Source organism: Burkholderia sp. MR1-5-21, from assembly GCF_053427715.1.
Genome location: NZ_JBSAXD010000020.1, coordinates 114621 through 161883, shown reverse-complemented (window position 1 = coordinate 161883; position 47263 = coordinate 114621). Strand labels below are relative to the sequence as shown.

General features: G+C 63.1%; 42 protein-coding genes and 3 pseudogenes (1 of these 45 running past the window's edge). 23 read left to right on the top strand and 22 right to left on the bottom strand.

Annotated features, from left to right (window positions below; all coding sequences use genetic code 11):
• Positions 1 to 114: pseudogene (locus ACV229_RS25615) on the bottom strand (leucine ABC transporter subunit substrate-binding protein LivK); the annotation flags it as partial.
• Between the two features lie 598 nt (positions 115 to 712).
• Between ACV229_RS25615 and ACV229_RS25610 the strand changes: the two are divergent.
• Positions 713 to 1549, top strand: coding sequence for a hypothetical protein (locus tag ACV229_RS25610; RefSeq protein WP_448085902.1), 837 nt, complete (start codon positions 713 to 715; stop codon positions 1547 to 1549).
• Positions 1550 to 1755: 206 nt separating this feature from the next.
• On the top strand, positions 1756 to 2037 hold the full coding sequence (locus tag ACV229_RS25605; protein ID WP_448085901.1) for a DUF3303 domain-containing protein: 282 nt from the start codon (positions 1756 to 1758) through the stop codon (positions 2035 to 2037).
• A gap of 294 nt (positions 2038 to 2331) precedes the next feature.
• On the opposite strand, the gene ACV229_RS25600 is transcribed toward ACV229_RS25605, so the two are convergent.
• Positions 2332 to 2505, bottom strand: coding sequence for a hypothetical protein (locus tag ACV229_RS25600; RefSeq protein WP_448085900.1), 174 nt, complete (start codon positions 2503 to 2505; stop codon positions 2332 to 2334).
• A gap of 405 nt (positions 2506 to 2910) precedes the next feature.
• Between ACV229_RS25600 and ACV229_RS25595 the strand changes: the two genes are divergently transcribed.
• The 3 genes from ACV229_RS25595 to ACV229_RS25585 all read left to right on the top strand — a co-directional run bounded on the left by ACV229_RS25595 (position 2911) and on the right by ACV229_RS25585 (position 5286).
• The gene (locus tag ACV229_RS25595; protein ID WP_448085899.1) at positions 2911 to 3819 is read left to right on the top strand and encodes a LysR family transcriptional regulator; all 909 of its coding nucleotides are present in this window, start codon (positions 2911 to 2913) and stop codon (positions 3817 to 3819) included.
• A 103-nt stretch (positions 3820 to 3922) separates the two neighbouring features.
• Positions 3923 to 4813 carry an NAD-dependent epimerase/dehydratase family protein gene (locus ACV229_RS25590; protein ID WP_448085898.1) on the top strand — a complete coding sequence of 297 codons (891 nt, stop codon included), beginning with the start codon at positions 3923 to 3925 and terminating at the stop codon, positions 4811 to 4813.
• A 152-nt stretch (positions 4814 to 4965) separates the two neighbouring features.
• Entirely contained in the window at positions 4966 to 5286 is a 321-nt protein-coding gene (locus ACV229_RS25585; RefSeq protein WP_448085897.1) for a DoxX family protein, read from the top strand.
• Positions 5287 to 5738: 452 nt separating this feature from the next.
• Here ACV229_RS25585 and ACV229_RS25580 read toward each other — a convergent pair whose 3' ends face one another.
• Entirely contained in the window at positions 5739 to 7319 is a 1581-nt protein-coding gene (locus ACV229_RS25580; RefSeq protein ID WP_448085896.1) for an isocitrate lyase, read from the bottom strand.
• A 340-nt stretch (positions 7320 to 7659) separates the two neighbouring features.
• On the opposite strand from ACV229_RS25580, the pseudogene ACV229_RS25575 reads away from it, so the two are divergent.
• A pseudogene (locus tag ACV229_RS25575) lies at positions 7660 to 7889 on the top strand (LysR family transcriptional regulator); the annotation flags it as partial.
• Here ACV229_RS25575 and ACV229_RS25570 read toward each other — a convergent pair.
• Positions 7876 to 8132 (bottom strand): annotated as a pseudogene (locus tag ACV229_RS25570) (IS3 family transposase); the annotation flags it as partial. The pseudogenes ACV229_RS25575 and ACV229_RS25570 sit on opposite strands and share 14 nt — an antisense overlap.
• Positions 8133 to 8311: 179 nt before the next feature.
• On the opposite strand from ACV229_RS25570, the gene ACV229_RS25565 reads away from it, so the two are divergent.
• The 3 genes from ACV229_RS25565 to ACV229_RS25555 all read left to right on the top strand — a co-directional run bounded on the left by ACV229_RS25565 (position 8312) and on the right by ACV229_RS25555 (position 10730).
• Complete coding sequence (locus tag ACV229_RS25565; protein WP_448085895.1) at positions 8312 to 9670, top strand: MFS transporter; 1359 nt, start codon at positions 8312 to 8314, stop codon at positions 9668 to 9670.
• A gap of 67 nt (positions 9671 to 9737) precedes the next feature.
• Positions 9738 to 9935, top strand: coding sequence for a tautomerase family protein (locus ACV229_RS25560; protein ID WP_448085894.1), 198 nt, complete (start codon positions 9738 to 9740; stop codon positions 9933 to 9935).
• Positions 9936 to 9968: 33 nt separating this feature from the next.
• Positions 9969 to 10730: an SDR family NAD(P)-dependent oxidoreductase gene (locus tag ACV229_RS25555; protein ID WP_448085893.1), complete on the top strand. Its 762-nt coding sequence runs from the start codon at positions 9969 to 9971 to the stop codon at positions 10728 to 10730.
• 464 nt (positions 10731 to 11194) lie between these two features.
• Here ACV229_RS25555 and ACV229_RS25550 read toward each other — a convergent pair whose 3' ends face one another.
• From ACV229_RS25550 to ACV229_RS25540, 3 genes are all read right to left on the bottom strand, one after another.
• Entirely contained in the window at positions 11195 to 11359 is a 165-nt protein-coding gene (locus tag ACV229_RS25550) for a hypothetical protein (protein ID WP_448085892.1), read from the bottom strand.
• A gap of 532 nt (positions 11360 to 11891) precedes the next feature.
• A complete protein-coding gene (locus ACV229_RS25545) occupies positions 11892 to 12833 on the bottom strand; it encodes an aldo/keto reductase (RefSeq protein WP_448085891.1) in 942 nt (313 codons plus the stop codon).
• The gene (locus tag ACV229_RS25540) at positions 12830 to 13579 is read right to left on the bottom strand and encodes an SDR family NAD(P)-dependent oxidoreductase (protein WP_448085890.1); all 750 of its coding nucleotides are present in this window, start codon (positions 13577 to 13579) and stop codon (positions 12830 to 12832) included. Before ACV229_RS25540 ends, ACV229_RS25545 begins: the two co-directional genes overlap by 4 nt.
• Before the next feature lie 723 nt (positions 13580 to 14302).
• Between ACV229_RS25540 and ACV229_RS25535 the strand changes: the two genes are divergently transcribed.
• Positions 14303 to 14524 (top strand): hypothetical protein, encoded by a 222-nt coding sequence (locus tag ACV229_RS25535; RefSeq protein ID WP_448085889.1) that lies wholly within the window; start codon positions 14303 to 14305, stop codon positions 14522 to 14524.
• A 137-nt stretch (positions 14525 to 14661) separates the two neighbouring features.
• Here the strand turns inward: ACV229_RS25535 and ACV229_RS25530 are convergent, their stop codons facing one another.
• Entirely contained in the window at positions 14662 to 15507 is an 846-nt protein-coding gene (locus ACV229_RS25530; protein ID WP_448085888.1) for a TetR/AcrR family transcriptional regulator, read from the bottom strand.
• Between the two features lie 152 nt (positions 15508 to 15659).
• On the opposite strand from ACV229_RS25530, the gene ACV229_RS25525 reads away from it, so the two are divergent.
• Together ACV229_RS25525 and hisD are read left to right on the top strand one after the other, a co-directional pair.
• Complete coding sequence (locus ACV229_RS25525; protein ID WP_448085887.1) at positions 15660 to 16748, top strand: LacI family DNA-binding transcriptional regulator; 1089 nt, start codon at positions 15660 to 15662, stop codon at positions 16746 to 16748.
• Between the two features lie 121 nt (positions 16749 to 16869).
• Positions 16870 to 18177, top strand: a complete 1308-nt coding sequence (gene hisD, locus ACV229_RS25520) for a histidinol dehydrogenase (RefSeq protein ID WP_448085886.1) — start codon at positions 16870 to 16872, stop codon at positions 18175 to 18177.
• Between the two features lie 100 nt (positions 18178 to 18277).
• On the opposite strand, the gene ACV229_RS25515 is transcribed toward hisD, so the two are convergent.
• From ACV229_RS25515 to ACV229_RS25480, 8 genes are all read right to left on the bottom strand, one after another.
• Complete coding sequence (locus ACV229_RS25515) at positions 18278 to 19057, bottom strand: SDR family NAD(P)-dependent oxidoreductase (RefSeq protein ID WP_448085885.1); 780 nt, start codon at positions 19055 to 19057, stop codon at positions 18278 to 18280.
• Positions 19058 to 19114: 57 nt separating this feature from the next.
• Positions 19115 to 20305 carry a multidrug effflux MFS transporter gene (locus ACV229_RS25510; protein ID WP_448085884.1) on the bottom strand — a complete coding sequence of 397 codons (1191 nt, stop codon included), beginning with the start codon at positions 20303 to 20305 and terminating at the stop codon, positions 19115 to 19117.
• A 321-nt stretch (positions 20306 to 20626) separates the two neighbouring features.
• The gene (locus tag ACV229_RS25505) at positions 20627 to 21520 is read right to left on the bottom strand and encodes an acetoacetate decarboxylase family protein (protein ID WP_448085883.1); all 894 of its coding nucleotides are present in this window, start codon (positions 21518 to 21520) and stop codon (positions 20627 to 20629) included.
• Between the two features lie 27 nt (positions 21521 to 21547).
• A complete protein-coding gene (locus ACV229_RS25500) occupies positions 21548 to 23002 on the bottom strand; it encodes an aldehyde dehydrogenase (RefSeq protein WP_448085882.1) in 1455 nt (484 codons plus the stop codon).
• Positions 23003 to 23044: 42 nt separating this feature from the next.
• Positions 23045 to 23908, bottom strand: a complete 864-nt coding sequence (locus ACV229_RS25495) for a fumarylacetoacetate hydrolase family protein (RefSeq protein WP_448085881.1) — start codon at positions 23906 to 23908, stop codon at positions 23045 to 23047.
• Between the two features lie 37 nt (positions 23909 to 23945).
• On the bottom strand, positions 23946 to 24878 hold the full coding sequence (locus ACV229_RS25490) for a VOC family protein (protein ID WP_448085880.1): 933 nt from the start codon (positions 24876 to 24878) through the stop codon (positions 23946 to 23948).
• A gap of 165 nt (positions 24879 to 25043) precedes the next feature.
• Positions 25044 to 25706, bottom strand: coding sequence for an NADPH-dependent FMN reductase (locus tag ACV229_RS25485; protein ID WP_448085879.1), 663 nt, complete (start codon positions 25704 to 25706; stop codon positions 25044 to 25046).
• Between the two features lie 39 nt (positions 25707 to 25745).
• A complete protein-coding gene (locus ACV229_RS25480) occupies positions 25746 to 26339 on the bottom strand; it encodes a flavin reductase family protein (protein WP_448085878.1) in 594 nt (197 codons plus the stop codon).
• A gap of 360 nt (positions 26340 to 26699) precedes the next feature.
• Here ACV229_RS25480 and ACV229_RS25475 point away from each other — a divergent pair, with 360 nt between their 5' ends.
• The 8 genes from ACV229_RS25475 (at position 26700) to ACV229_RS25440 (ending at position 35503) form a co-directional block, all read left to right on the top strand.
• A complete protein-coding gene (locus tag ACV229_RS25475; protein ID WP_448085877.1) occupies positions 26700 to 27221 on the top strand; it encodes a hypothetical protein in 522 nt (173 codons plus the stop codon).
• 46 nt (positions 27222 to 27267) lie between these two features.
• Entirely contained in the window at positions 27268 to 28611 is a 1344-nt protein-coding gene (locus ACV229_RS25470; RefSeq protein WP_448085876.1) for an acyl-CoA dehydrogenase family protein, read from the top strand.
• A complete protein-coding gene (locus ACV229_RS25465) occupies positions 28608 to 29795 on the top strand; it encodes an acyl-CoA dehydrogenase family protein (protein ID WP_448085875.1) in 1188 nt (395 codons plus the stop codon). The genes ACV229_RS25470 and ACV229_RS25465 overlap by 4 nt, the downstream gene beginning before the upstream one ends.
• Before the next feature lie 17 nt (positions 29796 to 29812).
• Entirely contained in the window at positions 29813 to 30463 is a 651-nt protein-coding gene (locus ACV229_RS25460) for a nuclear transport factor 2 family protein (protein ID WP_448085874.1), read from the top strand.
• Positions 30464 to 30729: 266 nt separating this feature from the next.
• A complete protein-coding gene (locus ACV229_RS25455) occupies positions 30730 to 32094 on the top strand; it encodes an MFS transporter (RefSeq protein WP_448085873.1) in 1365 nt (454 codons plus the stop codon).
• Between the two features lie 172 nt (positions 32095 to 32266).
• Entirely contained in the window at positions 32267 to 33733 is a 1467-nt protein-coding gene (locus ACV229_RS25450; RefSeq protein ID WP_448085872.1) for a carbohydrate porin, read from the top strand.
• 203 nt (positions 33734 to 33936) lie between these two features.
• Positions 33937 to 34956: an LLM class flavin-dependent oxidoreductase gene (locus ACV229_RS25445; protein ID WP_448085871.1), complete on the top strand. Its 1020-nt coding sequence runs from the start codon at positions 33937 to 33939 to the stop codon at positions 34954 to 34956.
• A 43-nt stretch (positions 34957 to 34999) separates the two neighbouring features.
• The gene (locus ACV229_RS25440) at positions 35000 to 35503 is read left to right on the top strand and encodes a 6,7-dimethyl-8-ribityllumazine synthase (RefSeq protein WP_448085870.1); all 504 of its coding nucleotides are present in this window, start codon (positions 35000 to 35002) and stop codon (positions 35501 to 35503) included.
• A gap of 79 nt (positions 35504 to 35582) precedes the next feature.
• Here ACV229_RS25440 and ACV229_RS25435 read toward each other — a convergent pair whose 3' ends face one another.
• On the bottom strand, positions 35583 to 36677 hold the full coding sequence (locus tag ACV229_RS25435) for a HAMP domain-containing sensor histidine kinase (protein WP_448085869.1): 1095 nt from the start codon (positions 36675 to 36677) through the stop codon (positions 35583 to 35585).
• A 3-nt stretch (positions 36678 to 36680) separates the two neighbouring features.
• Complete coding sequence (locus tag ACV229_RS25430; protein WP_448085868.1) at positions 36681 to 37391, bottom strand: response regulator; 711 nt, start codon at positions 37389 to 37391, stop codon at positions 36681 to 36683.
• Here ACV229_RS25430 and ACV229_RS25425 point away from each other — a divergent pair.
• From ACV229_RS25425 to ACV229_RS25415, 3 genes are read left to right on the top strand one after another with little or no spacing between them, the layout of a single operon-like run.
• On the top strand, positions 37272 to 39014 hold the full coding sequence (locus ACV229_RS25425; protein WP_448085867.1) for an efflux transporter outer membrane subunit: 1743 nt from the start codon (positions 37272 to 37274) through the stop codon (positions 39012 to 39014). The genes ACV229_RS25430 and ACV229_RS25425 overlap by 120 nt on opposite strands.
• Entirely contained in the window at positions 39011 to 40156 is a 1146-nt protein-coding gene (locus tag ACV229_RS25420) for an efflux RND transporter periplasmic adaptor subunit (protein ID WP_448085866.1), read from the top strand. The genes ACV229_RS25425 and ACV229_RS25420 overlap by 4 nt, the downstream gene beginning before the upstream one ends.
• Positions 40153 to 43254, top strand: coding sequence for an efflux RND transporter permease subunit (locus ACV229_RS25415; RefSeq protein ID WP_448085865.1), 3102 nt, complete (start codon positions 40153 to 40155; stop codon positions 43252 to 43254). Before ACV229_RS25420 ends, ACV229_RS25415 begins: the two co-directional genes overlap by 4 nt.
• Positions 43255 to 43351: 97 nt before the next feature.
• Here ACV229_RS25415 and ACV229_RS25410 read toward each other — a convergent pair whose 3' ends face one another.
• From ACV229_RS25410 to ACV229_RS25395, 4 genes are all read right to left on the bottom strand, one after another.
• The gene (locus ACV229_RS25410) at positions 43352 to 44296 is read right to left on the bottom strand and encodes an amino acid ABC transporter substrate-binding protein (protein WP_448085864.1); all 945 of its coding nucleotides are present in this window, start codon (positions 44294 to 44296) and stop codon (positions 43352 to 43354) included.
• A 13-nt stretch (positions 44297 to 44309) separates the two neighbouring features.
• On the bottom strand, positions 44310 to 45617 hold the full coding sequence (locus ACV229_RS25405) for a dicarboxylate/amino acid:cation symporter (protein ID WP_448085863.1): 1308 nt from the start codon (positions 45615 to 45617) through the stop codon (positions 44310 to 44312).
• A gap of 153 nt (positions 45618 to 45770) precedes the next feature.
• A complete protein-coding gene (locus ACV229_RS25400) occupies positions 45771 to 46532 on the bottom strand; it encodes a FadR/GntR family transcriptional regulator (RefSeq protein WP_448085862.1) in 762 nt (253 codons plus the stop codon).
• A 121-nt stretch (positions 46533 to 46653) separates the two neighbouring features.
• A protein-coding gene (locus ACV229_RS25395; protein ID WP_448085861.1) for an amidohydrolase family protein crosses the window boundary here: on the bottom strand, positions 46654 to 47263 show its 3' portion. The gene runs 263 nt beyond the window's last position; 610 of the gene's 873 nt are visible here — the last part of the coding sequence; its start codon lies off the right edge, out of view; its stop codon occupies positions 46654 to 46656.

Sequence of the window (47263 nt, the reverse complement as noted above, 5' to 3'; positions counted from 1 at the left end):
ACCGCTCATCGGTCCAGCGATGGCGATCTTCACGGTTTCCGCTTGCGCGGTGGCGGCGCCGGCGGCGAACAGCACGGCGGCGACGGAAATGGACGTAAGACGGGACAGCGTCATCTGGAGCTCCTCGATGTTGTTTAGTCATACGGGCAAAGGCGGCATGACTTGCGCAATCGAACAGCACCCGGGGCGAGGACATGGGACACGCCCGAGACGCGGAGACGGACCTTGTGCGGAATGTGACTTGTGCGGGGCCCGGCTCTTACCATCCCCGAAGGGGATGTTTGGTTCGGAAAGACATCGTGATGCGTCTTGCATTGCGCAAGCGTTTCGCCTGCCCCGCTTGCCAAACCGCTCGCCGGATGGATGGTCCGACAGCCGTTGGCAAGGCAGTCGAAATTATATGAGGGTTTTTCATTCGTCTGTCGAAAATGCCGGCCAACCAAGGGAAAACACGTAGGACTGTTGAGCGGGGTGGTGGCGACTGCAGTGCAACCTGATTTAAAAGGGAACGTTTGCTGGGAGTGCAATCTGGTTGCGATGATCGTTCAGGTTCTGGTGCAGCGCCTTGCCTGACAATGCATTCATGGGTCACGCCTGCTGGCCGCCGCTGCCACGCGATTTAAAGGGCCGCATCGATCGCGGACAGCGTGTGAACGGGTCAAGGACCAGGCACCACGACCGTGCATCGTGCGGAGCCGGACAAGCATTCGATTTGCCGACCGAATCACCAGCAACGAAAGGTTGTAGTTATATTTATGAAATAATACGAATTCTGCTCAGCAATCCAGCCAGCTTTCATCGCGATTCGCGTCGGCGCCGTCATGCGCCGCACCGCCTGCGGCGCCACCCGCCGCGCAGCCGCCAGCCAGTGATCTGCTTTCCTTCACTGGATATCGCTTGCCTTGAATCGTCGATGAACCACACCCTTCGTTTCACCCCCGCCGCCGCGCTCGCCTGCGCCCTCTCCCTGTCGACGCCGAGTGCGTGGAGCGACGACGCGCTCACCGCCCCGATCACAGGCACGAACCTGTTCCGCGCGGAACGCCGTGCCGCGAAAAACGTGCGAAGCGGGCGCGACACGCGCCCGCGCCGCTTCGCCGCGCAAGTGAAGCCCAATCCGTTCGACACCCCGGACGCGCGGGAACTTCGCGTGTCGGGCGATCGCCTCACGCAGCATCCGTCGGCCGCAGGCGAACGCACTTCATGGTGGCCCGCGAACCGCGTCGCGCTCGGCGCGGGCGGCAGCGACAGTTTCGGCCGCGCGGTACCTGTATACGAACGGCGCCGCCTCGACTGGGATGCGTACCTGCGCGCGAACGGCTCGCCGTCCGCGACACGCGGCACGCCGCCGCCGCCGCCGCCACCGGGCGCGGATACGCGGACACGCTGGTTCGATCCGTCACGCGGCGTGGCCGGCGCGCCGAATCCGTTCGATCCATCGGCGCCGCAACCCCACACGCGCATGTTCTACAACAACGGCGCGGGCTCGCGTTGCACGGCGACGGCGGGCGCGGGGACGTCACGGTCGGCGTGTGACATCAAGTGGTGATGGGCGCGGCGAGCAATCGTGCCGCCTTCGCGCCCGGCTGATCCGGCCGGGCGAATGGCACGGAGCCGGATGCTTCCCGTTACCTAAAATGGATTGAACCAGCCCGCTCCATCCATCGACAAGGACCGACGGCGCCATGCATCCGTCGGTCACGCCCGGACGTTCTCCGGGCGTCGATTGTTCAGCGGATACGAAGGAGGGAAGCCATGAAATTCCTGCTGACTTTCACTTGGGCCCCTGATACGCAATCCAGGGCGGACGCCATCGATCGGTTCAGGCGCACCGGCGGGCTCCCGCCTGCGGGCGTCACGCTGCTGGGCCGATGGACACGCGCGGACCTGAGCGGCGGCTTCGACCTGCTCGAGACGGATGACGCGAAAAAGCTGACGGAGTTCGCATACATGTGGAGCGACCTGATGTCGCTCGATATCGCGCCGGTACTCGAAGATGCCGAACTGGGCGAAGTCCTTGAACGTGTGATGAAGTAGCGCCACGGCGACGCCGCCTCGCGTGCATCCCAGCCTGGCGCATCCCCGCACCTTGCGGAGAAAGATTGTCTGATGACGGGTTGAATCCGGCTTCGTGCCGCAGTCGGAAACGCGCGCGTTCTACGACGACGGCGCGGGCACGCATTGCACGGCGACCGGTGGTGCGGGCACGTCGCGGTCGTCGTGGAATGTCACGTGGCGGTGAGCGACGACGCGCGACAGCGGCTGCCCTATCCGGCGTGCCACGCGGCTTCGCGCAGCACGACCGCATGGCGCGCGGTATGGCGCGGCATTTCACATCGCCGTGACGATCAGCCTGGCCGGCTCGATCGTTATCCGCGCCGTTCGTCCCGGGACAAAACCCGCGTCGTGGATGAGCCACATTCCGCCAATCCTGAGCCACGGGTAAAAACTCTTGGGCCTCTTTCCCATGTCCTTCGGAAAGCCCCAGGATTCCTGAATCGTCACGTAACGTTCCGTGATCGGTGAGCGTTATTTATCATTTGCCTTAGCCATGGACAACTCCTTGCAAGTTGGCTGTGGTTAGCGGGTCGTGAGTGTTGGTAGCACTTGCGGCCCGCGCTCGTTTACTGCGGTGTTTTAATGGTTCGGATTCCTCCTTTGTTGGCGTTTCGATGAGAACGGTGCTTCGACGGGGATCACAGCGTGCGGCGCATCCATCGGCGCTCACGACGCACACGCGATCATCATCAGTTGGACATCGCCTATTTGACCATCGTTGATCGACCAATGTTTTCGGATTGAGTGAACGTTAGCCGCTGGGGATAGGCACGCGATCTGCATAGGTTGAGGGGCTACCACTCTCCCGAAGATCGCCGCCTTCGATGATCATAGTGAGGTATTCTCGTTGACATGGATATCGGTGGCTTCGATCTCAATCTCCTGAAGGCGTTCGACGCGCTTTATGCGGAGCGTCACGTTACGCGCGCCGGGATGCGTATCGGTCTTAGCCAGTCGGCGATGAGCGGCGCCCTCACCAGGTTGCGTGAGCTGTTCGAGGATGAGCTGTTCTTGCGAACGCCGTCGGGGATGCAGCCGACCCCACGGGCTCACGATCTTGCTGGCCCTATATCCAACGCACTCCGACTTGTACGGGGTGCATTACGGGCCGATGGTTTCGATCCTGCGACGGCTGGTGACGCGTTCACGATAGCGATGAACGACTATGCCGCTTTCGTTCTACTGCCGCCGCTGCTGGCACGCCTTAGCATCGAGGCGCCTCACGTCGACGTGCACGTGCACGGAACGTTCGGTCGGGATGAAGCGCTCGAACTCCTCGACAGCGGCGAAGTAAGCCTCGCGATCGGTTTCCCGGTCGAGGCTTCGGCACGCATCCTCAAGCGCCCGCTGCTCCAGGAGGACTTTGCATGCGTAGCGCGCCCTGAGCACCCCGCGTTTGCGCACGGTGCGAGCCTCGACGCCTTCACGACTGCGCCTCATCTCCTGATATCACCCGAGGGCGACCGCTCAAGTCTGGTCGATCACGAACTCGCCAAGCTGGGGCTCGGACGGCGCGTGGTACTGAGCTTGCCGCAATTTCTGGTCGCACCCTTCGTGATCGCCGAGACCGATCTCGTCGCGACGCTCGCCTCCCGTGTCGCTCGGCGGTTCGCAGCGACTGGGGTCGGCATCTCCGTCCATCAACCGCCAATCGAACTGCCCAGCTGGACACTTGCGATGATGTGGCATCGTCGTGCGGACGCTCACGCGGCCACTTGTTGGCTGAAAAACGTCATCGCCGAGGTCGCCGCCTCGGCTTGACGTCATCGACGCAAGCGATATCGGTACATCAGAACTTGCGATTTCCATTTGAAAAAGCAGCCCACTACCATTGCCCACATCGACACTGGAAGAGGTAACGGACATGCGTGTATTGGTGACGGGAGCAACGGGGTTGATCGGGGGGGCTGTAGCGCGTCGCTTGATGGCGGGCGGCCATGAGGTCGTGGGACTCGCCCGTTCGGAAATGAGTGCGAGCAAGCTAACCGGCGAGGGCTTTGCGGTGAAGCAAGGCGACCTTGCCGACTCGGCGAGCGTCGCTTCTGCCGCTCGTGCCGTTGACGCGGTTATACATGCCGCCTCGCCGAGCGACCAGAATACGGCAACTTATGACAAAGCGGCGACGCGCTCGATCATCGAAGCGCTGCGCGGCACGGGCAAGCGTTTTATCTATACAAGCGGTTGTCTGATCTACGGATCGACCGGCGACACACCCGCCACTGAAGACAGCCCGCTGAATCCAGTCGAGCTCGTGCGCTGGCGCCAAGAGCTCGAGGACGAGATCCTTGCGGCTGCGACCGCGGGTGTTCACCCGAGCGTCATCCGGCCGGCCTGGGTTTACGGCAACCGGGGCGGCGCCGCAATGATGATGTACGGCGCGGCCAAGAAATACGGCGTGGCGCGCTACGTCGGTGACGGGCGAAACCGCTGGTCGACGGTGCACGCTGACGACCTCGCCGACCTCTACGCGCTCACGCTTGAACGGGCGCCGGTTGGCTCGGTCTTCAACGGTGTTCACGGAACGGCGACACCACTTATCGAAATCGCGCGTGCGGCGAGCGAGGCCGCCGGTGCTAAGGGCCGCGTAGAGGCATGGCCGCTCGACGAGGCGCGCCAGTCGCTCTGGGCATTCGCCGACGCGATCACCTGCGATCAGGTCGTCTCCGGGGAAAAGGCAAAACGCGAACTCGATTGGCGTCCGTCGCGACGCTCGATCGTCGAGGAGTTGCGTTCCTACGTCTCGGCGGCCGCCTAAGCACGCGGTGCCTCTTCAACCGCCCGCCCCTTGGCTGCCAGGCCCAAGGGCCGTGGGCTCGCTTGTAATGAATGATGCGTCATGCAGCTTTCCTACGTTTCCATCGCAGTGCGCGAGCCCGCGCGCTCGCCAAAATCTTGAGAGTCGCTTAAATGCTACATACGGTTTCTATCTGGCTTCTCGTTGTCGCTTTTTTCGGTGCGGGGCTGTTCAACGCGATTGGCACGCCCGCCACGCAGGACAGCTTTGTCCGGTGGGGGTATCCCCGCTGGTGGCATCGTGCCACCGGTACGCTGGAGATGATCAATGCCGTCTTGATCGCACTTCCCGTCACCCGTGGGTTGGGCCTGATCCTTGGTGCCGTCATCATCTCCGCAGCGGTTTTGACCGTCTTGCGTCACCGTGAGCTTTCACACCTTGCTCCGCTCGGCGTCTTCTTGGTTATGCTTACTCTGGCGGGAATCACATCGTAGGAACGTATCGCTTGACCCCGTGCACGCGCATCAAGATGCCCGTGCGCGGTGGATTCGGCGTGTGGTGCGCTGTAAGAAGGCTGAACGCGGGGCGATTCGTATGGGCCCATGAGACAGGCGCACCGGCGTCCATGGCGCTTAGCCAAGTTCGGTTCGATACGCTCGTGGTCGGCTTCACGCCCCCGATGGCTACACTGCGCTGGCCGCCGGCCATGTAGCCTGCTCGCGGGTTCTTGACTGGGCGAAGCGGACCTTCGAATGTCCGACCTCATCGCTAGCCGAGCGGCTGTTGACGGCCGGACTCGGAAGCTCGATGTGGGTCGACAGTCGCGCGCGCTGGCTCCCAATAGAAAAATCCCTGCTCAGCGTAGTCCGCCAAGCAGGGATCGGGCTGATCATCTCATTAACGCCAACCTGTATCGGTTGGCGTTTTGCTTCGGGTATGACCGGTATCAGAACTGGTTCATGGTGTTGTCTTTACCCGCCGCCTTCAGGGCCGCTTCGCCGCTGAAATACTCCTTGTGGTCGTCGCCGATGTCCGAGCCGGACATGTTCTGGTGCTTGACGCAGGCGATGCCCTGACGGATTTCCTTGCGCTGCACGCCAGCCACATAACCCAGCATGCCCTGGTCGCCGAAGTATTCCTTGGCCAGGCTGTCGGTCGACAGCGCCGCGGTGTGGTACGTCGGCAGCGTGATCAGGTGGTGGAAGATACCTGCTTCGCGCGACGCGTCGGCCTGGAACGTGCGGATCTTTTCGTCGGCGAGCGCTGCCAGTTCACTCTGATCGTATTCCACGCTCATCAACTGCGCGCGGTCGTATGCCGACACATCCTTGCCCGCGGCCTTCATCGCGTCATACGCCTGCTGGCGGAAATTCAGCGTCCAGTTGAACGACGGGCTGTTGTTGTACACCAGCTTGGCGTTCGGGATGACCTTGCGAATCTCGCTGACCATGCCGCCGATCTGCGCGATATGCGGTTTTTCGGTTTCGATCCACAGCAGGTCGGCGCCGTTTTGCAGCGACGTGATGCAATCCAGCACGCAGCGCGCTTCGCCCGTGCCGGCGCGGAACTGGAACAGGTTGCTGGGCAGGCGCTTGGGACGCAGCAGCTTGCCGTCGCGCTTGATGATGACGTCACCATTGCCCAGTTGGTCGGCCGACAGCTCTTCGCAATCGAGGAAGGCGTTGTATTGGTCGCCCAGGTCGCCCGGCGTGTTGGTCACGGCGATCTGCTTGGTCAGGCCGGCGCCCAGCGAGTCGGTACGGGCCACGATGATGCCGTCGTCCACGCCCAGTTCCAGGAACGCGTAGCGGATGGCGCGGATCTTGGCCAGGAAGTCCTCGTGCGGCACGGTGACCTTGCCATCCTGGTGGCCGCATTGCTTTTCGTCGGACACCTGGTTTTCGATCTGGATGCAGCATGCGCCCGCTTCGATGAACTGCTTGGCCAGCAGGTACGTTGCTTCGGCGTTGCCGAAACCCGCGTCGATGTCCGCGATGATGGGCACGACGTGGGTGACGTGGTTGTCGATTTTCTGCTGGATGGCGGCCTTGGCAGCGCCTTCGGCAGCGTCCAGCTCGCGGAACAGGCCGCCCAGTTCACGGGCGTCGGCCTGGCGCAGGAAGGTGTACAGCTCGCGGATCAGCGCGCTGACGGAGGTCTTTTCGTGCATCGACTGGTCCGGCAGCGGGCCGAACTCGGAGCGCAGCGCAGCCACCATCCAGCCGGACAGGTACAGGTAGCGGCGTTCGGTGCTGTTGAAGTGCTTCTTGATGGAGATCATCTTCTGCTGGCCGATGAAGCCGTGCCAGCAGCCCAGCGACTGCGTGTACTTGGACGGGTCGGCATCATAGGCGGCCATGTCGGCACGCATGATCTTGGCGGTGTACCTGGCGATGTCCAGACCCGTCTTGAACTTGTTCTGGGCACGCATGCGGGCGGCATACTCGGGGTTGATCGCATTCCATGCGCTGCCGTGGGTTTCTTTCAAACCGGCAACTGCCTTGATGTCGTCTTGATACTGGGCCATGTCTATCTCCTAAGAGCAAAGCGCGTTTGAGCAAATGGTTGAGCGTGCCGCTCCGTCTGTCGAAGCGAACTGCATGACCAAATAGTAACGCCGGCCCGATGCACTTTGGTTATGTCTTATATAAGACATAAGACATAATTTTCTCTTGCTTTTCAACGGGTTACGCAGCGATTTTTGCGATGCAAAACAAGTTTTCAAGCGGCGAAAAAAGGATGCCGCGGGAATTCGAAGTGGATTCCGCAATACGAAACGCGCTTTCGGCTGTTGGAGGCAGGACAGGCACGGATGGCTCGCGTCCGACGCGTGATCGGGATGCAGCGCAACGCCGACACTCACTACGGTGGGCCCCGTGCGCCCCGCCGTTGCTGAGCTCGGCACGTTTCACCGTGCCGCGGACAAGCTGCACCTGACGCAGCCCGGACTGTCTCGGCGCATCCAGAAGCTCGCGCAGGCACTCGGCGTCGTGCTGTTCCACCGGATGACGAGCGCGTGACGCTGACGGGCGGCGGCCGCCAGTTCCAGCCCATGGAGCGTGACCAGATCGCGCAGATCGCAGTGAATTGTTCGTCGCCTTGAACCTGTGCCTCCGCTTGCAGCGCAGCCCAAGTTTCCTGCGCAGCCGCTCTATACGGTACATACCCATTCGTACGCCGCGCTCATGACGATGCTTTTGCGGGCGATCTGAACCAAAGCTCCCACGCGTTCGCTTATGTGCGGCGAGCACTTCGGCTCCAGCCGAGGCTCCCGCCGCACCCGCTGCGAAGGCACGCGCTTGCGCCATGCGTAAAAGGCGCTGACCGACACTCCGAGCGGCCAGGCAAGGTTGGGACTTACCCCACTAGTGGTAACCATTATGTACGGAACCGTATCGTACACATCAAACTGCGTTACTACGGATGGCCCCTCGACATCGACGGGCATGGCCAACCCGTCAACGCAGGGCGCGACCATGCGCGCCAGGCATGGTCGAGTAAGGAAAGGAGATGTCCTAAATGGGTAATCAACCGAATTACGAGAATGCGCACGAAGCAACTGCTATTCCTTTGGTCAGGTGCGGGGAAGCCTGTCGTACTGAATCAGTCGCGGCTGCGTCGGGTTCGGACGCGGGACGGTTTTATGGCTGGATCAACGTGTCTATGGCAGGTTTGGTCTTGCTGATTTCCATGGGAGTGGAATTTTCTTTTCAGATTTTTCTGCCCATTTTATGCAAGGAATTCGGCTGGAGCAGCAGCACGGTTGGCGGAGCAGTGTCGGTATCCATGTTATTACTTGGACTTACCTCGCCTCTTGCCGGCGCGATTACCGCCAGATATGGCTCGAGGATGGCCATAATTTCAGGTCACATCCTGCTTGCCGTGGGGTTGCTCGTCCTTTCTTTTCAGAGCCGGCCATGGCATTTGTATGCTGGCCTATCCCTTATGGGGGCCGGCTGCGGCATTGGCGGCATGGTGCCGGCAATGACCCTGGCAAGCAATTGGTTTGTCAGGAAAAGATCTCTTGCCATGAGCATTATCAACTCCTCGATAAGCATCGGTGGTTTCGTGATGATTCCGTTCACAACAGCACTTGTGAGCGGCTTGGGATGGCGAAACGCCTTTCTGGTATTAGGTGCAGTGGTGATGGTATTTACAGCGGTGGTCCCGGGAATCCTGATTCGAAACAAGCCGGAAGAAATTGGTCACATCCCGGATGGTGCACGAGTTTCAAAAACAGCGGTGAAAAGTGGCGAAAGAACTCTACATGCATTGTATAACACCCCCGCGGACTTCACTCTGGAGCAGGCCGTAAAGACCTGGGCACTGTGGATGTTGATAATAGTTTATGGGGCAGTGCAGTATACGATCACCATGATCATGACTTATCAAATATCATTTTTGCAGTCACTGGGCATAACGGGAATGGTCGCTGCCTCGGCAGCCGGCCTTCAATCCGGAGTTGGTCTTGTAGGCGCTCTGGCAATCGGGTTTTTGGGGTTCAGGTTTAACATGCGGACATTGATGATTATCTGCATGGCCGTTCTGAGCGCTGGCATGTGCCTGATGCTGATAGCCCAAACCGTACCCATGGTTTTCATTTATAACGTCGTCCTGGGGCTTGGTATCGGCGCGTTTACTACAAGCATCATGACTCTTTTTGCATCATATTACGGGCGTACTCATTTCCCTAAAATTCTGGGTCTTACCACGCCATTCTGGATGCTTATGGGGAGTTCGGGCGCGGGTGTTAGCGGGGCCCTGTATGACGCGACCGGTGGTTACATGACTCCGTTTCTTGTTGCTACGGTAGCCCTGGCATCAAGCCTGGTGCTGATCTGTTGCACGAAACCTCCCAAGCACCCTTCCCTCGCTTAAAAATCGACGCGATATTTTCTGGCCATCGTTTTCGGACACGGCCAACTTACTAAAGGAGAAATTAAATATGCCAGTCATTCAGGTGAATATCCACAAATGGGATGTCGAGAAAAAGAGGCAATTGGTCACCAAGGTTACGAGCGTTTTTGAGGAGCTCGGCGTTCCGAAAGAATTGGTCATGATTCAGATCAGGGAGGATGAACTTGAAAATGTCGGCGTTGGCGGCCTCCTCTTGATTGATCAAGCTCCTCCTGGAGCAAAATAAATAGCACCGTGGAATGAATTGAAGGAGATGGATATGGGAAAGCTGGAAGGAAAAGTAGCCATTGTGACCGGCGCAGGCAGTCCGCTCGGTCTCGGACGCGCCTATGCCCTCGCGCTGGCAAAGGAAGGATGTAGCGTTGTTGTTAACGATATCAATGAAAGCGCGGAGAACGTAGCAAAGGAAATTACCGATGCCGGCGGCAAGGCGGTAGCGGCAATCGCTAAAGTCGGCACTCGGGCCGTGGGCGAAAAACTTGTGCAAACGGCTGTCAATGAATTCGGCAGGATTGATATCGTGATCAATAATGCCGGCATTGTGTCATTTGCCAAAGTCGAGGATCTGGATGAAGATCGTTGGGACGAAGTTTTTAACGTCCATGTGAAGGGCACCGCTTTTTGCACTTCACCGGCAGTAAAGTGGATGATCACCAATAAGGTCAAAGGCAAGATCATCAATGTAACTTCCACCGCGGGGATGTACGGAGAGGTCAGCGGGGGATCGGACTACTGCGGGGCCAAAGCGGCGATTATCGGCATGACGAAGACGCACTCGCGCGAGTTGGCAGAGCACGGAATTTGCGTCAATGCGATTGCTCCAGGTGCTTTAACTATGGATATTGCGAAGATGCCACCTTCTTTCAAGGAGGTAGCCGACAAGATGACGGCCACGAGCGTCGTGCAGAGGGTTGGACGCCCGGAAGATGTCACTCCGCTAATTACCTTTCTGGCATCGGACGATGCCAGTTACATCACCGGCCAGATTATTGTTGCAACCGGAAATTCTGGAGTGATCTAGGTCGGGGTATCGCATTAACGGTGCCGATTGCGTTGATGCGACTTCCTTTTGTGTCACAGAAGACTTAAACGGGGGGCGTCCTGCCCCCTTTTCGTTCGCTTCGCGGCGCCCCTCCTGTTTTCCATAAAGGCCGTAAATTCCGCAAGTTGGCGGCTTGGATCAGCCTTGTTCTCCTGCCGCAAGGAAGTTTGGCTGCGTCCTTGTTGACGTCCACCGTAATTGCCCCGCCCAGGCCTGTCGTTTTCAGCAAGATTTGACCCACGTGATTGAGTGCCCCGGTCAACCTTTGAACAGGGATATAGAGGTGATCACGGTGAACGTACTGGCCAAGGGCCGGCGGCGGCAGATCCGGCATGAACCCATGCTACGTTGCCGGGAATCGCTCGAAGTCCACGACGAGTGAGGCACCGCGCAACGGCATGAGGCGTGACGTCTGTGTCATCCCCAATGGCCAGACCTGCCGATTAAAGATGTTTTGCAAGCGAGCGCATGCGGCTGATGCACAATCCACGTCCCGCACACCGTTCGCGTCGATGCCGCAGCCGCTTCAGAATCTGCGGCACCATCTGCTGAAGCACTCGTGCGGCAACCACATCATGACGCTGCTGCTCGCGGTGGTACGTGAGCATGGTCTGAACTCCGTACTTCTTGCGGCCCAGGCTGCGCTTGATTCCGGGTACCCCAGCGGGGAGCATGTGCCCCAATCTACTGAGCTGCCTGAAGACGCCAGCGGAAATGCACATGACGACGGTCACGAAGCTGCAACTGACCGAAGACCCCATCGCAGACGTCTCGCCCAATTAGAGCCTGCTTCCTGCCCTGCCAGGGGATTACCGTGTCCTACGCCATCATCGTCCAACTCAAGGGGCTCAAGCTTTATGGCATGGCCAGTGTGTCGCACTGCACGAGAAGTTTGGGTCGGCTTGTCCGACCCGGATGGCCGCCCGAGGCCGTGCCTCGTCGGCGGTGAATGAAGCTTAGGTCCGCGCGCTGACGTTATGCGGACAGGCTGGCGCAACTTCGCGGCTCTTCCCGGTGCAGCAGGGGCTTCGCGCCTATCATGCATTGCGCACGGAGTACGCCACCGCGCACGAACTGGCCTCCGCGCACGCGATTTATTGCGATCTGCGTCGCTGGCGCTTCAGGATTGACCGGAATTCGTCAAATATCGGGGCACTCTGCCGTTGGTGCGCAGGCATCGGACAACTGCGCGAGCTCGTCGGGCGCGAGCCGGACGGAAGCGGCCTGCAACAGCTCGGCCAACTGCTGTACCGTCTGTGCGGCGCTGATCGGCGCGGCGACGGTCGGTTGCGCTGCAAGCCAGGCGAGGGCGATGGCGGCCGACGACACTCGATGTGCCGCAGCAAGCTCCTCCAGCAGGCCAAGCAGCCTGACTTTCCGCGGGTTCGCGAAGTACATCGCAATAAGCCCTGTCCACGGCGGCGGGACGACGTCACCTTGCCGGTAGGCGCCGGCAAGGAAGCCGTGCGCAAGCCCTCCCCACGGAACCTCGACCATCCCCAGCTCGGCGATGATCGGCAGCAGCGCCAACTCGGGTTCGCGCTCGACGAGGTTGTAGTGATCCTGAGCGACCGTGAAAGGCGTGAGCCCCTCCCGCGCGGCAATCGCGGATGCGCTGCGCAGCCGATCCGCCGTGAAGTTCGACGCGCCGATTTCGCGCACCTTCCCTGCCCGCACCAGCTCATCGAAGGCGCCGAGCACCTCCTCCTGCGGCACGTGCGGGTCGTCTCGATGAGCGTAGTACAGGTCGATACGATCGGTGCGCAGCCGCGCGAGCGACTCGTCAACGGCACGCATGATGTTCTGTCGCGAAAGCCCGGCGCGGTCCGGTTTGTTGCCGACCTTCGTGGCGATCGCCACCCGGTTTCGGGTTCCGCGGGACGCGAGCCACTCGCCGAGAATCGACTCCGACTCGCCGCCGGTATGCCCGGGCACCCAGACCGAGTAGGCGTCGGCGGTGTCGATCGCCCGTCCACCGGCATCGACGAAGGCGTCGAGCACGGCGAAACTCTGATCGCGGTCGACAGTGTCGCCGAAGCAGCCCGCGCCGAGCACGAGCGAACCGAAGTCAAACGCGGTCATCGTGCTGTCTCCCCGCCATCGACAAAGATCGTCGTGCCGGTTGTAAACGACGCCTCCTGCGACCCGAGGTACAGCGCGGCGGCGGCAATTTCCGCCGCCGTTCCAGGCCGGCCAGCGGGCAGGCCCGCCGTCATCTCGGCGACGACCGCGGCCGGGATCTCGTGTGCCTGTTCAGGTTCGAGCGTGAAGCCGGGGGCGATTGCATTGACGCGGATCTTCTGAGGACCGAGCTCAAGTGCGAGCGCTCGGGTCATGTTGATGACGCCAGCCTTCGCAGCTGCGTAGACCGAGCTGCCGACGCGGGCCTTGACGCCCATCACGGACGAGAAGTTGATCACGTTGCCGCCGGTGCGGGCCATCACCGGCGCCGCCTTCTGCACGGCGAAGAACACCGCCTTCAGGTTGATGTCCATGATGTCGTTCCACTCGGCCTCCGTGGTCTCGGCGAAGACTGGATTGACGAAGATGCCTGCACTGTTGACGAGGATGTCGAGGCGGCCATATCGGGCATCGACCTCGGCGACAAGGCGTTCGATGTCGGCAACCTTGGTGGCGTCGACGGCGATGTACGAGGCACTGCCGCCGGCGGCCTGGACCGAGGCGACGACGGCCTCGAGCGGCGCAGGCGAGCGGCCGACTACGACCACTTTCGCCCCTTCCGCCGCGAACGTGTGCGCGATCTGCTTACCGAGGTTGCGGCCGCCGCCGATGATGACGGAGACTTTGCCGTCGAGTTTGCCTGCCATGTTGGTTCTCCTGCAATTGTCGGGATTGAATATTGGACACGGATGCAAGACAGACTGCGTCTTTGGTCAATCTTGCTTCGGCTGTGACGACGTCCTTCGGTCCGCCCTTGAGGACTGGGCCGTGCCGGAGGACGGCGTCCCGATCGGCCGTATCGCGGACTTCCTCGTTGTCGCGGTCAATTAAGAGATGGCCGGCGACGGCCGATGCCACGGAATCGGCTCGAATCAGATAGTACGGTATCGTACTGTACCTACAACAGCAAGTGAATACAAGCCCGCAGGCCGTTGCAGGCGAAGGCGTCAGCCCGCGCTCGACAGACTCCTAGAGCCGAGAGCTTTACCAGATTAAGTCTTTATATTTTATGGATTATTCCTGATTCTCGTCGGCGCGATCAATGCCATCCAGTCTGGCCGGCGCCGCGCGTCAGCGCAAAGGGCAGTGCTTCCCCATTAGCAGAAACCACTTACTACGAAACCGTATCGTACCTATCGCGCTACCACTACGATTGTGGCCCTGGCATGGACGAGCGCGGCCCGGCCGACACCGCAGAGCGCGCCCTGCGCGCGCCGGGCACGGGCAAGGTCACTGTTGTATCTGGCAAGCCCACTTACCTTGCGATAGCCAACACGCGCAATTCGCCCGATGACACTACTGATTGGCATTCCTTTGGAGACAACGAACGGGGGAGCGGCGCGTAGCGCGCCCTGCCCGAGGTGCCCGAGGTGCCCGAGGTGCCCGAGGTGCCCGAGGTGCCCGAGGTGATCGAGGTGATCGAGGTGATCGAGGTGATCGAGGTGATCGAGGTGATCGAGGTGATCGAGGTGATCGAGGTGATCGAGGTGATCGAGGTGATCGAGGTGATCGAGGTGATCGAGGTGATCGAGGTGGTCGAGGCCGCCTATGCCCGCAACGCGCCACCCGATGGATTACGGGCGGAAGCGTGAAGCCTGAAATGGCGTGACCAACACCTTGGAACGCGTGCCGCGAGCGGCGGGATTTGATTCCTACGGATTTTCAGCAGTTGCTCGACGCCCGCAAGCAGCAAAAGCGCTGACCACCCCACCCGGCTTTCCGGCACGCGTTACTTGCTGACGAGCTTCATGAGGACATCGTCGAGAAGCATTCTGACCACGCGATCGTCAATGATCTCGTCCAGCATGGCGCGATGCAGGAGCACGGGCAGCGCAATCTCGGACACGATGTTGAGGTCCGTTTCCGGACGGATTTCCCCACGCGCAATTGCACGCTTCATAGGACGCTGCAGGGACTCGCGAAAGTTTTCGCGGGTTTCCTGCCGCATGAGCGCCATGATAATCGGGTCACGCTGCGCGCCGTCGATCAGCGCGATGATCAGGCGCCGGTTCGTCCGCAGCATGGCCGCGGCCGACTCCAGAATGAGGCGGAGCTCTTCACGCAAGGACCCGAGGTCGCCGGGGTCGCCAGGGTGCGCGCCATCGAAACTCATGCGAATGGCGTCGCGAATGAGCTCCGACTTCGTAGGCCAGCGCTTGTATAGCGTTTGCTTGGAGGCCTGGGCTGCCATCGCGATCGCGTCGATGGTCACCCCCTCGATTCCCCGGTCGGCGACCAGTTGCAGAACTACACGACGGAGATTCTCGAGTCGCATTTCACTGCGCGGACGGGGCGAACCCGAAGCCTTCGGCGATAGTTCGACATCCGTCTTTTGTAACGCTGGCGTCAAAGCCGTATCCTCTCGGTCATTCTCGCGGCCTGCCTTTTGCGACTTCTGTTTTCCCATGGGCTTCCTGGCTGGATATTGAGGCTCCTGGCCCAATGCTGGCGAACCGTTTTCGCAGGTATTGACCGTCATTTCTGCACTGTTCTCGAAGCGGGGGTGTTCGGCAAACCTTGCTCGCATCGACCATGGATTTGGCGTGCCGAGGCGCGTCAGCGTTGGCTTGCGCACATGTCGCGTCCGCGAGTACGAAACAGTTCGATGATAGCATGCATCAGTGCGTCGACAAACCGAGATCAGGGCGTCGCGGGCTGTTCCTGCGGCTCGAAACAGTCGAGCGAAACGCATCAACAAGACACAACGGTAACGAAAGGAGTTCGTTCATGAGCAGCAGCGGGCCGCCCCGGCGTCCAGCGACCGCACACGAGGTGGCAAGCCTTGCTGGCGTATCGCAATCGGCCGTATCGCGCGTCTTCACACCGGGTGCCAGCGCATCGCCGGCAACGCGCGAGCGCGTCCTTGCGGCTGCCGAACAACTCGGTTATCGGCCCAACCTCGTCGCCCGCTCCTTGATCATGGGGCGCTCGCATGTGATCGGCGTGGTTGTGCCCGGCAATGGCAATCCGTTCTATCAGCAAGCGCTCGAGCTTCTTTCGACCGCATTCGCTGCCGACGGATACCGCGTGCTGCTGTTCACCACCGACCACGATGCCCCATCGGATCCGGTTCTCGAGGAAGTGCTGCGCTACAAGGTGGACGCACTCGTACTTGTCTCCACGAGGCTTTCGTCGCGTTTCGCAGAGGAGTGCTTGCAGATCGGGCTGCCCGTCGTCATGTTCAACCGCAAGACGGACAGCAACGCGTCGTCGAGCGTGACGGGCGAAAACCGCAAGGGCGGCAAGCGCATCGCCGAGTTTCTCCTGGCGGGCGGCCATCGTCGCTTCGCCTACGTCGCCGGACTCGAACAGTCCTCGACGAGCCGTGACCGCGAGGCCGGCTTCACGCAGTGCCTCGCGAAACACGGCGTGTCGCAGATCGAGCGGCGGGTCGGAGGCTATTCCGCCGCGGGCGCGGAGCAGGCCATTCGCGCCCTGCTCGGACTCCGGCAGCCGCCGGATGCCGTGTTCTGCGCGAACGATCACATGGCGCTGATCGCTATCAGCATTGCACGCGGCGAATTCGGTCTCGAACCCGGCACCGATCTGTCGATCGTGGGCTTCGACGATATCGCCATGGGGAAATGGCCGATCTTTGGTCTTACCACGTACAGCCAGCCGGTCGGCCACATGGTCGAGCGTACTGTCGAGATCGTGGTTCGACAACTCACCGACGAACAGACGCCCCTGGTTCAGGAAACCGTGAGCGGCCAGCTCATCGTGCGTGAATCCGCGAGAAAGCCGGATTCGGGCCTGAACGTCGAAGAAGGCATCTGTACCTGGGCTCCACCCACAAGGGTCTCCAAGGCCCGTTGATCCGCCGCGCGCGGGTTTACGCTAGCTCCATTGCGCTTGCCGCCATTGCGACATTGATCTAATGTGAATGCGATTGCATACGTATGCAACGTCATATCCATTTACGATCAGGAGGTGTCCGATGGCGGTATGGCTCAAGAAAGGCGCTGAAGCCGAGGTGCTCAAGGCGGCGGCGAAGGAAGTGCGCGAGACGGTGGAATCCACGCTCGCCGATATCGAGGCGCGCGGCGACGCGGCCGTGCGCGAGCTGTCGATTCGGTTCGACAAGCTCGAACGCGACGACTACCGGTTGAGCCAGAAGGAAATTGACTGGTGCGTCTCGCAGCTTTCTCAGCGCGACATTGAGGACATCGAATTTGCGCAGGCCCAGGTGGAGAATTTCGCGAAGCATCAGCGTGCTACGTTGCGTGACGTCGAGGTGGAAACGCTGCCCGGCGTCGTGCTTGGCCACCGGAACATCCCCGTCAACGCCGCAGGCTGTTACGTGCCCGGCGGCAAGTATCCGCTGCTCGCGTCGGCACACATGTCCGTGATCACCGCGCGCGTTGCGGGCGTCAAACGCATCATCACGTGCGCGCCGCCGTTCAACGGCAAACCGGCGGCCGCCATCGTCGCTGCGCAGCACATGGCCGGCGCAACCGAAATCTACTGCCTCGGCGGCATTCAGGCCGTCGGCGCGATGGCCATCGGCACGCAGAGCATCGCGCCCGTCGACATGCTTGTTGGTCCGGGCAATGCCTTCGTCGCCGAAGCGAAGCGCCAGCTCTTCGGCCGGGTCGGCATCGACCTGTTCGCCGGACCCACGGAGACGCTGGTCATCGCGGACGAAAGCGTCGACGGCGAAATGTGCGCCACCGACCTGCTCGGCCAGGCGGAACACGGGCCGGATTCGCCCGCCATCCTGCTGACGACGTCGGAGAAACTCGCGCGGGAGACCATGGCGCAGGTCGAGCGACTGCTGGAAGTCCTGCCGACGGCGAACATTGCGCGTCAGTCGTGGCAGAAATTCGGCGAGGTCATCGTGGCGGAAAGCGACGACGAGATGCTTCGCATCGCTGATGAAATTGCCTCGGAACACGTCCAGGTCATGACGCAGGACCCGGACTGGTTCCTTCAGCGCATGACGAACTACGGCGCGCTTTTCCTGGGTCCGCGCACCAACGTTGCGTTCGGCGACAAGGCCATCGGCACCAACCACACCCTGCCGACGAAGAAAGCGGCACGGTACACCGGCGGCCTGTGGGTGGGCAAATTCCTCAAGACCTGCACCTACCAGAAGGTCCTGACTGACGAAGCCTCGGCGACGATCGGCGAATACACGTCTCGACTGTGCGCGCTTGAGGGTTTCGCCGGCCACGGCGAACAGGCCAATCTGCGCGTGCGCCGTTACGGCCACAAGGTCGTGCCCTATGCCGGCATTGCCATCTGAGCAATCGGCGATACGGTTTGAGCGCCGAAGCCGGACGAAGGCAATCCGGCTCCGGCGCACTTCGGACCATGCCGCGCCGGCCGCGGCATCACGAGCGGCTCTAGTCGGCGGTCCAGCCGCCATCGATGAGCAACGCAGAGCCCGTGACCATCGCGGAGGCGTCGCTGGCGAGATAAATCAATCCGCCAAGCAAGTCTTCGACACGCGCAAGACGGCCAAGCTTGATTTTGCTTAGCACCTGCGTGCGAAAGGCCTCGTCCGCGAGAAATCCTGCGGTCATCGGCGTTTCGATGAAGGTGGGACACAGCGTGTTCACGCGAATGCCAAGCGGCGCGAGTTCGACCGCCATGGCCTTTGTCAGACCCTCGACGGCGAATTTGGACATGCAGTAGAGCGTGCGATTTGCAGCGCCCACGTGCCCCATCTGCGACGAGAGATTGATCACGGAGCCATGGATCCCGCCTTGCGCCATGCGTGCGCACACCGCCTGGGACACGAAATAGGTGGCCCGAACGTTGAGACCCATGACGGCGGCGTAGTCGTCTGGCTTGACCTCGGCCATCGGCATGGGCCGATTCGTACCCGCGTTGTTCACGAGGATGTCGAACGGCGGAAGATCATTCACGAGCGCCTTTATCGCGACATCGTCGCTGACATCGATGGCAATCGCGTACGCGTCGCCCCCGCGATGCCGGATGGTGGCGGCCACCTCTTCGATCTCGCCGGCCGTGCGGGCAAGCAGCGTCACTGCGGCCCCCGCCTCAACCAGGGCCGCAGCCGCGCCCGAGCCAATTCCCCGCCCGGCTCCAGTTACCAGCGCGCGCTTGCCCGCAAGATTGAATGACGGCGCTTTCGGTAATGCAGTCAAGGTCTCTTTCATTCCAGTCTCACCTCTCATACAAGAAACAATTCAAGCTTGCAGCCCCGCTGCATCGCGTCACAGCACCGGGCAAAAAGCGGCAAGCGACAGACAGCCGAGCACCAGCATGGATATCGTCATGGCCGTGGGTGTTCCATCGTAGAAGTGCCCGACAACTGAACTCGCAATTCCGGCAAATCCGAACTGCAGCAGGCCAAGCAGCGCCGAACCGCTTCCCTTGCTCGCGTCCGCTGCGGCCATCGCCTTCGATGTGCAGGTGGCCGCAGCGAGTGGAATGCCCGATAGAGCTACGATCAAAAAGAGGACGAAGACCAGCACGGACACGTGTCCCGCACACAGAACGAGCACCAGCGCTCCGAGCACGTTCGCCGACATCGAAACAACAAAAACCATCTCGGACGAGACACTGCGCAACAGCAGGCGTGAGCATTGCGAAAATGCCATCATCCCGACGACGACGCTGGCAAAAACCCATCCGTACATGCTTCGATCGATGCCAAAGAACGACATGAAAACGGAGGGCGATCCCGATATGAATGCAAAGAGGTCGGCGAACCCCAGCGCACCGGAGAGCATTGGCAGGACAAACGCGCGAGATCCGAGAAGTCGTGTCGATACCACGGCGGCGTTACGGAATACACCGGTGCTACGCCGATGCGGAGGCAACGTCTCGGGCAGCAAGACACTGAGCGCCACAAGACACAAAAGGCCAAAGGCGGCCAGGAACAGAAACACGGCTCGCCAGTGTAGCCACGTGACGATCAGGCCACCGGCGATCGGTGCAACGATAGGTGCCAGCGAGCCAAACAGCATGACGACCGAGAGTTTGTCGACGGCCTCACGTTCGTCGAACAGGTCGGAAATGATCGCCCTGCAGATGACCATTCCACAACACCCGCCGATGGCCTGAAGCAGACGCAGGCATACGAAGATCTCGATCGTAGGTGCCAGGTAGAGCCCCAGCGAAGCGAGTGCGAACAGCGTAACGCCAATCTGAAGTGGCAGTTTGCGCCCGTACCGGTCGATGGCCGGACCATACAGAAGCTGGCCGGCTGCTAGGCCGAACACGAAGACCGAAAGCGTAGCCTGTACCGAGCCGGCGTCGGCCTGAAACGCGACGGCCATCGCAGGAAATGCGGCGAGGTACATGTCCGTCGAGAACGGCGCAAAAGCCGCCAACGTAGCGAGAATGGTGATCAAACGAAAGCCGTTCGGATTCGGATCCGACCGTATTGATGGTTCATCCATCTGCTCGATTCCGCGTATGAGAGAAGGCCGGCGAGCGGCGAAAAGGTCGGTCGATCTGAAGCACTGCGGGAGCCGCCAGGCCCGGCTCATCGAACATGACCTGCGCGCGTGAACTGGCCGTCATCGCCCGGTTGGTCTGACGCCGGTGCGATGTGACCGGGAACCAGATGGCCGCGCGAAAGGCAGGCATCGGCATCACACGGCAAGGACGAACGATCCACAAGACAACGGAGGACGGGGTTAACGCACCGCCGCCCTCCACGAGCCCCCTGTCGCATCTGCCGACGCGCCCTGCGCCGTATCTGCGCCAGACGCGCCTGCTCAGACCGCGGGTTCCACGGGCCGAATGACGTTGGCGCTGACCGCTACGCCCGGTCCGGAGAATTCGATCATCTCGGCGCCCAGGTATTCGACGATTTCCAGATCTGCGAGGCCGTTGACCACATGGAACGTGGTGGGCAACTGTTCGAACGTTGCGCGGTTCCACTTCACCGATCCGCCCGTACTCTTCCACTTGCGGAAATTCGCATCGTTGAACTTGATCGGCGACGTGTCGCCTGCGGCGCCGGGCAACGGCTGCGACGTCGTGGCATAGGCGATGTCACAGCCACCGCTGCCGGCCGGACCGGTTCGCGGCATATATTTGTAAAACAGCGTTGCACCACCCGGACCGGGGAGCTTTTTGTCGCCGGTGGTCTCGGCGAGACCATGCAGGTCGATTTCGAAGAACCGGAAACCAAACCATGAGGCTTCGCCGCCTGCGGTACCCGCCGCGTGATCGATGCGCAGGTCCGGGATGTCCGCGAAGAGCTTCGGAAAGCCCAGTTCCTCGCGGCCCGTGAGGATCGCATCCGGAATGCCTTCGAACAGCACGGGACAGAACGCGCCTTCGATCGTTTCCGTCTTGCCGGTATAGGTGACCGGCACTTCGACGTTGAGAATGCCGTAGCCGCGGCCTGCCAGCCAGTATAGGTTGCGGAAGAAGGCCAGAGAAACGTGCACCTCCGGCTCGCCGCGCAGCGCGAACCCGGGCGGCAGGATGCGTTCCAGGCTCGAGCGCTCGGTACGGTACTTCACGGTCATCCACTGCGCATTCATCGTGCCGGTTTCTTCCGGATTCCACAGCGTGCCGTCGGGTTTCTGGCGCGGACCCGGCGCGGGCCCGAACACTACGGGCATGCGATAGCGCACGCCAGGCTTGAATTCGATCGTCATGAAACAGCTCCTCCTTGTCTTTCAGGTTCAGAATGGGTACTGGCGCGGCGTCGTCTGCAGGGTCAGCCAACGCAACTCGGTAAATTCGCGCACGCCAGCGCGGCCGCCGAAGCGACCCCATCCGCTGGCCTTGACGCCACCGAACGGCATCTGCGCCTCGTCGTGCACGGTCGGGCCATTGACGTGACAGATGCCCGATTCGATGCGCTTCGCCACTTCGAGTGCACGCGCCAGGTCGCCGCCGAATACCGCTGCGGAAAGCCCGAACTCGTTATCGTTGGCGCATGCAATCGCTTCCTCGACACCGTTGACGCGCACGATAGGCTTCACGGGGCCGAACGATTCCTCGCGGTAGATCCTCATGTCCGGCGTGACGTGATCCAGCAAGGTGGCGGGCATGAGCGTATTTGTCGCCTTGCCGCCGCAGAGCAGCGTGGCTCCCTTCTCAAGCGCGTCGTCAATCAACGCGTTGCAGCGCGCGACCGTGCCCATATCAATCACGGATCCGAGTACCACCGGATCCTGGCCACGCGGGTCGCCGAGCGGCAGCGCACGGGCCCTGGCCGAAAGATAGGCGACGAAATTGTCCGCAATCCGCGCATCGACGATGATGCGCTCCGTGGACATGCAGATCTGCCCGGAATTGGCGAACGCACCGAAGATCGCGCCGTCGACGGCAGCATGCAGATCGGCATCATCGAGCACGACGAAGGGCGCCTTGCCGCCGAGTTCGAGAACCACCGGCTTGAGGTGCAGCGCACAGGTGGTGGCAATGATTCGGCCCACGTGCGTCGAGCCCGTGAAGTTCACGCGCCGCACAGCCGGGTGCGCGATCATCTCCTCGACAACCGCCGCCGCATCGGTCGGCGCGTTGGTCACGAAATTCACGACGCCGGGCGGGAAACCCGCTTCGTTCAGTGCCTCCACGATCAGGCCGTGGGTGTGCGGACACAGCTCCGAACCCTTCAACACCACAGTGTTCCCGCAGGCAAGCGGCACCGCGATCGCGCGCATGCCAAGGATCACCGGCGCATTCCACGGTGCCATGCCGAGCACGACGCCGGCCGGCTGCCGGACCGCCAATGCCAGGCTGCCGGATTGATTGGAGGGAATCACCTCGCCGCTCACCTGGGTGGTCACAGAGGCGGCTTCGCGAAGAATGCCGGCGGCAAGCTCGACGTTGAAGCCGGCCCATGATGCGCTCGCGCCGGTCTCCGCGGCCATCGCTTCGACGAACCGTGCCGCCCTCGCTTCAATCGCGTCGGCCGCCTTCAGGAGCAGCGCGCGGCGCTCGCCGGGACCGACCTGCGACCACGCAACAAAAGCGCGCGCGGCAGCGTCGACCGCGGCGCGCGCATCGGCAACCGTCGCCGCCGCGGCACGCGAGACGGTTTGCTCCGAGAGCGGGTTGCGCCGCTCGAACGTGGTGCCGGACGAGGAAGGCACCGCCTTTCCATCTATCAGCAGTTTGACTTCGAACATGACTGGGTCCTTTGCATGGAGACGAACTGGCGTTGTTCGCGTTCAGGCCGGCTCATCAGCGACGAGGTTCTCAATGTGGCCGAGCCCCTCGATTTCGACGCGCACGACGTCTCCCGGCTGCAGGAACTTGCCCAAAGCGATGCCGACGTTCGCACACGTGCCGGTCGCGATCAGGTCGCCCGGCTCGAGCGTCATCACCTGGGAGAGCTCATGGATCTGCTGCCAGATGTTATGGATCATGCCGCCCGTGCTCGCGCTCTGGCGCGGCTCGCCGTTGACCGACAGATTCAGCTGCAGCGCGTGCGGGTCGGGCACCTCGTCGGCAGTCGTGATCCAGGGACCAATCGGCCCGTGGCTGTCGAAGGATTTGCCGAGCGTGAACGTCGGGCTCTTGAACTGCCAGTCGCGTGCGCTCACGTCGTTGGCAACGAAATAGCCGCCGACCACGCTTGGTGCATCCTCGATCGACACGTAGCGGCAGCGCTTGCCGATCACGACGCCCAGTTCGCCTTCGTAGTCCATCTTTTCCGAGACGCGCGGCTTGTAGATCGGATCGAACGGGCCGGTAATGCAGGTGACTTGCTTGTTGAACCAAAGCTGGTTCTTCGGCACGGTCATCCCGGCACGAGCCGACTCCTCAGCGTGATCGTGATAGTTCATGCCGATGGCGAGATACTTCTGCGGATCGGGAATCGGTGCCTCGAGCCGAACCTCGGCAAGCGGCACCCCGGCCGATGCGCCTTCCAGTGCGCGTGCAAGGCGTTCAACGAGCGCAGGACCCGCGGCCAGCACTTCGCGGATCGTGGAAGGCGCCAAAGGATCGAGCGCCGACAGCGGCACGACGCGATCGCCGGCAACGGCGCCGACGGTCGTGACGCCACCGTGGGTATAGCGTGCAAGTTTCATGAATCTGTCTCCTGGAAAGAAATATTCGGGCGGGCTGTCACTCGAAGAATTCCGGCATCAGCGGCGGCGCCCACTGGCTCAGTTCATCGTTGGAAATTTCGGCATGGCCGACGGGCGTGTCATCATTGACCAGGTCGCCGTCGGTCCAGTGCTCGATCTTGTTACCGAACGGGTCGCGCCAGTAATCGAAGATCTGACTACCCTGAACGTGGCGGCCAACGCCCCATGTGTGCCGGTAGCCTTGCGACCTGAGGTGTTCGCCGCCCTGGTAGAGATCGTCCAGATCCAGCACCTCGAACGCTGCATGGTCGAAACGTGCGGCACTCTCCTGCGTGGCCACGAGCGCAATCGTGTGGTGATCCGTCCACTGCCCACCGAGTCCGCAGTGCAGGAATGCGGCAATGGTGTTCTGCTCGTTGCCTGCCCAGTAGGTATCCGAAACGCGAAAGCCGAGTACGTCACGATAGAACGCGAGCGTTTCCTGAAAATTCGGCACGAGCACGGCGACGTGCCCGAGTCGCACGATCGAACTCGGTTTGCGCGCAATACGAATCGTTGTGCCGAAGCGCTGGCGTCGCACCGACGGATTCATCGTGAACGGATCGCGGGCCGGCAAGGGCTCGTGACGAGCCTGGCCATGCAGCACGTCGACCACGAACCCCGCAGGATCAGTAAAACGCACCCGCTTGCCACCACCCGGTTCCGGGTTGTCCTCGACCGCCAGACCAAGCTGGGCAGCGAGCCGTTCCAGATCGGCATGCGAGCGCGCGAACAGCCCGAACCCCACGGGGGCATTCTTGTCGCCGAGCTCGCTGATATGCGACTGGTGCGCGGCGCCCGCAGCACGCATGTAGAGCGCGCGCCCCGTATGCGCGACGCGATGCAGCCCGAAGTCGGTTAAAAACGGCTCCATGCGCTCGAGGTCGGTGACCTGATAGCGCACGAACGCAATATCCTCGACGGTAACCAATGCTTGTCTCCTGTCGACCGGAGTTAGTGCTTCAGCACTTATTCCGGTCCCATGCTTTGCGGTCGTTCTCGTTACGGGCGCCTCATCGGCATCCGATCGCGACGCCGCAACCGGGTCGTTATGCCGGCTGCGACGCATTGAGTTGAATACGTGTTCGTTGGTGGGTTAAGGCTTGGGACCCGCACCCGGCGGCAGGCCCGGTGCCCCCGGGCCGCCCGGCGGGGGCGGAGGTGCGCCCGGGGGAAGCTCGCGCTTGCGCTGCGGCACTTCCTTGCGCAGCGGCTCCAGCGCATTCGTCCAGCGCAGCAGCTCGTCGAGATGGAACGGAAGCGTGGCTTCGATGATCGGCGTCGGCGAGAAGAGTCCGTCCTGGACCTGCTTCATCGCGAAGGGAATGGCGACACCGTCTGCGATCGGCATCATGCGAACGGCGGTAACGGCCTCCTTGAGCGCCTGAACCGCGCGCAGGCCGGCGGCCAACCCGCCGTAGCTCACGAAGCCCACCGGCTTGTACGTCCACTCCCAGTAAAGGTACGTAATCGCGTTGAGCAGACTCGCCGGCGGTCCGTAGTTGTACTCGGGCGTGACGAACAGGAACGCGTCCGCGGAAGCGACGAGGCGGCTCCACGCGTTCGTGCGCTCCTTCGTGTAGTTCCCCATGCGCGGATGATGCGGCTCGTCGAACAGCGGCAGGTCGAGTTCGGCGAGGTCGGCGATTTGAACCTCGAAGCCCGCGTGTTTCCTTGCGGCGTCGGCGGCCCACCGGCCGATAGGGAGCCCGAGCCGCCCCGGGCGCGTGCTCGCGATGACAATCAGTAGCTTCGGCATTTTCTTCCTTTGTCGAAAGTGTGTAGATGGCTGTCCGGACTACTCCGGCAGCCTGGATTTCGCATCGATCCGATGCCAGGCACGGTCGTGATAGACGAGCGGCGCATATTCTTCGCATTGCGAAACATTCGCCTCCAGCGCATGACACGCGATGACGATCGACCCGCCAACCTGCATGCGCAGCCGCTCGACAATCCGACCGCGAACCCGGATAGGCGCGTTGACCAGATACGGCTCTCCGGTCGCCAGACGGTCCCAGCTCGTGGTGTCCGCGAAGCGGTCCGCCCCCTTGGTTGAGAAGAGCTGCGCCAGCTGGCGTTGCTGAACACCCAACAGATGAATCACCAACGTATCGGCATTGGCGATTGCCTGGGCAGTGGGCGATGCCGACGACAGTGAAAACGCGAACAGCGGCGGCTCGGCGCTGACGGAAAACACGGATGTCGCGGTCAGCCCGACAGGGCCGTTGCCATCGTCTGCGGTGATCACGGCGACCCCGGCGGGATGACCGCGAAACGCCTGCTTGAACTCGTCCGGCGAAATTCCGCCGACGGGAATCGACGGGGCCACACCCTCGCCGGCGACGGCGCCATTGCGACCGGCCGGCCCATCCTGGTCAGATAAGAATCCCATGAATACCCCCGGGTCAAAAGTGTACGTTTTCGTACTATAACCGCACCAGTATCGCCTCGCAACCCTAGGGTTGCCCTGATCAAATCCATCACGCCCGCGCCGATCTCAGCGCCCGTCACTCGGCCGGCATCCCGCTCATAAGTCCTTGTAAATACGTGATTTATTTCCGTATTCCAAGTGAATTCGTGAATCTATGACGCCGCTCGAACCCACATCACTTGTCGCCTAGGGAGTTTCCCTATCGCACAAATCGATTCTTGACAGAACTGTTTCGTTTCCAAGAAACTGGGCTCCATCGCGTTACAACGCATCCGGCATGAGCGGGGCGTTGCGCAATCGGAAAAACACCAGGAGGAGCACATGAGTACAGATATGCCGGTGAGCGCCGCGGGATATCGATTCGACGGACCCCTTGCCACGATCTCGGACCCGACGTTCTTTCGGTGCTGGATGGAGGACGCCGGCTATGTCGAACGGCTTGTCCAGTCCGCTGATCCCGTCGACACCGCGCGCAAGCTTGTAGCCGTCGCATTCCAGCGCGAACTTGCGCGTTTGATCGCAAGCGGGCGTATTGCCGAGGGCATTGACGATCTTCTGGCGACCTTCATCTCGGACGACTACCGGCAACACGATCCTCATCTCGCGGATGGACGGGACTCGCTTGCACAGTTCTTCCGCCATGCCGACGCCGCGGGCGTCGATTTGTGGCCGCCCATGCCTGTGTGCGTGATGAACGACGGCGATGTCGTTGCCCTGCTGCTCCAGGGCGCAACCGATCAAGGGGGCGAGCGCTTTATCCCGACCATGTTTCGCGTTCGCGGTGGCCTGATGACCGAACACTGGAGTGCCGCGGCGCCCCCGCCGGCCCCACCAGCCCGATAACGAGGCCATACCACGACGTATCAGTTTTGAATGAAAGGATGAACCGATGAACGATACCGCGCAGGCAGTAAAGGAGCTCTTGACTCAGGGCAGATTCTCTCCGGGAAGATCGTTGTTCTCGCCGGACAGTACGTTGTCGGAAAGTGCCGCGCTCATGCGACGCGAGGTGGCAGAGCTTGTGCCGGCATTGCGGGCCCAGGCGGACGAAGCCGAGCGTCAGCGGTCACTCACCATGGACATTTCGAAGCGTCTTGGTGAGATTGGCGTATTCGACCTCGGCACCCCCATGGAATTCGGCGGGCTCGCCGCCGGCGCACGCGACATTGTCGAAGTGCTCCGTGAAGTGGGACGTGGCGATGGCTCGGCAGGTTGGCTGGCCGGCACCGCGGCCAATAACCACCTGCTGGTCGTGGCCTATCCGGATGAGGCAGTTCGCGAAGTGTTCAGCACCGGCCGAAGCCTGAATGGCCCACGGCTGGTGGCGGCCTCGATCTTCGCGCGCCAGGTCGGCACCGCGCGCCGGGTCGATGGTGGCTGGATGATTCGCGGGCGATGGGGCTTCGCAAGCGGCTGCCGCACGGCCGAGTGGGCAATGGTCGGTGCGGATTTCGACGGAGAGAACGGCCCGGCGCGCGGACTTGCGCTGCTGCCTCGCGAGACCTACGAGATCCTCAACGACTGGAACACCGCCGGTATGGCTGGAACGGCGAGCAACACGATCGTGATCGAAAACGAAGTCTTCATGCCTGCTCACCGCATGTTCGATCTCGCCGAGCTTCCCGCACGGATGGATGCCCTGAAGGACCGCTATCAGGGGGCCGCTTTCTCGTGGCGTGATCAGGCGCGTATCGTCGTCATCACGCTGAACCTTGCTGCGGTCGCACTGGGCATGGCAGAAGGCGCGCTGGAGTGCTTCGTCCAGCAGGCGCCCAAGCGAACGCCGTTCAATCTTCCGTTTTATCCGACCATTGCGGACTGCCCCGGTGCGCAGATCAGTGCAGGCCGGTCGCAAGCCGGCATCGATGTCGCTCGCGGGACCGTCGAGCGCGTCGCCGACGGCATCGACCGGTTGAGCGCCGCAAGGCTTGATCTGACCCAGATTGAGGCGACGCGCATGCACATGGAACTCGTGTTTGCGATTCGCCTGTGCTCCGACGCCATCGCGGACCTCGAGTCCGCCCTCGGCTCCGCCGCATTCGCCCTGGCCAACCCGGTTCAGCGGTTTCACCGTGACATCCGGGTCCTCTGCTCTCACGGTGCAATCCGCTTCGATCCGCTCGCCGAGTTGAGCGGTCGCGATGCACTGGGCCGATCGGAGGACAAGACCTTCGCCGGCGGGCTTCCGAATGTCGAAGCCCAGATCGCAAACCAAATCGGGACTCAAAAATGACAGTCATTAGCGAAGGCCGGATGCGTTCGGCAACCTTGATCCAGGCCGCGGCGGAGCTGGCTCCCATTGCGCGGGAGTACGCCCAGGAGGCGGACGCATCCCGCCGGGTTTCCGACGCGGTCATCGACGCCCTCAGGGACGCCGGTTTGTTCACCGCCATGCGCCCCGTCGAGGTGGGCGGGTCGGCGATCAGCTTCGGCGAGTTCATTGACATCGTCCGCCATATCTCCCGCGGTGACGCATCGGCGGGCTGGGTTGCGGCCTTTCTGATCTCGCACGAATGGCTGCTTTCGCGCCTGAACGCCGAGGCGCAGGCCGAGATCTTCGCGGACGGATTCGGTCTCGCCGCTGCTGCGGCCGCGCCACCCGGGAAAGCCGAGCTGGTAAATGGGGGATATCGGATCACCGGCCGGTGGCGATTCGCGTCGGCAATCCTGCACTCGAACTGGGTTGTCGTCTCTGCCGGTAACCCGGCGACAGGTCCGCTGGCGGTCGTTGCACGGATCGACGAAGGCAAGATCCATGACACGTGGCACGTTCCCGGCATGCGGGCGACGGGCTCCAACGACTTCGAACTTCACGACGCCTTCATTCCGGCGCACCGTGTCGTCGACTTCGTCCGGTACTCGTCGCGAGACAACGACGGCGCGAAACTCTATCCGTCATATGAAGTGCTGCAATACCCGATGTATCGCGTGCTGTCGTTGATCCACGGCGCCGTCGCCGTTGGCACTGCGGAAGCCGCGCTCGAGCTTTACCCGTCGATCATCGGCAACCGCGTGCGCCCGCAAAGCGGCCAGCCGTACGCGGAGGAATCAGGCAACCACTCGACGTTTGGCGAGGCGACTCAACAGGCACAGGTTGCGCGCCTGCTGCTGGACGACGCCGTTGCCCGCACCGAGCGACTCTATCGGCGCGGCGCGCCGGATCCGTCGCTGGAAGAACGGGCCCGCCTGAATCTGGCCGTCACCGGCAGCGGCACCGAGGCACTGAGGGCCGTCGATACGCTCGTGCAGAACGCCGGCGCGAGCATTCACCGTGACGGCCATCCGCTCGACCTCATCAACCGGAACTCGCAGGTGATGCGCAGTCACGCGGTGCTCGATTGGCGCTATGCGCAGTCGCTCGCTGGTCGGGTGCTGCTCGGACAAGGACTGGGCAAGCATGCGGATGCATTGTATTGACGACAGGAGTTGACGGAATGAATAGCAGACTGTCGCTGGAAAAGCGGATCCAACGTCTCGAGGCCGCGGTCGAGATCCAGAACCTCATGAGCAAATACCAGTACCTGCACTCGGCCTACTTGAACGAGCGCATCGTCGAGCTCTTCGCCGATCGGGACGATCTGTCGATCGACGCGCCCTTCGGGCGATATTACGGCCGCGATGCCGCGCGCCGGTGCTTCGGGGTGCTGTTCGAGAAGGATCTCACGCCACGCGATCTTCGTGGCGAGATGGTCGAGCACACCCTGACGACGCCCATCATCGAGGTGGCAGGCGATGCGCAGACGGCGAAGGCGGTATGGAACTCGCCGGGCCACGAGGCGCACAAGTTCTTCTGGGTCGAGGGATCGCCGCGCATTGCCTTCTGGAACTGGCTGAAGTACTCGGTGGATTTCATCCGCACCGAGGCGGGCTGGCGGATCTGGCACCTGCGCGTGTACTCGACGTTTGCTGCCGACTACTACAAGAGCTGGGTCGATGCAGTGCCGCCGCCGGAGCCTCCGCTCAACGAAGGGGACGCAACGTACGACGAGCCACCACGCCCGAGCACGAGCTACAGCACGGATCGCGTCCCGCAGCTCGTTCCGGTGCCACCCGAACCGTACGAGACCTTCGAATCGGAACAGTGAATCCGGGGGCTGCGACCCGCAGCTCGGCGACGCTTGTGCAGCCGTGGTCAATTCGACCGCTTGAGGGTCGATGCCAAGCCATCTGTCCAGGCAGGCGGTCTCTCACAGCAGCCTTCGGGTGCTGAAGCAAAACCATGCAGTTGCCGTGCCAAGCATCTGTAATGGCCCCTCAGCCTAAGGAATTGAAACAGGCGGACAGGGATACATCAAATTTGGAAGGCGAACTTCTTGATTCGCCTCAAATATAATACGGAGCGGAGACAATCATGCATCAGATGGAAGGTAGCAACAAAGCAGCCGGCATTTCCTTTCCCCGGCCAGGGGGAAGCGACGCCCCAGCCTCGGCAGCAGCATCGGCTGCCGGGCACGCGCCGACCTGGAAGCTGATTCCTTTATGGCTGATTGTCGCGCTGATCGTATCGTCCCCCGTTATCGGTGCGGCCGTGATCAATGCGCATATGGCGATCGCGCTGAAAATGGACCGCACGGTCCTTGGCGGCGGCATCAGCCTTTTCGTGGCACTGATGAGCCTGTCCGCACCGTGCGTCGCTCTCGGATTCCGTTACTTCGGAATCAGGAATGTCGCGTTGGCCGGCGTAGCCCTCGCGATGATCGGGGCGATCCTGATGGCCACCGTCGTCTCTTCCGGTCCTTCATTCATCCTTTCTTACGGCTTGGTAATGGGCCTCGGCGTCGGCGCTTCCGGCGTCCTGCCGGTGCAGACGATCGTTGCGACATGGTTTCGGAACCGGCGCGCGTTGGCCGTTTCCGTGATTCTTTCGGCAATCGACATTTCGGGGGTCGTAACGTCGCCGGTATACGCGTGGCTGATCGACAAGACCGGCAGCTGGCGCGACGCCTGGTGGGTGACGCTCGGCTGCTTCATCATCGCCGGCGTGCTGATCCTGTGGATGATTCCGGGCAAGCTCTCGGCCGACCCGCACAGTATCGACGTAAGCACGCCCGTGGTGGATCGTCAATCGAAGAGGACGCGCGTATACAAGACGCCTACGCAGTGGCTGGTTGGTGAAGCAATGCGCACGCCGCAGTACGCATACCTGCTGCTCTACAGCCTCACGACCTGCATCGTCTGGGTATTCTTCCTTTCGCATGGCGTCGAGCATTTGCACGACATCGGCTACAACTCCACGACTGCTGCTACGGCACTCTCGATCATTGTCGGGGCTTCGCTGGCCGGTAACGCGGCTGCCGGGCTTCTTGGCGACCGCATCCCGCCTCACTTGCTTGGCGCCGGTGCGATGCTGATGCTGAGCGCAGGTCTCGCGCTCGCAATCGCACCGTCCGGCTTTCCCGCGCTGGTCATCTTCGGGATCGTGTTCGGGTTTGGCTACGGCGCCGGGCAAGTCTGCTGGATTACCACACTCACGAACTATTTCGGCACCAAGGCCTTTCCCATTCTTTACGGCGTCATTCTCGCAACCGGCATGGTTGGCGGCACGATAGGCGGAATGGGGGCTGGGTCGGTCTACGATCGCCTGCATACCTATGGCCCGGCCTTTGCGGTCGGAGTTGCACTGACTGCGCTGATCGGACTGCTGCAGCTTCTTGCATCACCGAAATCGATTCGGCGCGAGAGCGGGCTGTCGGATCAAAAGGCTTCTTCGCTTTGAGCGCCACCCCGCGCCCAAGCCAGACTTCATAACTCGAGAAGCCATCGAAGCCGGAAGCCTCCGGCTATCGATCACTTTTAATTAGTTTTCCTATATTTTTTGCAATCTTCGTTACGCAAGACAGTCATCTCTGATCCAACGTCACATATAGAAGAAGCAAGGAGACATACTCATGAAGTTCGTCATTGCTGCTGCCTGCGCAGCCATGTGGTCCAGCGTTGCCCCGGCCCAGGCCAATGCACAGAATGATGCTCAACAAGCGTCACCGAACACCGCGCCTTCCGCTGCCGGTGGCCCGGCGGCCGCCCGCACCATCGCGCAGAACGATGCTCAGCAAACGGCGCAAAACAACGCACCCGTCGGCAAACCGACGGTCGTCCCCCAGCCGGCGAGTACTCCCGCAACCGCGGCTGCCACGATGCCGCCGCCGCCGACCAACAACTTCGACCAGCTCGGGGTCAAGGGTTGGGCCACCCCCTTCCCCCTCGCCAGCGATTCGCTGATCGGCGATGCGGGCGGCATCCGTACCAAGCTGGCCGATAACGGGCTTTATTTCCTCGGCTACAGTCTCAACGGGATGGCGTATAACCTCCGCGGGGACAACACCCCGGGCGCCAATTACAACGGCCGGCGCCCCACCTACTACTTTGGCAGCACGGGGGTTGTCTTTACTTACGACGCGAGCAGGATCGGGCTGGAAGGTGGCCAGTTCGAGTTTCAACTGAACGCAATCACCAATGCCGCGAACGACCTCAATGGACCGAAGAACGTCGACATCGGCAGCCTGACCTACTTCCAGCCCTTCCTTCACGACATGTTCGAGGTGAAGGTCGGCTACATGGTCATGGCAAACGAGTTCATGGGCGCGAACGTGGCAGGCAGTTTTGCCAATGGCTCGCTCGGACCGTCGGCCGCATTCATCGGGGTTGTGGGTGCCGCCTTCCCCGGCCTGAACACGCCGGGAATCACGTTCAAGTACAACGCGCCGAACCACTTCTATGACAAGATCGCCGTTGCGCGCGCCATTCCGAACGAGTCCGTCCAGAAGATCGTCGACAGCGAGGGCTTCGGCATGCGCTTCTCCTTCCCGGGCGCGAGAGCGCTCGTGATCAACGAATTCGGCTACAACCGGCCCTCGGCACCCGAGCAGCATAACCTCTGGTTCCGCGCCGGCGGCGTCTACAACTGGACCCAGTACACCAACTTCGACACGGGCCGCACGGAGAACAACAAGGGCCTCTACGCCGCCGTGGACTACCAGCTGACACAGCCTGACCCGTCCATGCCGTTCCGGGGCATCTACGCGGGTGCTTCCATCACCTACGCACCGCCCAACACGAACCTCTTCTCGAGGTATTACGAAGCGCGTGTGTACGGCCTCGGCATCATTCCCGGGCGCCCGCTCGACATGGCCTCCCTTGTCTTTACCGACAACTCGCTCAGCCGTTCGGGCCTGAGAGCGGCATTCGGGGGTCTCGATACGGCCAACAACCTGGCCTCGATCACCGCAAGCTACGCGTACCACTTTCTGCCCGGCGCGTTTGTCCAGGTCGGGCTCGGGATCGTGAAGAACGCGGAGATTTACCCGAAGGTCAACTGGGCGCTGCAAAGCTACCTGAGCCTCAACCTGATCTTCTGACCTGAATTTGCCCGTTGTCTTGGCGGGTACTCGCAGCGTTCGTCAAAGGAAAAGGGCAGCCTTCGATTAGCTGCCCTTATCTTCTTTCTGCAAGCAGTCGCTGTCCACACGCCTCGATGACGGACACATTGGCGTACGAGAGATGGCTTCACTCGCGAGATGGAGGCCAGTCCCCGTGTGAGTTTTCCTTCCCTTCGCATTCGATGAAAAATATCGGTTTCCTTTCGTTCGGCCACTGGGCGCCCTCACCGCATTCGCAGACACGCTCGGCGTCCGACGCGATGCAACAGTCGATCGAACTCGCGGTCTCGGCAGAAGCGCTCGGCGCCGACGGCGCGTATTTCCGCGTCCATCACTTCGCACGTCAACTCGCTGCCCCGTTTCCGCTGCTCGCGGCCATTGGCGCGCGCACGCGACGCATCGAGATCGGAACGGCCGTTATCGATATGCGCTACGAGAACCCGCTCTACATGGCCGAGGATGCCGGTGCGGCCGACCTGATCGCGGGTGGGCGCCTGCAACTCGGTATCAGTCGCGGCTCGCCCGAGCAGGTGATCGACGGATGGCGCCACTTCGGCTACGCGCCTGCCGACGGCGAGACGGGTACCGAGATGGCGCGCCATCATGCCGAGGTGTTCCTGAACGTGCTGCGTGGCGAGGGTTTTGCCGAACCGAGCCCGCATGCAATGTTTCCGAACGCACCGGGACTGCTGCGCGTCGAGCCGCATTCGGAGGGCCTGCGCGATCGCATCTGGTGGGGGGCGAGCTCGGTCGCTACGGCGGGCTGGGCCGCGCGGCTCGGCATGAATCTGCAAAGCTCCACGCTCAAGGACGACGAAGACGGCCGTCCGTTTCACATCCAGCAGGCTGCGCAAATCCGCGCGTACCGCGAGGCCTGGCGCGAGGCAGGGCATCCGCGCAAGCCGCGCGTGTCGGTGAGCCGAAGCATCTTCGCGCTGGTGAACGACGAGGACCGCCGCCATTTTGGCCGCGAAGGCGACGGCCAGGATCAGATCGGGTATTTCGGCGACTTGCGTCTGATCTTCGGCCGTTCGTATGCAGCCGAGCCCGACCAGTTGATTCGAGCGCTCGCGCAGGATGAGGCCGTCGCCGAGGCCGATACGCTGTTGCTGACGGTGCCGAACCAGCTCGGTGTCGACTATTGCGCACATGCGATCGAGGCGATCCTGACCCACGTCGCGCCGGGCCTCGGCTGGCGTTGAGCCCGCGGCTGCGAGCCAAATTACCCAATTCAGGCTGAATTCCATGAACATGTCCACGTCCTTCGAATCCTGCGCGGTTTCCGCAACGGGTTCCAATCGTCCTCGTATCGCCTTCGTGCAGGCGTGCTGGCATCGCGATATCGTCGACCAGTGCAAGACGTCCTTCGTCGCGTCCATGCAGAAGCACGACTATTCGGAGAGCGACATCGATCTCTATGAAGTCGCTGGCGCATTCGAGATTCCGCTACACGCGAAGCGGCTCGCTCAAAGCAGGCGCTACGCCGCAATCGTTGCAGCCGGCCTGGTCGTCGATGGCGGCATCTATCGGCACGATTTCGTCGCCCAAGCCGTGATAAACGGCCTGATGCAGGTCCAGCTCGAAACCGGCACCCCCGTATTCTCGGCCGTGCTGACGCCTCACCACTTCCATCATTGCGACGAGCACGTCGGTTTTTTCAAGGAGCACTTTCTGCTGAAAGGTGCGGAAGCGGCGCAAGCGTGCTCGGACACTGTCAGAAAGCTGTCCTCGCTGCCGGTTTATCGCTAGATCTGTTTTCGCTCACCGGAGCGATGGGCTCTCGATGGTCGCCGCGCGATGAAGGAAGGGAGAGGCGGCGCGATTCCATTCATTGTCGTGGCGCTGACCTGCTCGTCGCCGCCACCCTTGGCAACCGTGCGATCACGACAAGTCCCCCGCCCTCTCGCGGCACGGCACGAATATCGCCGCCGTGCAGCACCAATGCGCGCCGCGCGATGGCCAGCCCCAGGCCGGTGCCCGGCGCCAGCTGCACCGCAGCGTCGGGATGGTGCGCCTCGAGACGCCGGAACGGTTCAAAAATCTCTTCGCACGATTCCGCCGGTACGCCCGGTCCCCTGTCGCTCACGCTGACTTCAAGCCACCCCGCCCCGTCATCGGCTTCCTGCGACGATTTCGCCATGCATGCGCGCACCTCCACCGTCGTATGCGGAGCGGTGTACTTGATCGCATTGCGCACGACGTTCTCCAAAGCGCGGTAAAGCGGCTCGCCGGCGACTTCCGCCACGAAGCTGCCCGGCGCGTCCAGCGTCACGGTGCACTCGCGAGCCTGCGCCTCGAAGGCCGCGTCCTGCACGATGTCGGCCAGCAGCTCCATGACATCCACGCGTTCTCGCGCCGGGTTCATCGCGCCCGCCTCCAGTTTGTGCAGGGTCAGAAGCTCTTCGATGAGCTGATCGAGCCGCTCCGCTTCGCGCGCGATGCGCCCGGTCATTGCGCCCGCCGATTGGGGGTCTTGCTGCATGAGCCCGATCGCGGCCTGGATACGCGCCAGCGGCGACCGCAGTTCGTGCGACACGTCATGAAAAAGCTGGCGCTGCTGCATCGCGGCCTGCTGGAGACGCGCCGCCATGTCGTCGAACTCGCGTGCCAGATAAGCAAACTCGTCACGGCGCGAGCCGAGCGCAGGCGAGACGCGCACGTCGAAACGCGATCGTGCCGCGTCACGCAGCGCCATGCTGAGATGGCGCAGCGGCTTCGACAGATACCAGGCCAGCCCGAAGGCCACCGGCAGGCCCACCGTGGCGCCCGACACCATGGGTACGAGCAGAACCCAGGGCGGCGCATCAGGCGGGTTGTGACCGCTTGCATACAAATAGAAGCCGGCACAAAGGAATGCCGCCACCATGCAGAGCCACAGTACGACGAAACTTCTCCAGAACAGGCGTCCGAGCGGCCACTGCATGGTTCAGTCCGCCAGCAGCTGGTAACCCATGCCGCGCACGCTGACGATCCACGGTTGCCCGTCGGGACGCTGCCCCAGCTTCTGGCGGATGCTGCTGATATGGACGTCGATGCGCCGGTCGAACCGTGCCAGCGGCCGGTCGAAAGCCTGCAGCGAGATATCTTCCTTGCTCACCAGCCGCCCGGCGTGACGCGCCAGGATTTCGAGCAGGCTGAATTCCGTTCCGGTCAATTCGAGCGGCTCGCCTTGCCACGTGGCGCGCCGGCTGGCAGGCCACAGCACGAGCGAGCCGGCGTGGATCGGGCCGCCTGCGCTGGCCGCGCCCGTGCCGGACGCACGGCGCAGGATGGCCCGTAGCCGGGCCACCAGCTCGCCGGGCGTGCAAGGCTTGGGGACATAGTCGTCGGCGCCCAGATTGAGGCCGGAGATGCGGTCGATGTCGTCGCCGCGGGCCGTCAGCATCAGCACCGGCACGCGGCTCGCCGCGCGAATCCGGCGCAATGCCTCGATGCCCGACAGGCGCGGCATCATCACGTCGAGCACCACGATGGCGAAGCGGCCCGACAGCGCGCGGGCCGCGCCGGTCTCGCCGTCGTGCGCAACCTCGGCGGCAAAACCTTCGTTCGCGAGATATTGCACCAGCATTGCGGTCAGTTCGGCGTCGTCGTCGACCAGCAGCACCGATGTCGTCGAGGATCGATCGGGATTCGTCATGACGCGAGTATCGCGCAACCGGTATGGCTCGACCAAGGCGCGCCGCAAAACTTTACGCAACTTAACCTAGCCGTACCGCGCTGGATCATGCACTCCGGACAATGGCGCTCACTGGCCCGGCATGGGCCCTTGGAGCACGCATTGACTGGAAACAAGCAAAACCGGCGCCGCCGCGCGTGGCTGGCCGCGATCGCGAGCAGCCTCGTGACATGCGCCTGCGCATTGCAGCCGCCGTATCAGGCGCCGCGGATGGCCACGGCCACCGGCTGGCACGCCGAACTGCCGCACGGCCGCAGCGTCGAGAACCTGGTCGACTGGTGGGGACGCTTCGACGACCCGGCGCTGCCCGAACTCGTCCGCCTGGCCGAGGCCGACAGCCCGACGCTCGCGAAAGCGGTCGCCCGAATCAACGATGCGCGCGCGACGGTGGTGTCCAACGGCGCGGACGCGTGGCCGTCACTCACCGGCAGCGCGTCGGTCACGCGGGAAAAGTCCGCCATCGCAGTGGGCAATACCACCGCCACGAGCCTGACGACGACGCGCAGCGGCTCGCTCGACGCTTCCTGGGAGATCGATCTGTTCGGCAAGGTGCGCTCGCAACGTGAATCCGCACAAGCGCAACTGGAAGCCCGTATCGACGACTGGCACGACGCGCGCGTTTCGCTGGCCGCCGAGGTGGCCGACGATTACGTGCAGTACCGCGCATGCCGCCTGCTTGCCCGCGCCTATCAGCAGTCGGCGGCGTCCTACGCGAAAACCGAAGGCAGCACGCGCGCGTCGGTCGCGGCCGGCATGACGTCGGCGTCCGACGGCTATCTCGCGGAAGCCGCCGCGGCCAGCGCCAACGCAACGGCCACGCAGCAGAACGTCACCTGCGAAGAGCTGGTCAAGTCGCTGGTGGCGCTCACGGGCGCCGACGAGCCGGAATTGCGGCGCATCGTCGACCGGACGGACGCGCCCGACCTGCCGAAGCCGGCGGCGTTCCGCGTGACGTCCGCGCCGGCCGACCTCGTCCGCCAGCGGCCCGACCTCGCATCGTCCGAGCGCGCGCTGGCTTCCGCCTATGCGTCCATCGGCAAGGCACGCGCGGATCGTTTCCCGAGCCTGTCGCTGTCCGGCTCGATCGGGCTGTCGGCCAGCAACCTGGTCTCCCCGCTGTCCACCTGGTCGTTCGGCCCGAGCCTGTCGGTGCCGTTGTTCGACGCCGGCAAGCGCAAGGCCGCCGTGGATTCGGCGCAAGCCAGCTACGACGAGCAGCTTGCCGCCTATCGCAGCACCGTCCGCACGGCGGTCAAGGAAGTCGAAGTGGCGCTGACCGATCTCGATGGCGCCGAGCGCCGCAGCGACGATGCGCGCCGCGCGGCCGAACAGTACCGACGCTACGAGCAGGCGATCGAAGCGAATTGGCACGCAGGTTTCGACACGCTGCTGACGCTGGAACAAGCGCGCCGCTCGCGGACGAGCACCGAGATCACCTACATCGAACTGCAGCGGGATCGTGTCCGCAGCTGGATCTCGCTCAACAAGGCCCTCGGCGGCGGCTGGCAGGGCAACGATGCCGCGATGCCGGTCGCCCGCGCCACACCCACTCCATCCGCCACCTCGCAAGGAACCACACAGTGAAGCTGAGTCGCCGCAAGGTCGCATTGGCCACCTTCATCATCATCGCCGGAGTCGCCGCGTGGCGGCTCGCGCCCGATTCCCACGCCGCGGCCGAGACGAAGGCGGCGCCTGCCGCACTGACAGTCAGCCTGGTGGCCCCCCAGTACCTCGAATGGCCCGACACCATCGAGGCCAACGGCAACACGGCCGCGTGGCAGGAAGCGGTGATCGGCGCCGAGACGGGCAGCCTGCGCATCAGCGAACTGCTGGTCGACGTGGGCAGCGAGGTCAAGCGCGGTCAACTGCTCGCCCGGCTTGCCGATGCCGCGGCAACGGCGGAGCTGCGCAAGCAGGAGGCCGCCGTTGCGCAGGCACGCGCCAACCTGCAGCAGGCCGAGGCCGACCTGAAGCGTTCGAAGAGCGTCGCCGACAGCGGCGCGCTGTCGGCGCAGAAGCTCGACGAGTACCGCATCACTGAAACCGTCGACCGCGCCGCCCTGGCGTCGGCCGAAGCCGAATTGCAGAACAAGCGTATCGCGCTGTCGCAGACGCGCATCGTCGCGGTCGACGACGGCACCATTTCGTCGCGCTCTGCATTGCTGGGCAACGTGGTGAGCGCCGGCACGGAGCTGTTCCGGCTGGTTCGCCAGGGGCGAGTCGAATGGCAGGCGGAGGTCGACTTGCAGCAGCTCGCGCGCGTTCGCGCGCAGCAGCCGGCGCGCGTGACGTTGCCGGGCGGAAAAGTGATCGACGGCACGGTGCGGCTCGTCTCGCCGACGCTGTCGACCAATACCGGCCGCGCGATCGTCTACGTCGCGCTGAACGGACATGACGCCCAGCCCGGCATGTTCGCCAGCGGCTCGATCCAGCTCGGTACGGCAAGGGTACTGACGCTGCCCGAATCGGCGCTGGTGCAGCGCGACGGCCGCACCGACGTGTACGTGCTGAATCGCGACGGCACGTCCGTCGCGCGGCGCACCGTGATGGCCGGACGCCGCCACGACGGTCGCTGCGAAATCGTGTCCGGGCTCACGGCGGACATGCGCGTCGTGGCCGGCGGCGGCGGCTTCCTGTCGGACGGCGCGCTCGTGAAGGTCGCGCAGCAGAAGGGGCTCGGCGGCATCGCCGCGGCAACCAGCATCGCACAACGGGGGGCGCTGTGAACGTTTCCTCCTGGTCGATCCGCAATCCCGTCCCGATCGTGCTGTGCTTCATCCTGCTGACCGTCCTGGGCCTGCTTGGCTTCCACCGGCTGCAGGTGCAGGATTTTCCGGACATGGATCTGCCGACCATCAACATCTCCGCCAGCCTGGAAGGTGCCGCGCCGTCGCAACTGGAGAACGAGGTGGCCCGCAAGATCGAGGACAAACTAACCTCGCTGTCGAAACTGGACCACATCACGACGAAGATTACCAACGGCGCGGTCGACATCAGCGTCTCGTTCCAGCTGGAGAAGGACCCGCAGGCCGCGCTGAGCGAAGTGCGCAATGCCGTCGACGGCGCGCGCGCCGACCTTCCCGCGGAAATGGCGGCCCCGACCGTCTCGAAAGTCGACGCCGCGACCTCCGCGCTCGTCACCTACACGGCGCGCTCCGCGGTGCTGGACGAACAGGACCTGTCCTGGTTCGTCGACAACGATCTGTCCAAGGCGCTGCTCGCGGTCAAGGGCATCTCCAAGGTCGAGCGGATCGGCGGCATCGACCGCGAAGTGCAGATCGACCTGAACCCGGCGCTGATGTCCGGTCTCGGCCTGACGGCGGAAACCGTGTCGACCCAGCTCAACGCGATGCAGCGCGACCGCTCGGGGGGACAGGGCGATATCGGCAACCAGCGGCAATCGGCGCGTACGCTGATCGGCATCGGTACCGCGCAGGACGTGGCCGCGCTGACCATCGCCACCGGCGACGGCCGGCGCGTGCGTCTCGACCAGATCGCCCGCGTGTCGGACGGCGCCGCGGACCGCACCACGTATGCCTATCTGAACGGCCAGCCCGTCATCGGCGTGCAGATCACGCGCGCCAAGGGCAATTCGGACGTGACCGTGCTGCACGACTTGCGCGGCGCCGTCAGCGCGTTTGCCGCCGCGCATCCGCAAGTGAGTCTCGTCGAAGCCAGCAATACCGTCGCCCCCGTCGAGGAGAACTACGAAGGCTCGATGAGCATGCTGATCGAGGGTGCGGTGCTGGCGATCCTGGTGGTCTGGTGGTTCCTGCGCGATGGCCGGGCCACGCTGGTGTCGGCGGCGGCGCTGCCGCTGTCGATCATCCCGGCGTTCGGCTTCATGTACCTGGCCGGGTATTCGCTGAACACGGTGACGCTGCTCGCCCTTTCGCTGGTGGTCGGCATTCTCGTCGACGACGCGATCGTCGAGATCGAAAACATCGAGCGCCATCTGCGCATGGGCAAGTCGCCGTTCCAGGCCGCGATGGAAGCCGCCGACGAGATCGGCCTCGCGGTGATCGCCACCACGTTCACGCTGGTGGCGGTATTCCTGCCGACGGCCTTCATGGCCGGCATTCCCGGGCTCATATTCCGGCAGTTCGGAGTGACCGCCTCGGTCGCCGTGGTGATGTCGCTGCTGGTCGCTCGCTTGCTCACGCCGATGATGGCCGCTTACCTGATGAAGGCCGCCGGTCACGCCGAACACGACAGCCCGCTGATGACACGCTATCTGCGCTGGGTACGCGCGTGCCTCGGCAAGCGCGGCCGGACGATGGCGGCCGTCGGCGTGTTCCTGCTGGTCTCCTTCGCGATGATCGGCGCGTTGAAGACCGGCTTCATTCCGCTGCAGGACAAGTCGCAGACCCAGGTCAGGCTGGAGCTGGCGCCGGGCAGCACGCTGGAATCGAGTCGCGCCACCGTGCTTCAGGCCGAGGCGCTGATCCGCCGGCTGCCCGAGGTCAAGGACGTGTTTGCGACCGTCGGGCGCGCCGACGACGGCAACGGCGCGCCCGGCGGCGCCAGCACGTCGACCGACGCGCGCAGTTCGACGCTCATCGTCGATCTGGTCCCGCGCAACGAACGCAGCCTCAAGCAGTCGGCGGTGGAAGACGCGATTCGCACGCAGTTGCGCGACGTGCCCGGCGTGCAGCTATCGGTGAACAACGGCGGCAACGGCGAAAAGCTGCAAATCACGCTGGCCGGCAGCGACGCGAGTTCGCTGGAAGCCGCGGCAGCAGCGCTGGAAAAGCAGTTGCGCACGCTGCGCGGCATCGGCAACGTCACGTCGAGCGCAGCGCTGCAACGCCCGGAAGTGCAGTTCCGGCCAGACCCTGCCAGGGCCGCCGCGCTCGGCGTGACGGCCGAGGCGGCGGCGGACGCCCTTCGCATCGGCACCTACGGCGACTATTCGACGTCGCTGCCCAAGCTGAATCTTCCGGAACGGCAAATTGCGCTGCGCGCGCGTATCGATCCGGCGTTGCGGCAGGATCTCGATGCCATCGGACAACTTCGCGTGGCAGGCACCCACGGCAGCGTGACGCTGGCGTCGGTGGGCACGCTCTCCATCGGCAGCGGGCCGTCGCAGATCGATCGGCTCGACAGGGACCGCAACGTTACGCTGTCCGTCGAACTGAACGGACGCACGCTCGGGGAAGTCAACCGCGAAGCGCAGCAATTGCCGGCGCTCAGGCATCTGCCGTCCGGCGTCCGCCAGGTTCAGCAAGGCGAAGTGCAGCGCATGGGCGAGCTGTTCAGCAGCTTCGGCCTTGCGATGGCGATCGGCATCTTCTGCGTGTACGCGGTGCTCGTGCTCCTGTTTCACGATTTCCTGCAGCCGGCCACGATCCTGTGCGCGCTGCCGTTGTCGGTCGGCGGCGCGCTGTTCTCGCTGCTGGTCACCCGCATGAGCTTTTCGATGCCGGCGCTGATCGGCCTGCTGATGCTGATGGGCATCGTGACCAAGAATTCGATCCTGCTGGTCGAGTATGCGGTCATCGCCCGACGCAAACGCGGCATGAGCCGGCTCGACGCGCTGATGGACGCCTGCCGCAAGCGGGCGCGCCCGATCGTGATGACGACCATCGCGATGGGGGCCGGCATGTTGCCCAACGCGCTCGGCCTGGGAGCGGAGCCCAGCTTCCGCCAGCCGATGGCCATCGTCGTGATCGGCGGCCTGCTCGCTTCGACGCTCCTGAGCCTGATCGTGATTCCGGTGGGGTTTACGTATGTGGATGATTTCGAGCAGTGGCTGCGCCGCCGCTTCGTGCGCAAGGCAAGCATGGAAGATGCCGGTCTGGCAGAGGATAAGGCGATGCATTGATGGCTTCGGAGCAGTCGACGCGTACATGCTGATGAAGCAGCGCCGAGTTACGCCAGGTACGCGGGCGTAATCGGCGTTGAACACCCGCCCGCAGCGCTCATTCCGCCTTGACGCCGATCGCCTCGATAATGGTCTCCAGTTGCGGGCTCATCGGCAGGTTGAGGCTGGTGCCCGACGGAAGCGGACGCAGGAACCAGCGCTTGTACTGACGCGTGATCTCGCCGTCGACGGCCAGCTCAACGAACGTGTCCTTCACGACCCGCGCGAGCTGTGGATCATCCTTGCGGAACATGATCCCGTACGGGTCGTACGAAAGGTAATCGCCCACCACCTCGTACTGGCCGCCCTTGCCCGCATTCTCGGCAATCAGGCCGTACAGCAGCACGTCGTCGGTCGCGAACGCGTCGGCGCGGCCGCTTGCGACGAGCGCGAAGCCCTGCGCGTGGTCCGGCACGATCTGCAACTGGATTCCGAGCTTGAATCGCGCGTCAAGGTCGTGCAGCGCCTTCTCGTTGGTCGTGCCGGCCGTCACCGCGACCTTCCTGCCCGCGAGATCGCGGAACGAGCGGATCGGCGAGCCCGCTTTCACCATGACCTTCGTGCCGGCCACGAAGATGATCGGCGAGAAGGCCACGCGCTTCTGACGCTCGAGGTTGCTCGTCGTGGAGCCGCATTCCAGGTCGACCTTGCCGCTGACCACCGCATCGATCCGGTTGTCCGACGTGACCGGTATCCAGCGGATCGCTAGATTCTTGTTGACCGCATCCTCGATCGCGGACACGAGCGCCTTGCAGAGCTCGATCGAATAGCCGATCGGCTGGTTGCGCACATTCAGGTACGAGAACGGTATCGACGCGTCGCGATAGCCGAGCGCGATCGTGCCACTGTTGCGCACTTTCGCGAGCGTGCCGGTCAACTGGGCCGGCGCGAATGGTTCGACGCGCGGCGGGGGCGGCGCTGTCGCGTCGTCGGCCCGCGCGGCCATGCCTGCGGCAAGGAGGCCGGCGAGCGCGAGCGCGCGCCAGAATCGCTGCATCTTCATTGCTCGGCCCCCGTCAGACATCCGCCGGATGCGCGATCGTCCCCGCCTGCTCCGCGTCGATGCGCGCCAGGTTGGCCTCGGCTTCCGCCTCCGACATCAGCTCCCCTTCCCACTTCGCGACCACCGCGCTCGCAATCGAGTTGCCTACCGCGTTCGTGGCCGAGCGCCCCATGTCGAGGAACGTGTCGACGCCGAGAATCAGCAGCAGCCCCGCCTCCGGAATCCCGAACTGGTGCAGCGTGGCGGCGATCACGACGAGCGACGCACGCGGCACGCCGGCCATCCCCTTCGACGTGAGCATCAGGACCAGCAGCATCGTGATCTGCGTGCCGAGCGAAAGGTGCATGTTGTACGCCTGCGCGATGAACAGCGCCGCGAACGTGCAGTACATCATCGAGCCGTCGAGATTGAACGAGTAGCCCATCGGCATCACGAAGCTCGAGATCTTGCGGCGAACGCCGAACCGGTCGAGCGCGTCCAGGATCTTCGGATACGCGGCTTCGGAACTGGCGGTCGCGAACGACAGCATGAACGCTTCCTTGATCAGCACCAGCAGCTTGAACACGCGTCGGCCGAGGAACAGCAGACCGGCGGCGACGAGTACCGCCCAGAGCAGGAACAGGCTGACGTAGAAGTCGCCCATGAAGACCGCGAACTTCAGCAGGACCGACAGCCCGTTGACCGCGACAGTTGCGGCCATCGCGGCCAGCACCGCGAGCGGCGCGAGCTTCATCACGTAACCGGTGATCTTGAGCATCACGTGCGACAGCTGGTCGATCGCGGCGACGAGGACCTTGCCGCGATCGCCGAGCGCGGCGAGCGCCACGCCGAAGAACATCGAGAACACGACGATCTGCAGGATCTCGTTGTTGCTCATCGCCTCCGCGAACGATCGCGGCACCATGTGGCCGACGAAGTCCTTGAGCGTGAACTTGGACGTCGCGAGGTTCGCCGACGCGCCGATGTCCGGCAGCGGCAAGCCGAGGTTATCGCCCGGCCTGAGCAGGTTCGCCATGAACAGCCCCAGCAGCAGCGAGATCAGCGATGCGGTGATAAACCAGCCGAGCGCCTTCGCAAACACGCGCCCGACCGATGCCGCGTCGCCCATGTGCGCGATGCCGACGACCAGCGTGGAGAAGACGAGCGGCCCGATCACCATCTTGATCAGCCGCAGGAACACGTCCGATACGAGCGAGATGTACCCGGCGATTTCGGCTGTAGCCTTTTTGTCAGGGAAGCTCGTGAAGATCATGTAGCCGATCACGATTCCCACCACCATCGCGATCAGGATCCAGACGGCTGCAGCATTCTTTTTCTGCATCGTGCGCCTCCCATGCACCGGTTATGTGACCGGGGATGGAAGGACAATACAGGACACGAACGGCGATGAACAGTGCAACCGGGGTTGGGGTTTTCGGTAGCACCGGCCTCTGACCGGCGCATCGGTCGTCACGCGCCAGCCCGATTCATCAGATCAATCGCAGGCACGCCCGAAAATCCGGATCACCTCATCCAGATGTTCGGCCATCGCGCGACGCGCGGCTTCCGGATCCCGCGCGCGGATCGCATCGAGAATCGCGCGATGCTCGCGTTCCGACCGGTGCGGCATGTCGCTCGGCGTGTACAGCGACTGCAGCCGCTGGAACATCGGATCGTACTTGCGCGCGAGCAGTTGCTTGATCATCAGCGCATAGGCCGGGTTGTCGCTCGCTTCGGCAATGCGGATATGGAACAGGCGATCGCCCGGATGCGTGCGCGAGCCGCTGCGATTGTCCTCCTCGTTGCGCAGAAAGGCGTCGTGGATCCCGGCGATCTGCGCGTCCGAGCCGTGCGCCGCTGCGAGCGCCGCGGCTTCCGGCTCGATCAGCCGGCGTGCCTGCAGCAGCGCGAACGGCGGGATTTCCGTATCGAGATCGAGTTCGATGCCGAGTTCGGGGTCGATCTCGACCACCGCGAGCGTGCGTGCTTTCGCGCTGCGTTCGACCGCCGGCGCCGCAGCCGTTTCCGGGTGCCGGACCTTCACGCCGTCACCGACGCGCACGCTGACGAGCCCGCTCACCTCGAGCGCAATCAGCGCCTCGCGCACCGACGTGCGCGACACGCCGAACTGCTCGGCCAGCTCGCGTTCGGGCGGCAGGTAACTGCCCGGCGGAAAGTCGCCGGACGCGATCATCGCGCTGAGCCGGTCGGCAATCTGCTGGTAGAGGCGGCGGTTCTGAATCGGCTGGATGGACATACGTTGATGCTTGACTTGCGGGGTGATCGGTTTCGGAGGGAACGGCCTGCAGCCCCGGAGCATTTCTGCGGACCATCCACGCTATTTTATCTGCCGGTTTCGCCGGGTCGATGCCACGGTTTCATGCAGGCAACCCGTAGCAACGCACCGCGGTGTCGCCCCACACTGCCCGCTGCTCGCCAGCCGACAGGCGGTTCGCCGCCCATCGCTCGACCAGCGACGCGACCTCGTCATAGGACGCGGCGAGCAGGCAGACCGGCCAGTCCGAGCCGAACATCAGCCGCTGCGGACCGAAGATCTCCAGCGCCGCGTCCAGACATCGCTCGATGTGCCGCATATCCTGCGCCCGCAAACCGCGCCGCCAGTCCGTTTCGGTGACGAGCCCGGACAGCTTGCACGCGACGTGCGGCAACGCGCCAAGCGCCTGCAACGCTTCTCGCCAGCGCGCGTACGCCGTATCGTCGCGATCGAAATCGGCGAGCGCGGGCTTGCCGAGATGGTCGAGCACGAGCCAGTGCGCGTCGTGGCGCGCGCAGAAATCGCGCACGTCCGGCAACTGGCGCTGAAACACGAGCACGTCGTATACATAGCCATGCGCCTGCAGCCACGCGACGCCGCGATTGAAATCCGGGTCCGCGACGAACGACGCGACATCGCGCTCGTCCTGCACCTGATGGCGAAAACCGCGCAGTTTCGGGCTGCGCCATTCGGCGACGCGCTCCGCGAGCTGC

Excerpts from the sequence above, each read along its gene's own strand:
- ACV229_RS25500 (WP_448085882.1), bottom strand. The coding sequence starts at position 23,002 with ATGTTCGAAGTCAAACTGCTGATAGATGGAAAGGCGGTGCCTTCCTCG.
- ACV229_RS25470 (WP_448085876.1), top strand. The coding sequence starts at position 27,268 with ATGAACGATACCGCGCAGGCAGTAAAGGAGCTCTTGACTCAGGGCAGA.
- ACV229_RS25590 (WP_448085898.1), top strand. The coding sequence starts at position 3,923 with ATGCGTGTATTGGTGACGGGAGCAACGGGGTTGATCGGGGGGGCTGTA.
- ACV229_RS25455 (WP_448085873.1), top strand. The coding sequence starts at position 30,730 with ATGCATCAGATGGAAGGTAGCAACAAAGCAGCCGGCATTTCCTTTCCC.
- ACV229_RS25440 (WP_448085870.1), top strand. The coding sequence starts at position 35,000 with ATGAACATGTCCACGTCCTTCGAATCCTGCGCGGTTTCCGCAACGGGT.
- ACV229_RS25445 (WP_448085871.1), top strand. The coding sequence starts at position 33,937 with ATGAAAAATATCGGTTTCCTTTCGTTCGGCCACTGGGCGCCCTCACCG.
- ACV229_RS25545 (WP_448085891.1), bottom strand. The coding sequence starts at position 12,833 with ATGACCGCGTTTGACTTCGGTTCGCTCGTGCTCGGCGCGGGCTGCTTC.
- ACV229_RS25555 (WP_448085893.1), top strand. The coding sequence starts at position 9,969 with ATGGGAAAGCTGGAAGGAAAAGTAGCCATTGTGACCGGCGCAGGCAGT.
- ACV229_RS25525 (WP_448085887.1), top strand. The coding sequence starts at position 15,660 with ATGAGCAGCAGCGGGCCGCCCCGGCGTCCAGCGACCGCACACGAGGTG.
- ACV229_RS25505 (WP_448085883.1), bottom strand. The coding sequence starts at position 21,520 with ATGACGATCGAATTCAAGCCTGGCGTGCGCTATCGCATGCCCGTAGTG.
- ACV229_RS25550 (WP_448085892.1), bottom strand. The coding sequence starts at position 11,359 with ATGCTCACGTACCACCGCGAGCAGCAGCGTCATGATGTGGTTGCCGCA.
- ACV229_RS25560 (WP_448085894.1), top strand. The coding sequence starts at position 9,738 with ATGCCAGTCATTCAGGTGAATATCCACAAATGGGATGTCGAGAAAAAG.
- ACV229_RS25585 (WP_448085897.1), top strand. The coding sequence starts at position 4,966 with ATGCTACATACGGTTTCTATCTGGCTTCTCGTTGTCGCTTTTTTCGGT.
- ACV229_RS25540 (WP_448085890.1), bottom strand. The coding sequence starts at position 13,579 with ATGGCAGGCAAACTCGACGGCAAAGTCTCCGTCATCATCGGCGGCGGC.
- ACV229_RS25450 (WP_448085872.1), top strand. The coding sequence starts at position 32,267 with ATGAAGTTCGTCATTGCTGCTGCCTGCGCAGCCATGTGGTCCAGCGTT.
- ACV229_RS25605 (WP_448085901.1), top strand. The coding sequence starts at position 1,756 with ATGAAATTCCTGCTGACTTTCACTTGGGCCCCTGATACGCAATCCAGG.
- ACV229_RS25480 (WP_448085878.1), bottom strand. The coding sequence starts at position 26,339 with ATGGGATTCTTATCTGACCAGGATGGGCCGGCCGGTCGCAATGGCGCC.
- ACV229_RS25410 (WP_448085864.1), bottom strand. The coding sequence starts at position 44,296 with ATGAAGATGCAGCGATTCTGGCGCGCGCTCGCGCTCGCCGGCCTCCTT.
- hisD (WP_448085886.1), top strand. The coding sequence starts at position 16,870 with ATGGCGGTATGGCTCAAGAAAGGCGCTGAAGCCGAGGTGCTCAAGGCG.
- ACV229_RS25515 (WP_448085885.1), bottom strand. The coding sequence starts at position 19,057 with ATGAAAGAGACCTTGACTGCATTACCGAAAGCGCCGTCATTCAATCTT.
- ACV229_RS25495 (WP_448085881.1), bottom strand. The coding sequence starts at position 23,908 with ATGAAACTTGCACGCTATACCCACGGTGGCGTCACGACCGTCGGCGCC.
- ACV229_RS25485 (WP_448085879.1), bottom strand. The coding sequence starts at position 25,706 with ATGCCGAAGCTACTGATTGTCATCGCGAGCACGCGCCCGGGGCGGCTC.
- ACV229_RS25400 (WP_448085862.1), bottom strand. The coding sequence starts at position 46,532 with ATGTCCATCCAGCCGATTCAGAACCGCCGCCTCTACCAGCAGATTGCC.
- ACV229_RS25435 (WP_448085869.1), bottom strand. The coding sequence starts at position 36,677 with ATGCAGTGGCCGCTCGGACGCCTGTTCTGGAGAAGTTTCGTCGTACTG.
- ACV229_RS25475 (WP_448085877.1), top strand. The coding sequence starts at position 26,700 with ATGAGTACAGATATGCCGGTGAGCGCCGCGGGATATCGATTCGACGGA.
- ACV229_RS25580 (WP_448085896.1), bottom strand. The coding sequence starts at position 7,319 with ATGGCCCAGTATCAAGACGACATCAAGGCAGTTGCCGGTTTGAAAGAA.
- ACV229_RS25430 (WP_448085868.1), bottom strand. The coding sequence starts at position 37,391 with ATGACGAATCCCGATCGATCCTCGACGACATCGGTGCTGCTGGTCGAC.
- ACV229_RS25460 (WP_448085874.1), top strand. The coding sequence starts at position 29,813 with ATGAATAGCAGACTGTCGCTGGAAAAGCGGATCCAACGTCTCGAGGCC.
- ACV229_RS25465 (WP_448085875.1), top strand. The coding sequence starts at position 28,608 with ATGACAGTCATTAGCGAAGGCCGGATGCGTTCGGCAACCTTGATCCAG.
- ACV229_RS25510 (WP_448085884.1), bottom strand. The coding sequence starts at position 20,305 with ATGGATGAACCATCAATACGGTCGGATCCGAATCCGAACGGCTTTCGT.
- ACV229_RS25595 (WP_448085899.1), top strand. The coding sequence starts at position 2,911 with ATGGATATCGGTGGCTTCGATCTCAATCTCCTGAAGGCGTTCGACGCG.
- ACV229_RS25565 (WP_448085895.1), top strand. The coding sequence starts at position 8,312 with ATGGGTAATCAACCGAATTACGAGAATGCGCACGAAGCAACTGCTATT.
- ACV229_RS25405 (WP_448085863.1), bottom strand. The coding sequence starts at position 45,617 with ATGCAGAAAAAGAATGCTGCAGCCGTCTGGATCCTGATCGCGATGGTG.